Source organism: Dyadobacter sp. UC 10 (assembly GCF_008369915.1).
Lineage (GTDB): Bacteria > Bacteroidota > Bacteroidia > Cytophagales > Spirosomataceae > Dyadobacter.
Genome location: NZ_VSRN01000001.1, coordinates 1945343 through 2001594, shown reverse-complemented (window position 1 = coordinate 2001594; position 56252 = coordinate 1945343). Strand labels below are relative to the sequence as shown.

Annotated in this window: 55 protein-coding genes (2 of these 55 running past the window's edge); 27 read left to right on the top strand and 28 right to left on the bottom strand. The window is 46.4% G+C overall.

Annotation, left to right across the window (positions count from 1 at the left end):
* The 6 genes from FXO21_RS08050 to FXO21_RS08025 all read right to left on the bottom strand — a co-directional run.
* A protein-coding gene (locus FXO21_RS08050) for a mechanosensitive ion channel family protein (protein ID WP_149639608.1) crosses the window boundary here: on the bottom strand, positions 1-592 show its 5' portion. It extends 221 nt beyond the left edge of the window; the window shows 592 of its 813 coding nt (coding positions 1-592); it begins with the start codon at positions 590-592; its stop codon lies beyond the left edge, outside the window.
* Positions 593-808: 216 nt separating this feature from the next.
* A complete protein-coding gene (locus tag FXO21_RS08045; protein ID WP_149639607.1) occupies positions 809-1138 on the bottom strand; it encodes a DUF6787 family protein in 330 nt (109 codons plus the stop codon).
* 283 nt (positions 1139-1421) lie between these two features.
* Positions 1422-2549, bottom strand: coding sequence for a cytochrome-c peroxidase (locus FXO21_RS08040; RefSeq protein WP_225865613.1), 1128 nt, complete (start codon positions 2547-2549; stop codon positions 1422-1424).
* 19 nt (positions 2550-2568) lie between these two features.
* Positions 2569-3393 carry an MbnP family protein gene (locus FXO21_RS08035; protein ID WP_225865612.1) on the bottom strand — a complete coding sequence of 275 codons (825 nt, stop codon included), beginning with the start codon at positions 3391-3393 and terminating at the stop codon, positions 2569-2571.
* 74 nt (positions 3394-3467) lie between these two features.
* Positions 3468-4130: a hypothetical protein gene (locus FXO21_RS08030; RefSeq protein WP_149639606.1), complete on the bottom strand. Its 663-nt coding sequence runs from the start codon at positions 4128-4130 to the stop codon at positions 3468-3470.
* 88 nt (positions 4131-4218) lie between these two features.
* Entirely contained in the window at positions 4219-4599 is a 381-nt protein-coding gene (locus tag FXO21_RS08025; protein WP_149639605.1) for a hypothetical protein, read from the bottom strand.
* A 240-nt stretch (positions 4600-4839) separates the two neighbouring features.
* Between FXO21_RS08025 and FXO21_RS08020 the strand changes: the two genes are divergently transcribed.
* Together FXO21_RS08020 and FXO21_RS08015 are read left to right on the top strand one after the other, a co-directional pair.
* Positions 4840-5520: a MotA/TolQ/ExbB proton channel family protein gene (locus FXO21_RS08020; protein ID WP_149639604.1), complete on the top strand. Its 681-nt coding sequence runs from the start codon at positions 4840-4842 to the stop codon at positions 5518-5520.
* Positions 5521-5535: 15 nt separating this feature from the next.
* The gene (locus FXO21_RS08015; protein WP_031528248.1) at positions 5536-5928 is read left to right on the top strand and encodes an ExbD/TolR family protein; all 393 of its coding nucleotides are present in this window, start codon (positions 5536-5538) and stop codon (positions 5926-5928) included.
* Positions 5929-6071: 143 nt separating this feature from the next.
* On the opposite strand, the gene FXO21_RS08010 is transcribed toward FXO21_RS08015, so the two are convergent.
* The 4 genes from FXO21_RS08010 to FXO21_RS07995 all read right to left on the bottom strand — a co-directional run bounded on the left by FXO21_RS08010 (position 6072) and on the right by FXO21_RS07995 (position 11129).
* A complete protein-coding gene (locus FXO21_RS08010) occupies positions 6072-7094 on the bottom strand; it encodes a Gfo/Idh/MocA family protein (protein ID WP_149639603.1) in 1023 nt (340 codons plus the stop codon).
* Positions 7095-7176: 82 nt separating this feature from the next.
* A complete protein-coding gene (locus tag FXO21_RS08005; RefSeq protein ID WP_149639602.1) occupies positions 7177-8997 on the bottom strand; it encodes a M56 family metallopeptidase in 1821 nt (606 codons plus the stop codon).
* A 5-nt stretch (positions 8998-9002) separates the two neighbouring features.
* On the bottom strand, positions 9003-10742 hold the full coding sequence (locus FXO21_RS08000) for a M56 family metallopeptidase (protein ID WP_192579188.1): 1740 nt from the start codon (positions 10740-10742) through the stop codon (positions 9003-9005).
* A gap of 12 nt (positions 10743-10754) precedes the next feature.
* Positions 10755-11129: a BlaI/MecI/CopY family transcriptional regulator gene (locus tag FXO21_RS07995; protein WP_149643413.1), complete on the bottom strand. Its 375-nt coding sequence runs from the start codon at positions 11127-11129 to the stop codon at positions 10755-10757.
* A 170-nt stretch (positions 11130-11299) separates the two neighbouring features.
* Here FXO21_RS07995 and FXO21_RS07990 point away from each other — a divergent pair, with 170 nt between their 5' ends.
* Together FXO21_RS07990 and FXO21_RS07985 are read left to right on the top strand one after the other, a co-directional pair.
* The gene (locus tag FXO21_RS07990; protein ID WP_149639601.1) at positions 11300-11773 is read left to right on the top strand and encodes a (2Fe-2S)-binding protein; all 474 of its coding nucleotides are present in this window, start codon (positions 11300-11302) and stop codon (positions 11771-11773) included.
* Entirely contained in the window at positions 11770-13968 is a 2199-nt protein-coding gene (locus FXO21_RS07985) for a xanthine dehydrogenase family protein molybdopterin-binding subunit (RefSeq protein WP_149639600.1), read from the top strand. Before FXO21_RS07990 ends, FXO21_RS07985 begins: the two co-directional genes overlap by 4 nt.
* Here FXO21_RS07985 and FXO21_RS07980 read toward each other — a convergent pair.
* Positions 13961-15955, bottom strand: a complete 1995-nt coding sequence (locus FXO21_RS07980; protein WP_149639599.1) for a hybrid sensor histidine kinase/response regulator — start codon at positions 15953-15955, stop codon at positions 13961-13963. The genes FXO21_RS07985 and FXO21_RS07980 overlap by 8 nt on opposite strands.
* A 138-nt stretch (positions 15956-16093) precedes the next feature.
* On the bottom strand, positions 16094-17440 hold the full coding sequence (locus FXO21_RS07975; protein WP_149639598.1) for a deoxyguanosinetriphosphate triphosphohydrolase: 1347 nt from the start codon (positions 17438-17440) through the stop codon (positions 16094-16096).
* A gap of 162 nt (positions 17441-17602) precedes the next feature.
* Here FXO21_RS07975 and FXO21_RS07970 point away from each other — a divergent pair, with 162 nt between their 5' ends.
* From FXO21_RS07970 to FXO21_RS07950, 5 genes are all read left to right on the top strand, one after another.
* Complete coding sequence (locus tag FXO21_RS07970) at positions 17603-18646, top strand: DUF3500 domain-containing protein (RefSeq protein ID WP_225865611.1); 1044 nt, start codon at positions 17603-17605, stop codon at positions 18644-18646.
* A gap of 295 nt (positions 18647-18941) precedes the next feature.
* Positions 18942-19304 (top strand): endonuclease domain-containing protein, encoded by a 363-nt coding sequence (locus tag FXO21_RS07965; RefSeq protein ID WP_149639597.1) that lies wholly within the window; start codon positions 18942-18944, stop codon positions 19302-19304.
* 8 nt (positions 19305-19312) lie between these two features.
* Positions 19313-19978, top strand: a complete 666-nt coding sequence (locus tag FXO21_RS07960) for a pseudouridine synthase (protein ID WP_149639596.1) — start codon at positions 19313-19315, stop codon at positions 19976-19978.
* Positions 19979-20035: 57 nt separating this feature from the next.
* Entirely contained in the window at positions 20036-20404 is a 369-nt protein-coding gene (locus FXO21_RS07955; RefSeq protein ID WP_149639595.1) for a YccF domain-containing protein, read from the top strand.
* A gap of 20 nt (positions 20405-20424) precedes the next feature.
* Positions 20425-21414 carry an NAD(P)H-quinone oxidoreductase gene (locus tag FXO21_RS07950; protein ID WP_149639594.1) on the top strand — a complete coding sequence of 330 codons (990 nt, stop codon included), beginning with the start codon at positions 20425-20427 and terminating at the stop codon, positions 21412-21414.
* 11 nt (positions 21415-21425) lie between these two features.
* On the opposite strand, the gene FXO21_RS07945 is transcribed toward FXO21_RS07950, so the two are convergent.
* Positions 21426-22187, bottom strand: coding sequence for an alpha/beta fold hydrolase (locus FXO21_RS07945; RefSeq protein WP_149639593.1), 762 nt, complete (start codon positions 22185-22187; stop codon positions 21426-21428).
* A gap of 50 nt (positions 22188-22237) precedes the next feature.
* Positions 22238-24184, bottom strand: coding sequence for a TonB-dependent receptor plug domain-containing protein (locus tag FXO21_RS07940; RefSeq protein WP_149639592.1), 1947 nt, complete (start codon positions 24182-24184; stop codon positions 22238-22240).
* Positions 24185-24414: 230 nt separating this feature from the next.
* Here FXO21_RS07940 and FXO21_RS07935 point away from each other — a divergent pair, with 230 nt between their 5' ends.
* From FXO21_RS07935 to FXO21_RS07910, 6 genes are all read left to right on the top strand, one after another.
* Entirely contained in the window at positions 24415-25902 is a 1488-nt protein-coding gene (locus FXO21_RS07935; RefSeq protein WP_149639591.1) for an aminotransferase-like domain-containing protein, read from the top strand.
* 66 nt (positions 25903-25968) lie between these two features.
* Positions 25969-27339: a D-arabinono-1,4-lactone oxidase gene (locus FXO21_RS07930; protein ID WP_149639590.1), complete on the top strand. Its 1371-nt coding sequence runs from the start codon at positions 25969-25971 to the stop codon at positions 27337-27339.
* A gap of 90 nt (positions 27340-27429) precedes the next feature.
* The gene (locus tag FXO21_RS07925; RefSeq protein ID WP_149639589.1) at positions 27430-28104 is read left to right on the top strand and encodes a TetR family transcriptional regulator C-terminal domain-containing protein; all 675 of its coding nucleotides are present in this window, start codon (positions 27430-27432) and stop codon (positions 28102-28104) included.
* 2 nt (positions 28105-28106) lie between these two features.
* The gene (locus tag FXO21_RS07920) at positions 28107-29408 is read left to right on the top strand and encodes an ABC1 kinase family protein (RefSeq protein ID WP_149639588.1); all 1302 of its coding nucleotides are present in this window, start codon (positions 28107-28109) and stop codon (positions 29406-29408) included.
* A 133-nt stretch (positions 29409-29541) separates the two neighbouring features.
* The gene (locus tag FXO21_RS07915) at positions 29542-29850 is read left to right on the top strand and encodes a type II toxin-antitoxin system HigB family toxin (protein ID WP_149639587.1); all 309 of its coding nucleotides are present in this window, start codon (positions 29542-29544) and stop codon (positions 29848-29850) included.
* Positions 29847-30224, top strand: coding sequence for a helix-turn-helix domain-containing protein (locus FXO21_RS07910; protein WP_149639586.1), 378 nt, complete (start codon positions 29847-29849; stop codon positions 30222-30224). The genes FXO21_RS07915 and FXO21_RS07910 overlap by 4 nt, the downstream gene beginning before the upstream one ends.
* Before the next feature lie 5 nt (positions 30225-30229).
* Here the strand turns inward: FXO21_RS07910 and FXO21_RS07905 are convergent, their stop codons facing one another.
* From FXO21_RS07905 to FXO21_RS07890, 4 genes are read right to left on the bottom strand one after another with little or no spacing between them, the layout of a single operon-like run.
* Complete coding sequence (locus FXO21_RS07905; protein WP_149639585.1) at positions 30230-30604, bottom strand: VOC family protein; 375 nt, start codon at positions 30602-30604, stop codon at positions 30230-30232.
* A 4-nt stretch (positions 30605-30608) separates the two neighbouring features.
* Positions 30609-31073 (bottom strand): GNAT family N-acetyltransferase, encoded by a 465-nt coding sequence (locus FXO21_RS07900; RefSeq protein ID WP_149639584.1) that lies wholly within the window; start codon positions 31071-31073, stop codon positions 30609-30611.
* A gap of 12 nt (positions 31074-31085) precedes the next feature.
* A complete protein-coding gene (locus tag FXO21_RS07895; protein WP_149639583.1) occupies positions 31086-31982 on the bottom strand; it encodes a DUF72 domain-containing protein in 897 nt (298 codons plus the stop codon).
* Between the two features lie 49 nt (positions 31983-32031).
* Positions 32032-32547 carry a cupin domain-containing protein gene (locus FXO21_RS07890; protein WP_149639582.1) on the bottom strand — a complete coding sequence of 172 codons (516 nt, stop codon included), beginning with the start codon at positions 32545-32547 and terminating at the stop codon, positions 32032-32034.
* A 422-nt stretch (positions 32548-32969) separates the two neighbouring features.
* On the opposite strand from FXO21_RS07890, the gene FXO21_RS07885 reads away from it, so the two are divergent.
* Positions 32970-33854 (top strand): AraC family transcriptional regulator, encoded by an 885-nt coding sequence (locus FXO21_RS07885; RefSeq protein ID WP_149639581.1) that lies wholly within the window; start codon positions 32970-32972, stop codon positions 33852-33854.
* 191 nt (positions 33855-34045) lie between these two features.
* On the opposite strand, the gene FXO21_RS07880 is transcribed toward FXO21_RS07885, so the two are convergent.
* The gene (locus tag FXO21_RS07880) at positions 34046-35113 is read right to left on the bottom strand and encodes a branched-chain amino acid aminotransferase (protein ID WP_149639580.1); all 1068 of its coding nucleotides are present in this window, start codon (positions 35111-35113) and stop codon (positions 34046-34048) included.
* A 98-nt stretch (positions 35114-35211) separates the two neighbouring features.
* On the bottom strand, positions 35212-35772 hold the full coding sequence (locus tag FXO21_RS07875) for a cob(I)yrinic acid a,c-diamide adenosyltransferase (protein ID WP_149639579.1): 561 nt from the start codon (positions 35770-35772) through the stop codon (positions 35212-35214).
* Positions 35773-35869: 97 nt separating this feature from the next.
* On the opposite strand from FXO21_RS07875, the gene FXO21_RS07870 reads away from it, so the two are divergent.
* The 9 genes from FXO21_RS07870 to FXO21_RS07830 all read left to right on the top strand — a co-directional run bounded on the left by FXO21_RS07870 (position 35870) and on the right by FXO21_RS07830 (position 44894).
* A complete protein-coding gene (locus FXO21_RS07870; RefSeq protein ID WP_149639578.1) occupies positions 35870-36382 on the top strand; it encodes a hypothetical protein in 513 nt (170 codons plus the stop codon).
* 10 nt (positions 36383-36392) lie between these two features.
* Positions 36393-37655 carry an S-adenosylmethionine:tRNA ribosyltransferase-isomerase gene (locus tag FXO21_RS07865; protein WP_149639577.1) on the top strand — a complete coding sequence of 421 codons (1263 nt, stop codon included), beginning with the start codon at positions 36393-36395 and terminating at the stop codon, positions 37653-37655.
* A 19-nt stretch (positions 37656-37674) separates the two neighbouring features.
* The gene (locus FXO21_RS07860) at positions 37675-38835 is read left to right on the top strand and encodes an ABC transporter substrate-binding protein (RefSeq protein WP_149639576.1); all 1161 of its coding nucleotides are present in this window, start codon (positions 37675-37677) and stop codon (positions 38833-38835) included.
* A gap of 3 nt (positions 38836-38838) precedes the next feature.
* The gene (locus tag FXO21_RS07855) at positions 38839-39891 is read left to right on the top strand and encodes a FecCD family ABC transporter permease (protein WP_149639575.1); all 1053 of its coding nucleotides are present in this window, start codon (positions 38839-38841) and stop codon (positions 39889-39891) included.
* Positions 39888-40910, top strand: a complete 1023-nt coding sequence (locus tag FXO21_RS07850) for an ABC transporter ATP-binding protein (RefSeq protein WP_149639574.1) — start codon at positions 39888-39890, stop codon at positions 40908-40910. The genes FXO21_RS07855 and FXO21_RS07850 overlap by 4 nt, the downstream gene beginning before the upstream one ends.
* A 90-nt stretch (positions 40911-41000) precedes the next feature.
* A complete protein-coding gene (locus tag FXO21_RS07845; RefSeq protein WP_149639573.1) occupies positions 41001-42992 on the top strand; it encodes an ArnT family glycosyltransferase in 1992 nt (663 codons plus the stop codon).
* Complete coding sequence (locus tag FXO21_RS07840; RefSeq protein WP_149639572.1) at positions 42989-43393, top strand: nuclear transport factor 2 family protein; 405 nt, start codon at positions 42989-42991, stop codon at positions 43391-43393. Before FXO21_RS07845 ends, FXO21_RS07840 begins: the two co-directional genes overlap by 4 nt.
* On the top strand, positions 43393-43995 hold the full coding sequence (locus FXO21_RS07835) for a GNAT family N-acetyltransferase (protein ID WP_149639571.1): 603 nt from the start codon (positions 43393-43395) through the stop codon (positions 43993-43995). The genes FXO21_RS07840 and FXO21_RS07835 overlap by 1 nt, the downstream gene beginning before the upstream one ends.
* The gene (locus tag FXO21_RS07830; RefSeq protein WP_149639570.1) at positions 43995-44894 is read left to right on the top strand and encodes a carbon-nitrogen hydrolase family protein; all 900 of its coding nucleotides are present in this window, start codon (positions 43995-43997) and stop codon (positions 44892-44894) included. Before FXO21_RS07835 ends, FXO21_RS07830 begins: the two co-directional genes overlap by 1 nt.
* A 15-nt stretch (positions 44895-44909) precedes the next feature.
* Here the strand turns inward: FXO21_RS07830 and FXO21_RS07825 are convergent, their stop codons facing one another.
* The 4 genes from FXO21_RS07825 to FXO21_RS07810 form a co-directional block, all read right to left on the bottom strand.
* Positions 44910-46499, bottom strand: coding sequence for a tail fiber domain-containing protein (locus FXO21_RS07825; RefSeq protein ID WP_149639569.1), 1590 nt, complete (start codon positions 46497-46499; stop codon positions 44910-44912).
* 145 nt (positions 46500-46644) lie between these two features.
* Entirely contained in the window at positions 46645-48942 is a 2298-nt protein-coding gene (locus tag FXO21_RS07820) for a phosphocholine-specific phospholipase C (RefSeq protein ID WP_149639568.1), read from the bottom strand.
* A gap of 20 nt (positions 48943-48962) precedes the next feature.
* Positions 48963-50828 (bottom strand): ATP-binding protein, encoded by a 1866-nt coding sequence (locus FXO21_RS07815; protein WP_149639567.1) that lies wholly within the window; start codon positions 50826-50828, stop codon positions 48963-48965.
* Positions 50829-51012: 184 nt separating this feature from the next.
* The gene (locus FXO21_RS07810; RefSeq protein WP_149639566.1) at positions 51013-52287 is read right to left on the bottom strand and encodes a hypothetical protein; all 1275 of its coding nucleotides are present in this window, start codon (positions 52285-52287) and stop codon (positions 51013-51015) included.
* Positions 52288-52399: 112 nt separating this feature from the next.
* On the opposite strand from FXO21_RS07810, the gene FXO21_RS07805 reads away from it, so the two are divergent.
* Positions 52400-53038, top strand: coding sequence for a family 16 glycoside hydrolase (locus FXO21_RS07805; RefSeq protein ID WP_149639565.1), 639 nt, complete (start codon positions 52400-52402; stop codon positions 53036-53038).
* Here the strand turns inward: FXO21_RS07805 and FXO21_RS07800 are convergent.
* Both FXO21_RS07800 and FXO21_RS07795 read right to left on the bottom strand, forming a co-directional pair.
* Entirely contained in the window at positions 53028-53288 is a 261-nt protein-coding gene (locus tag FXO21_RS07800) for a hypothetical protein (RefSeq protein WP_149639564.1), read from the bottom strand. The genes FXO21_RS07805 and FXO21_RS07800 overlap by 11 nt on opposite strands.
* A gap of 150 nt (positions 53289-53438) precedes the next feature.
* Positions 53439-53648: a hypothetical protein gene (locus tag FXO21_RS07795; protein WP_149639563.1), complete on the bottom strand. Its 210-nt coding sequence runs from the start codon at positions 53646-53648 to the stop codon at positions 53439-53441.
* Between the two features lie 277 nt (positions 53649-53925).
* Between FXO21_RS07795 and FXO21_RS07790 the strand changes: the two genes are divergently transcribed.
* Positions 53926-55416, top strand: a complete 1491-nt coding sequence (locus tag FXO21_RS07790) for an ArnT family glycosyltransferase (protein ID WP_149639562.1) — start codon at positions 53926-53928, stop codon at positions 55414-55416.
* Positions 55417-55473: 57 nt separating this feature from the next.
* Here FXO21_RS07790 and FXO21_RS07785 read toward each other — a convergent pair whose 3' ends face one another.
* Together FXO21_RS07785 and FXO21_RS07780 are read right to left on the bottom strand one after the other, a co-directional pair.
* On the bottom strand, positions 55474-55989 hold the full coding sequence (locus FXO21_RS07785; protein WP_149639561.1) for a hypothetical protein: 516 nt from the start codon (positions 55987-55989) through the stop codon (positions 55474-55476).
* A 199-nt stretch (positions 55990-56188) separates the two neighbouring features.
* Positions 56189-56252, bottom strand: partial view of a YegP family protein gene (locus FXO21_RS07780; protein WP_149639560.1) — the end only. It continues 269 nt past the right edge of the window; 64 of the gene's 333 nt are visible here — the last part of the coding sequence; the start codon falls outside the window, past its right edge — the gene reads right to left on this strand; its stop codon occupies positions 56189-56191.

The window sequence follows — 56252 nt, the reverse complement described above, 5'->3', positions numbered from 1 at the left end:
CCTTTTGTATGGATGTCCTGATATTATCCACGCCATTCTGACTTCCCGCCGCAAACACCATATCCACGCGAATTTTGCCTTTTCCGGAGATATTGGTGATCGGTGATGTCGACAGCGAGCCGTTTGGGAGGATAATGGTCTTGTTGTCCGGAGTTACAAGTATGGTATTGAAAATCTGAACCCCTTCAACGGTGCCGGTAAAACCTTGCGCATTGATTAGATCCCCCACCCGGTAAGGTTTGAAGATGAGAATCAGGACCCCGCCGGCAAAGTTCGCCAGACTGCCTTGCAGTGCCAGGCCAACCGCCAGACCTGCCGCACCCAATACTGCTACAAATGAAGATGTTTGGATTCCGACAATACCGGCAATGCTGAGCAGGAGCATTACATTGAGAAGTACCACCACCAGCGAGGTGAGGAACGGCTGTACGTCCCGGTCGACCTTCCGTTTCTCCATGACATTGCTCAGCATTGAACTGATTTTGCTGACAATGAAACGTCCGATAATTAGAGAAATAATGGCAAGGAGGATTTTACCTCCGTACAGTGTCGCCAACGCCCAGATCTGCGCCTTAATAATGTTAATGTCCATGTGTAATAGCGGTTTTATTGACAAATTTGGGATGAATTGCAGAGGCGGTAATTCCTGAACCCGCCGCAAGTTGCAAAGTCATTTATTTACGGGATATTAGCAACGTATATTGATAAAAATCAAGCAGAAATTATTGATTGCAAGGGCTATAAGAAAAAAGGGTGAACAACTGGCTTGTCGCCGGTTGTTCACCCTTCCTTGTATACTTTGTATTGTTTATTTCTTAAACTTCGCAGCTACCCAGCGGAACATTTTCTTTTCTTTTTCCCAAAAAAATGAAAACTGGCCAAGCAAAAAACCATAAGCCAGCAGCAAAGTCTGGTACATCGGGAAAATGAAGATGATGTAGGTAATCGTTTTCAGCCACATCGGTGTGAGGTCATCGTATCCCAGCAGGTAAAACAACCCCTTTCTAAACCAGACCACTGAGGAGCCTGCCAAACTAAAAACGGCTAATACGACAAGAACTTGCCTGGTTGTTTCCAATCCCCATTTCTGCTGCATTTTACCCAACCAGGGTTGCACATTTTTTTCTCCGCTCTGCATATATTATCGTCTTGACTGCGTTTTAGTATCCTGCAAAGAAACAATGCGAATCGCAATTTTCCTTGATTTTAATGAATGTTTAATCATGACCTTAGTCAGTGGAATGTCAGAAGCTTTATGCTTTAGGCTGTAAGCTTTAGGCTTTAAGCTATGTGTCCGGTCAACGAGTTGGCTATGGTTGCCGGGAATGATTAATAGAGTAATTCGACAGTCAATATTGAAAAGAGCATATAGCCTAAAGCCTATTGCCTATAGCTCAAAGCACACAACTTGCCGCTTCTCCTCACAGCGAAGTTCCGATTCCCGGATCTGAAAACCTTTTGTCTCTGATAAACTGCTCGTCATTCAGGGTTTTCAAAAACGCGATGATCGATTGTTTTTCGGATGCATTCAGCTGAATTCCCGGTTTCGTGCCAGTTTTCAGGAGCGGGTCCAGCGTCGCTGATTCGTGGATGCCAGGTTTTACATTATCGTTTGCATAATGGTTCAGCACTTCTTCCAAAGTAGTAAACCGCCCGTCGTGCATGTACGGCGCAGTCAAACCAACGTTTCGCAGGCTCGGTACCTTGAATTTCAAACGGTCGCTTTCGTTCAATGTGATCGCATACCTGCCCTGGTCGTTGATCCGGTTGGGCGGCAGGCCATTATTTCTGAAACTATGATCTGTAAAAAGCTCCGTAGCGTGACAGGAACTGCATTTTTGTTTGAAAACCGACAACCCTTCCTTTTCCAATGCATTCAAAGCCGATGCGTCTCCCTGTAAATGATAGTCGTAGCGTGAAGTCGCCGAAACCATCGTCATCATAAATTGCGACAATGCTTTCATCATTTTATCAGCCGTAATTTCATCTGTTCCAAAAGCCGCTTTGAACATCTTTGGATAATCGACTTGCTTCACGGCTCCTGCAACAGGCGTCTTTTTTAGTTTTTCGATCACATTGGCTGTACGCTCGCCCATTTCAACCTCATTCTGAATCGGTACCGGCGGTACTTCGTCCATTGCGTGCACGCCGCCGTCCCAGAAAAAGGAAGTATTCCATGCCATATTTTGTACAGAAGGCGAATTTCTTGTTCCGAGTTTGTCGTCGACGCCGTGGCTGAGGTCGTGTCCGTGGTGCGTGAATGCGGCTTGTTGCTGATGGCAGGTACCGCAGCCGATATTATCAGTTCTGGACAAGATCCCGTCATAAAAAAGAAACCTGCCAAGTTCAATTCCTTCTTCGGTCAATGGATTTTTAGACAGATCGTAAACCGGCGCGGGGAAGTAGGAGGGCTTGCTGAACTGCACCGGCGTCGGACCGCTTGGTTTCGGTTCTGGTTCGGGCAAAGGCTTTTCGGTCTCCTTTCCACAGGAAATCTGCACCAGCAGGAGCCAGGTGAGCATAATCGAAAAGTTGAATATATTTTTCATTGTAGCTACTGACTCATAATCAGTTGTTTCGCACTTCTTTTACGCTGAACATATTGGCATAATTATCGGCAATATTCGCAGAAAATGGTTCGAACATTACTCCTGACTTTTCTGCAATACGCAGTTTGGTAGGCCCGTCAAAAATTTTGAGGATATCAGCTTTAATATAAATCTGCGGTGCCGAGGTGGTAGTAACTGCCGCAGTGGTAACTGCCACTGTCTGACTGCCGAAATTCAGTTTTGCCGTTTTGATGTTATTCAAGGTTTTTCCCGTTCTTCCACCGAAGCCGCCGATGTGGTATTGATAATTTCCATTAGCAGTGGTCGACGAATCCGATGCTCCTTCGATCTTAAGGAAAATGTACCCCGGATTCCAGTTCCAATACATGGCTTCTTCGTTCGTAGGGCCGGTATATATATCCAAAACCCCTTTTCTGTTCTCCGGCTCTTCAATACTTTTTAAACTGTCTATTCCGATCATATATTCAATTCCGGCATAGTTACCCACCGGCACATTGTTGATCCTTAGGGTCTGCGACGCTTGATTTCCTTCGCGAACCAAAAAGTAGCTCGAATCTTTTGGTACCGTAAAGCTGCTGCCGTCGGTTTTAGTGAATTTGATATTGGAAATATAGTAATTGAGTTTGCTGACCGTAAAATCTTCACCAGCTGCGTTAATGTAAGTTCCGCTATTCAAAGCCAGGTTCGCATCGCCGACCATATTGTCAAAATTTACTACGATACTGCCGGTCTCAACTTGCGGGTCATTGTCGGAGCAGGAGAATTGAAGTAGCGCCAGTGCAGCGAATACAAAACTGGCAGCGATTGAAGAATATCTTTTCATACACTATTTGAAACAGAATGAAGGTGTTTATCTAAAAGATACAACAGAAAAAAGGGTGCATTTATTTGCAAAACCTACCTGACCTTGTGAAAAAGGCCGACAGAAAAATTCGCCGAGTACAAAAAGCGGTTATTAGCCCACGGAAAACCATAGCCCAGGCCCGGGAAATATTGGGCATAAACCGACGGTTTCGTGCGCGCACCAATCACATTGCGGATCAGTAACCTTAGAAACAGCTTTTTGTTCAGGTTAATATCATAAGCTACATATCCTTCCGTGCCCAATGCGACCTGTCCCTTTTCATGGAAACTGCCGTTATAATCTCCAAAGGCAGGCCCCGCAAATCTATAATTTCCACTATAACCCGCGAAAGAAAGCACCGGGCCATAACCCACCCGAAGCATTTTTTGCCAGCCTTGCGTCTTTTTTATCTCGTAAGCCATTCTGAAATAAACACCCCGGAAGTGTTGGGAGGGATAATGAAATGAGTATTCGTGGGTTGAACCGTCTGCAAAGCCGGCCCCAATCAGGAAGCCGCGATTCGGTTTTTTGATTGGGAGCAAATAGTAAGGTTCTATAATAATCGTTTTTCGGATGAAATATCGATTTGGGAACAGATAGGTAGGGATACTATTTATAATATCAATTCCCAGGTAATGCGGGCTCTTTTCAGTTTCCTGTGCGTTTGCATTGGAAACAAGCATTGATAAAAATAGCAGGCAGACCAATCTGTTCATGGCAAAATATCAATTAAAATCCCTTGTGCCTGCTTCCCGGACGGAAATCCCACTCTCCCGCTTACTGCATAAGATGCGTAGTTAACAGTTACTTTCTGATAAGTGCTTCTGGATTCCGGACCCTTCTCCGGCTGGCCTGCATCGACAATAAATCCGCAATCACCTTTGTATCTGAACACGCGGTTGTAGAAACAGTGAACGAATCCCGTTTTGCGCGGGAAACGAAAACAAAGGTTGTACTATCCGCATGCATTGAAATTGGCAAAGTGACGCTTCGATACATTTCGGTCAGGTTCTCGGCTTCGTTTTGGAAAATTTGATTGTCCAATGCATTCACAGCAAAAATAGAATCGATCCCCAGCGAATCCTCCATAAATCTGATCTCGACGGAAAGCTCCCGCTGCGGGCCGCAATCGACGCAGCTTTGGATAATGAATGCGAGCAAAACAACCAGCAGAGATCCTTTCATTTTGTTTATGTATTTACTTCAACCTGACCCTTTTGCTTGCTATATAGTTGCCTGCTCGCGGCGTGGCCTCCGGCTCAATTGTTATCAGAGCAAAACTATGCATTGCTGCTCACGAACAGTAATTTTCCTATATTTGGCCTTTAAACAATATGGAGGCCCTGTCTCCGTTTATGTTCAAAGTCGTTTTTTTCAGGATTGACCTCTGTTCCATTCGCTTAAACTTTCACTATTATATTTTATATGATGCTTCTGCAAGCACTTACTGACTCTACGGTAGCGGCGCCTGTTGCTGACCAGGGACTTTCTATTATAGACCTGCTCGCAAAAGGCGGCTGGGTTATGTTGCCACTTGGCTTGCTTTTCCTGGCGACGCTTTTTTTAATCATCGAGCGGTTTTTAGGGATTGGTGCGAATGGAAAGATTGAGCCGCAGTTTGTGGATAACGTTAAAGATTTTATCCAGCAGGGTAATTTGAAATCGGCCGAGTCGCTGTGCCGGAACCAGCGCAATGCAGCTGGCCGGATCCTTGAAAGAGCCTGCGGCCGGATCGGTTATCCGATCAAGGACATTGAAACAACAATTGAGAATGCGAGCCAGATTGAGATCCAGCGTATGGAAGGTAATCTGCCTTATCTGGGGGTGATCGCGGGTATTGCGCCTATGCTCGGGTTTGTGGGTACGATCTCAGGTATTATCCGGATTTTCTACGATATATCCATCTCCAACGACTTCAATATCAGTACCATCGCAGGAGGTATGTATGAAAAAATGATCACTTCGGGATCCGGTCTGATCATCGGTCTGATCGCTTATGCGGGATATCACTTGCTCAACATGAAAATCGACCGCTTTGCCTTGCGTTTGCAAATGGCTGCTTCTGATTTTCTGGATGTATTACAAAAGCCTGTGGCTGCGAAGTAAAAGACAACATTATTTATGAAAATACGTCGCAAGAGCCGGTTTGCCCCTGAGGTGTTCACGCACTCGCTCAACGATATTATGTTTTTCCTGCTCCTGTTCTTTTTGATCATCTCAACGATGTCCAATCCGAACGTGATCAAGCTGATGCTGCCGAAAGCTTCGGCCACGCAGCAGATGTACAAAAAACAGATAACATTGTCAGTGGATGAAAACAAAGGCTATTTTATTGACAAAGAACCAATCCCGTTCGATCGCCTCGAAGCGGAACTGCAAAGCATTTTCGCCAATGTAGAAGAACGGACGGTTGTACTGAGAGTAGATAAAAACCTAGCTGTCCAGGATCTCGTCGACGTCCTCGAAGTAGGCGCCAAGAATGACATCAAAATGGTGATGGCTACGGCTAAATAATTTATTAAGGAGTAAGGAGGAAAGGGAGAATGGAGGAAGGGCGGCCCGCGTAGAGGCTTGTTCCCGTTCAGCCAGTCTCCCTTTTTTTGTATAAATATTTAAAATTCCCTCCCTCCTCCGCTCCTCCCTCCCCCTTTCCTCCCTTACCCCGCACTCTCATAAATGCGATCAACAACTGCCTGCAAAATGGCACCTTGTTCGCCTGTTGCGATGTTGCTGGGTTTTCCTTCGCATGCGTTCAGGAATGCGGTTGTATTTTTAAGCTGAATATCCTCTTCTTTCAAATGTGGAAATTGAACATCCGCCAGTTCGCCTCCTATTTCGGTAAATAGAGACAGCGGCTTGTAGACGGCGCCTCCCTTTGTTCCGAAAACTTCCAGATTGACATCTTTCTCAGCTTTCATATTCAATGCAAAGGAAGCCGACAAGCTGATACTGGAATTGTCGGGAAAAGATAAGTGCGCGAAACAGGCATCCTCTACTTCAAAGCTTTCCGCATTCCATTCACCCATTAGTCCTTTGCCGCCCGCTTTTCCGATAAAATCGTAGGTATTGGCCACAATCCTGTCGGGCATTTGGTAGTCCAGCATTTCCAGCGCCAGATCGAGGATATGCACACCCAGGTCCATCAATGCGCCGCCTCCCTGTATGGATTTGTTCGTAAAATTTCCCCAGCCCGGGATCCCGCGCCGCCGCAGGTAATTGGCTTTGATATGATAGATTTTACCTAATGCTCCCTCTTCGCGACATTTTTTGATAAATGAGAATTCGGGAGTTTGACGCAATTGGAGGTTGTAGGCAATGATCTTACCTTTTTGCCTGGCAAGTTCTGCCATTTCGCTGGCTTCTGCGGCGGTTATGGCCGGCGGCTTTTCGCAGAATACGTGACAATCATTTTCGAGTGCCTGCATTGCAAAAGGATAATGCAGGTTATTGGCTGTGCATATCACCACCATATCCGGCTTGCCTTCGCCTGCATACATCTCGGCAGCGTTATCAAAGGCGAAAGGAACCTGGTGCTTGTCTGCCAGCGCGCGGGCTTTTTCTTTAACCCGGCTGCATATTGAAATGATTTTGACCCGGTCGCTGAGCGCTTTTAATGCGGGAATATGGTTTTGGTCGGCAATGTGCCCGCCGCCGATGATAGCGGCCTTGAGGAGTGACATAGGAATGCTGTTATCTCTGATATAGTTGCCGTAAAATATGGAAACATTAGCAGAAATAACAGCAGGGATGTTCTATGAAATGTTAGTTCTTGCTGTCATGAAGCTCTTTATGGTATTTGTACTTACCTGTCGTTTGAAAAGTCATGACAGAACTTGGATGGTTTGGAATATGGTAATTCATAAATCGATAGCTACTCGAATCGGGTGTGTAGCGATATTCAGCTTTTGGAGGATTTGCGGACGGTTTGAAGGTTTTAGGCTCAAAGAAAGCGAGGGAAGAGTTGAAAAGATCCTCAACCTCTACTCTGGCGATCCGGACGGCTGTTAAAAGTGGTTTGGGTTCCGGTAAATGAAAACCCTGCCGCATCTCGGTTTTTTCGCCGGGCAAGTCAAACTTCACCTCAATATCCTGCGTAACGCTCAGTGGTTTTCCGTTCTGGATAGCAGGCTGCCATTTGGGCATATTCTTTACTAATCTCACGGACTCTGCGTCCAAACCAAATCCGACCCCTTTTACGATCGCCACATTACCGATCGAACCTTCCTTGGTTACTGTAAATCTTACCGTGACGATCCCCGACACTTTCGCTTTTCTGGCGCTTTCCGGATATTCTGTATTGTTTTTAAAATAATCTACCATCGCCTGCTGGCCGCCCGGAAATTGCGGTTTCTGTTCGACGACTACCATTTTTTCAGTTTTAGACCCGGAATCCTGTGGTTTTCCTACCGGTGCATCCTGTCTGACAACATTTGCCTGGACAGGCTCGGTGCTGGCTTCAAGTATAATGTCGTAGATGAGCTTATTCTTGTTAATCTTGATTTCCTGCGACTTGAATTGCACGTGACTAACCACAATTGAAGCGTTTTCGGGCACATTGCGCAGCTCAAATCTGCCTTCGGCGTCAGTGGGCGTACCCTGGTTAGTTCCCTTTACGACCACAATTGCGTCGGCTACCTTCTTCCCGTTGTTATCTGAGACAGTACCTTTAATATTGATACCTAAGTTTTCAATTATCGCGGTGTTCCCGTTGGCAGGAGAGGGGATATGTTCCCTTGCCGCGGTCAAAAAAACTGTTACAGCAGTCAATGGAACAATCAGTACATATTTGGCCAGTAACCATTTCGGCGTGCGGTTCTTGTATATCATCTGAATTCGGTTTTTGAGTAAAGAGGAATTGGCAAAATGATTTGCAAGCATCTGCTCCGGCACTTTTAATGCATAAGAGACGAGGAAACTAGCATAACGGTCGCGGTTAGGCGCTTCCACATCGGCCAGGTATTCGTGCACGGCCTGGATCGAACGCTTGTAAAGCCACAATACCGGATTGAACCAAAACAGCGCTTTCAATATTTCAATCAGCATAATATCGGCACTGTGCCACTGCCGGATATGCACATACTCATGCCTGATGATCGCGTCAGGGTTATTTTCGTAGTCGTCCCGGTTGACAATGAGCCATTTAAAAAATGAAAATGAGCCGTTATCTGCATGCTGGTATTCTGAATTGTCCGTGAATATGAGTATGAAACCTTCCGTGGAAACACGCTCGCTGTGGCGTATCAGCAAAAACAATTTTCTAAAAGAGCTCGACAGCTTGAAAATCAATAGGAGAACGCCAGCCAGGTAACAGCCCAGCGCTACCAATGCCCAGTTGAATGGTTCCTCTGCCGGGCCCGTCGCAGCAGTTACGATTTGTACGGATTCACGGACATTTCCGGTTTCCAAAACAGGCGCGGGAATCGAAAAGGTGATTGCGGGAAGTAGAAAAGCTGCACCGATCGAACCGAGTAAAAAGAACCTGTTCCAGTGAAAGAAGGTATGTTGTCTGAAAAATAGCCAGTAGCATCCGTAGAATAGGGCCAGGTACAGGTTCGCTTTGGCCAGATAGGTCAGCATTTCCATGATTCCTAGTTTTTCCTGGTAGTGATCAGGACCACCCCGTTCTTGCCTTCGTCCCCGTAAACCTTAGTAGCACCCTCGTTTTTCAATACGTCGAGCTTCTCAATAGTATTAGGGTCAAGTTTGCCCGGATCTAGGCCACGCGCCTGTTTAACTCCGTCGATGATATACAAAGGCGCTTTTTCAGCAGACGGGTCACCTCTGAACTGAATTTTTGCACCTGATGCAGCATCCGGGTTAAGCTCTCTTACTTTGGCCGTGCCCCGAATTTCAGTATCCTTTTTATCAGTAACATGCACAACCGCCACCTGCCCGGCTACGTCCGGATTGGCCGGCTTTGTAGTAATGTTAATCACCCCGCCCTTCGCCTTGTCGCCATACAAAGCAACCGCTTTTTCACCTTTAAGCACATTTAACGAAGCGATTTGGTAAGACTGGACATTTTTTTGAACATCCTCCTTTTTCATTTCCTTACCATCGACCACGTATAGCGGGTTGTCTTTGATGTCCTCTACATTAAGCTTGCCTGTTGTGTTTTCTTCGAGCATGAAATTGATCGGAAGGGTCATTTTTACATTCACTTTATGCCCATTCTGCGAACCCGGCGTCCAGTCGGGCATGCTCCTGATCACCCGCATGGCCTCCTCATCACAGCCAAATCCGATTCCTTTCAGGATCGATACGTGCTGTACAGCGCCCGTTTCGGTCACGATAAAGGAAACGAACACTTTTCCCTGCGCGTTTGCTTTCGACGCTGCCGTCGGATATTTGATTTTTCTTGCTAAGAACTCAAACATAGCACGTTCCCCGCCTGGATATGTCGGTGCTTTTTCAACTACGGTAAAAACCTTGTCAGGCATTGGTCCGTCTTGTTTTTCTACTGTTTCGGGCTGCTTATCCTCGCGCTGCTCGCATCCGGCAACGAACAATGCAGTGGCGCCAATCAATGATGCAGCTGCCAGATAAGTACTCAGCAACCATTTCGAACTTCGGTTTTTATAGATCATCTGAATTCTTGATTTGATTTGTGATGGTTTAAAGAAATGATTTGTCAAAGAAGCGATAGGTGCATTCAGTGCGTAGCTGACGAGGAACCGTGCATAGTTTTCCCGGTTCGATGCTTTCGAATCGGCCAGAAATTCGTGTACTTCCTGCAAGTCGCGTTTGTAGAGGAGCAGGACCGGGTTGAACCAGAACACCACTTTCATAACTTCCAGGAAAAGGATATCCGCACTGTGCCACTGTCGGGTGTGCACCATTTCGTGACTCAGAATTTCGTCAAAATGACTTTCATAGTCGTTTCGGTTGATCACGATCCATTTCAGGAAAGAAAACGAACCGATCTTGTTAGAATCGATCATTACCACAGTACAATCTTCCAGCTCGATCACCTCACCCGATTTCAGGAAGCTCCGGAGTTGTAAAATGTGCCGTACCAGATAAAATGCGGCAATGAAAAGTCCGATGAAATATGTGAGCCCTGCTGCCTCCTTCCAGGTAAAAAGCGGTTTTTCCTCCTGCACAAATGAAATGGAAACCGGGGCAGCACTCAATTCATAAATAGCGGGAATGGCGGGTGCAGTTTCAGGATAGATCACAAAAGGCAATGCAAATGCAATCGCGATCGATCCGAGCAGGTAAACCCGGTTCCACTGGAAAAAAGTGTGGTTGCGCAGCATCAGGCGGTAGCAGACGAATAATAAAATCCAGTACAGGTTCACCTTGCCGATATATAATAGCATGTCCATGGCTAACAGCGTTTATTTTTCGTCTTTATGTTGATTGATAAGCTTCATAATCTCGTCCAGATCCTTGGTTTTCAGGTCGTTGTCTTTTACAAAAAACGAAACCAGGTTGGGAAGTGAGTTGTCAAAATAATTGACCATCAACTGCTTCATTTCGTGACGCTTATATTCTTCCTCACTAATGAGCGGAAAATATTCGTGCGTTTTTCCATAGGCAGTATAGCCCACTACTTCTTTCTTTTCGAGTATACGAATGATCGTAGAGACCGTGTTGTAGGCAGGTTTGGGTTCTGGCATTTCGGCCAGTATATCTTTAACGAATCCCTTCCTTAGTTGCCAGAGAATTCTCATAACCTCTTCTTCTGCTCGCGTCAATGTGCGTATTTCCATGATGTTGACTATTGTATTAGACTTGTAGATTAATGGTTGATTCAAAGTTAAGACTATTTATTTAGTTTCAAAACTATTTTATTAGTTATTATAAAATTTCGTTTTGAATTAGCATTTAATTGGAATGGCACAGTATTAACAAACTGTTTTTAAAGGTTACTTCGGACTCTATGGCTGAACTCATGACGATCAGGGTAAACGGAAAAGTGCACAAGGTGCAAGCCGACCCGGAAATGCCTTTGCTCTATTTACTTCGGAACGATTTGAAATTGAATGGTCCCAAATATGGCTGCGGAATTGAGCGGTGCGGCAGTTGTATGGTACTCTTAAATGGGGCAGCACAACCTTCCTGTGTCATCCCGTGCAGTGCGGCTGCGGTTTATGAGGTAACTACGCTGGACGGGCTGGCTAAAAACGGGAAGCTCGATCCTGTTCAGGAGGCATTTATAGAGGAGCAGGCTGCGCAATGCGGCTATTGCATGAATGGAATGATCATGTCGGCAAAAGCTTTACTGGCGGAAAATAAAAATCCTTCCGATACGCAAATCCGGCAGGCGCTCAACCGGGTACTTTGTCGCTGCGGCACGCACACCAGGATCATCAGCGCAGTCAAGAAAGCCGCCGATAAAATGAAAAATTTATGAAAAATCAATCCAGTTTCAATGCGGATAGACGCTCATTTCTCAAAAGCGCCGGTCATTTGCTGGTCGGATTTCAGCTTTTCCCGACCTTTACAGGCATTGCCGGATCTGATGAATCATGTGGTACCGCGCCGGTTACCAATGGCCAGCTGATCGATGCCTGGATCCGTTTTGATGCGGATGGAAAGCTTACTGTGATCACGGGTAAAATGGAGCTCGGCCAGGGTATACGGACGGCATTGATGCAAATGGCAGCGGAAGAACTGGATATACCGATGAACCGGGTCCGTATTATCATCGCAGATACCGGCCAGACCCAGGATGAACGTTATACCGCAGGCAGTGGCTCCATTGAAGGCAGCGGCCGAGCGATCCGGAACGCGGCAGCAGAAGCGAGACAATATTTGTTGAAGCTGGCCGCGCAAAAGCTCGAAACGCAAATTGAATCTCTTTCAGTAGAAAACGGAGTAGTAATATCTTCCGGAAATCAAAAAAAGGTAACCTACCAGGAGCTGGTAGCGGGAAAGCGCCTGGAAATAGAAGTGACGGGAAAAGCCCCGCTGAAAGACCCGGCTACCTATAAGTTGATTGGTAAAGGCGTGCACCGCGAGGACATTGCCCAAATGGCCGTTGCGAAAGCCTATTACATTCAGGATATGCGATTACCTGAAATGGTCCACGCACGCGTTTTGCGACCGCCGGTTTACAATGCAAAGCTGATATCGGTTCCCAGAGAGCAAATTGAAAAATTACCCGATGTATTAAAATTGGTGGTAAACGGAAACTTTGTGTCCGTGATCGCGGCAAAGGAATATACGGCTGTAAAAGCTTTGGAAGTATTAAAAACCAATGCGAAATGGGACTCCCTGCCACTTAGCGTTTCGCCGGATAAGCTGTACGATCATATACAGGCGTCTGCGTCAGCTTCCAAAATAATAGAAGAGAGCGGCTCCGGCATGCCGGCGAAAGATTTTAAGCACGAAGCAACTTATAAAAGACCTTACCAAATGCACGGTTCTATTGGCCCGTCATGCGCAATAGCGCTTTGGAAAAATGATTTACTGACAGTGTGGTCGCATACCCAGGGCGTTTATCCCCTGCGCAAAACGATCTCTGATCTGCTGAAAATGCCCGAAAACAAGATCAGGGTGATCGGTGTGCCGGGGGCTGGTTGTTACGGGCACAATGGTGCCGACGATGCTGGTGGCGACGCCGCTTTGCTCGCAATGGAAATGCCGGGTAGGCCGGTCCGGGTACAATGGATGCGGGAAGATGAGCACAAATGGGAGCCTTATGGTTCTGCAATGGTATTGAATGTAAAAGGACGGATCGGCGAAGCAGGTAAGGTCGATGCCTGGAATACTGAAATCTGGTCGGATACGCACAGTACGCGGCCGGGCGGGAATGCCGGGCATTTGCTGGCGGGCAGGCACATTGCGAAACCCTTTGTCTTCAAATCGGGGGGCTTTTCGGGAGGGAGTCACCGGAATTCCGTGCCGCTTTATGACTTTGCTTCCAGGAAAATCAGCCTGAGCGATTTTGACGGACCATTGCGGACTTCCGCTTTGAGAAGTCTCGGGGCTTATGCCAATATCTTCGCTCTGGAGTCTTTTATGGATGAGCTTGCCTGGAAAGCAGGTGAGGATCCGGTAGCATTCAGGCTCTCGCACCTGAAAGACGAGCGTGCACGCAAGGTGATCACTACCCTGGTCGAAAAAGCGGGCTGGGGGAGTAGCCGCGGTGAAGGTTTTGCCTTTGCCCAATATAAAAACAGTGCCGCCTATCTGGCTGTTAAAGCAGAGGTAAGCGTCGACAAGGCCACGAAGAGTTATCAATTAACCAAGCTGACCGCAGTGATCGACTCCGGACAAGTGATCAATAGGGACGGGATCATTAACCAGACTTCCGGGGGAATGATCCAGGCGGCGAGCTGGACGATGCTGGAAGAAGTGAAGTTTGATGAAACGGGAGTGAGGAGTACTACCTGGGAAACGTATCCAATCCTCCGTTTTGACCAGGTTCCCCACACCGAAGTTTACATTATTGACAGACCGGAGGAGGAGCCGCTCGGCGCTGGGGAGGCGGCCCAGGGGCCTACTTCAGCTGCGATTGCCAATGCGATATGCAGTGCAACCGGCAGCCGCCTTCGGGAACTGCCTTTAACATCCGATAAGATTGATTGGGCGAAGGTCAGCTGACCGGGCTTGCTTTATGACTGATGTTCAACTGGTGGCTGATTACCCTGATCAATTCTTCCGCACGGAATGGTTTAGTAACAAAGCTGGCGAACCTAACTCCATCAATCACAGGGGCATTCTCAGCGAAAGTGTCTGCTGTAAAGGCGATTACCGGAACATGTGCATGCTGCGGATAGGAGGAGCGAATGGCTTTCATAGCCGTAATTCCGTCCATCACAGGCATTTGAAGATCCATCAGGATGAGGTCAAATTCACCCTCTTCCAGGCGATCCAGCACTTCTTTTCCATTATTGCATATGATAAAGTAAGCGCCCCACCTCGTGAGCAGATGTTTGAGCAAAATCTGGTTTGCCAGGATATCTTCCGCTACCAGAATGCGATAACCTTTGAGCGATACCTGCTCGGGTGCAATTATCTGCTGTTGTAGTGCAGTTACGGCTTTTCTAAAATTGAGGATCACACTGAACGTTGATCCTTCCCCCAATTTACTTTTAGCAGAAATGGTACCGTTCATCAGTTCAGTTATTTTTCTGGTAATGCTGAGGCCAAGGCCGGTTCCACCGAAATAGCGGGTTGCATTGTTTTGATGCGCCTGGGAGAAACTATCAAAAATAACGCCAAGCTTATCTTCGGAAATGCCTATTCCCGAATCTGTTACATCAATTTTAATGTCGGCACTATTGCCTTTGTCTTCGTGTAGTTCTACGGAAACTTTAACAAACCCACCTTCTTCGGTAAACTTGATCGCATTTCCGACCAAATTGATCAGGACCTGATTGAGCCGGTATGCGTCTCCCATCAGCATCTTGGGCACATTTGGTCCTGAGCGAAAAGTAAGGTCAATTGATTTTTCCTTCGCTCTTACGTCGAAAGTCCTGACGAGGTATTCCAGCTTTTCCTTCAGGTCGAATTCAAAGTTTTCCAATCCAAACTTTCCGGCTTCAATTTTAGAGAAATCGAGAATATCATTCAAAATAACCATCAGATTGTCAGCGGAATATTTGATCATCTTAAGGTATTGTCTGTCTGCTTCCGGGAAATTGCTGCCCAGCAACAGCTCAGTGAACCCGATGATACCATTCATGGGAGTACGGATCTCGTGGCTCATTGTTGACAATAGATCTGACTTTATCCGAGCTGCTTCTTCGGCATCGTTTTTCGCTTGCAATAGCTCTTCTTCTGCTTTTTTTCTGCTGGTAATGTCGATTGCCGTTCCCAAAACTTCCTGTACACTGCCTTTCTCATTGCGTTTGAAAGGCACCTCCCGCGTAATAATCCAAACCTCAGAACCGTCTTTGTGTTTCAACCGGAACTCCTTTTCTGTCACATCTGAATCTTTCACCCAATGCCTCATAAAGTGATAGTGCCTGCGGAATGCAAGCTGATCCTGCTCATTGATGATCTTCGCTAGCCCGCTGGTACCATCTGGCAGATTGTCACCTTCAGAGTATCCTAGTATTTTGGAAATCTGTTTGTTGTGAAAGATATTGGTCCATTTTTCAATGTCAATCACATAAATAATATTGGGGGATAACAGTGCTATTTTGTTGATGAATTCCTCTTTCTCGGCAAGCTCGCGGTGTGCCTTTTCGCGGCCTTCCTCGGCTTCCCGCATCTGGCTCACGGTATGAAAGGTCTTGGTCAGCTTTTCGGCATTCATTTCTGACCTGGTGAAATAGTCCATCGCCCCGGCCTTGATGATTTCGACGGCAATACGTTCGTCGCTCCGGGAGGTGATCACGATCACGGGAATGCCCGGCACGGCTTCCCTGATCTTTTTCAATACTTCCAGGCCGTTGGTTTCCGGGAGCTGATAATCAAGAAAAATGCAGGTTGGCAGCCACTCTTTTAACACTTGCAAAGCATCTTCCGCATATTTCGAGATCCTCATTTCCCCGATCTCTACCTGTGACTTTTGGACGACTTGTGCGAACTGCATCACATCAATATCGTCATCTTCTACGAGCAGGATATCAAGAGTAGTCATAACAGGATCTAATCACGTCAAGTAATATTATTCCAGGGATTCGTAAAGGGTGCAATGACTTTTTCAGCGTCGACACGGCTGCTCTTTTGACATTCACTTCGTCTTTAGGCCACTGATCTCACGCCGGTGATTTAGTGTTCAGGTAATAGAAGGAAAAGAAATTCCCTTAATCTTTCGGAAGAGCTCCACAGCGTACAGATCGGTCATGCCAGACACAAAATCGAGTACAGTCTGAATTTTAGAGTAGGGATCTTCCTTCGAAGTTATGAATTGCTTTGGAATTAACTCTACAAGTTTCCTGGTATAGTGGTTATTATTATTAAGATAGGCAGGCACGAATTCTTCCAATAGACCGCCAATTACTTTGTAGCCAGCCACTTCAATCTGTACAACAGAAGAATAATTGTAAATCTTGCTGACAGAGATGCATTCAATCTCTTTCATAGCCGACCTGTAAGGCTCGGGCATGCTGTCAATAAGGCTTTTGTTCAGATTTCCGGCAAGAATGGTTTTCTGTTCATTATAAAATAATTCAGAACACTGGCCGATAAGCGTACTGATCGATTTGGCCCTGAGAAGGCTGATTTTAGCATCGGCATCATCTATCTCCTGTAATCGCGCCGGCATTTTCGGATCATTGCAAAGCTGTAAAAGCAGCGTCTCAACTTCCTGGTAGGAAAGTATTTTCAGGCGGTGAGCATCTTCCAGGTCAATGATATTATAGCAAATGTCGTCCGCCGCTTCGACGAGGTAAACAAGCGGGTGGCGCCGGAATATCAGCGGAGAGTCCGATTCTTTATGTAAATCCAATTCAGTGGCAATCTTTTGGAAACCAGCTTGCTCAGACTGAAAGAACCCATATTTTTTAGTGTAAATATTTGCCTTGTTATGGCCCGCGATCGCCTCACAGGGATATTTTGCGATTGCGGCCAGCGTTGAATAAGTAAGTGCGAAGCTTCCGTAACCTTTCCCGGCGTAAGGATGCGTCAATATCCTGAAGGCATTTGCATTCCCTTCAAAGTGAATAAGATCGGCCCATTGCTCCTGAGTTACCTCCGACTTGTATTTCAATCCCTCATCATCTGTGAAGTAATGAGAGATGGCAGCCTCTCCCGAATGCCCGAAAGCAGGATTGCCAAGGTCGTGTGCCAGGCAGGCCGCCGATACGATATTTCCTATTTCACTGATTAAAGGCAACTTCTGATCAATATCCTTGTCCTCAGCGCAAAGTTTATTGTAAAATATCCTTCCCAGAGATTTACCTACACTGGCTACTTCGAGACTGTGAGTGAGTCGGTTATGAACAAAAACGCTTCCGGGGAGGGGGAATACCTGCGTTTTATTCTGAAGTCGTCTGAACGGAGAGGAAAAAATGAGCCGGTCGTAGTCGCGCTGGAATTCGGACCTGGCCTCGGCAGGATCCGCATTGTACTTGTCTTCGCTTCCCCAGCGTTTGGCGGAAAGCAACTTTTCCCAATTCATCATATTCTTATCTTAAAGTGGCAAATCTAATCGGTTTCACCTAATTCCTTCACTGAAAATTCGGATCAAATGCAGAGTGTGAACAGACACTATATTGGTAGTTTCCTTACGCCAGCTACTTTAAAATTCAAAAACACATATTGCAAATTCTCAAACTGACTGTTCATGAGAAAGATAGGGTTTCTTGCCGGGCTATGGGTACTGCTTTTTAACACAGGAAATGTGACCGTCGCAGCTGACGAGAAGTTAGCGAAGGAAATGGCGGCAGCCGTCAATTCTTTCCTCAAAACACTCGACGCTGAGCAGCAAAAAACCGCTTTGGCAGCCTATTCAGATCCCGTTCGTTCTGACTGGAATTTTACGCCCAGAGAGAGAAAAGGTTTGACTTTGAAACAGATGAACCAGGAACAGCGAAAAGCAGCTATGGCATTGGTCGAGTTGGTTTTGAGTCAGGAAGGATATAGCAAGGTTGAGCAGATCATTGATCTGGAAAATGTACTTAGGGTAACTGAAACGCGCCCGGCCAACGATACTTACCGAGATCCGGAAAACTATGCATTTCTGATATTCGGAAAACCGGGCAGCGCCCCCTGGGGGTGGCGGGTGGAAGGTCACCACCTTTCGCTGCACTTTTCTTCCATTAAAAACCACGTTACCTATACGCCGAGTTTTATGGGCAGTAATCCCGGCAAAGTACTGGCAGATGTACCCCAAAAAGGCAAGATCATTCTTAGAGCCGAACAGGAGACAGCATTCAGGTTGCTGAACAGTTTCGACGGATCTCAGGCCGAAAAGGTAAGCCTGGGCGCGAAGGCACCAAACGAGATATTCACTTCCAACACCCGCAAAGCGTCTCTCGAAAAAATGGAAGGGCTTGCGATGAGAGATATGAATGCAGCACAAAATGCGGTTTTCAAAGATCTGATCATGTCTTATCTGCAGCGGTACCACGTGACGCTAAAAAATCAGCAATGGTCTGAGCTGGAAAAGGCAGGCCTGGAAAAAATTCATTTCGCTTGGATGGGAGACCGGGAGCCGCTCATCGGACCTGGTCATGGGCACTACTACCGCATTCACGGTCCCACGTTCCTGATTGAATTTGACAACACCCAAAATGGCGGTAATCACATTCATTCAGTAGTACGGGACCTGACGAATGATTTCGGGGAAGATATGCTGCGGGCACATTATGAAAAGGGGCACCCCTAAATCCCCTAAGGGGGACTTTTTGTGCTGAGCTAGCCTGATTTCAAAATCATACGTCTCCCCTTCAGGGGCCGGGGGCACTTGGCGCGACTGAAAGAACTTAGGCTCGCGGGTTACCCTAAATCCCCTAGAGGAGCTTTTTTGTACTGATTTCAAAATCATACGTCTCCCCCTCAGGGTCCGGGGGGACTTGGCGCTAGTGCATTAGAATCTCCCAATAGCCTTTTCTTTACAAATCAAGTATTAGCAAAAGAAACACCCACTTTTGTTTTAGAGAAAGTGGGAAATTAAACACACTATGATGCATTATGGCGCTGCGCCGATCTTATTCGCTCGCGCAAAAGAACTTCGTAAAAATGAAACCCGGGCCGAAAAACTGCTTTGGGAAAGATTGTCAGGCAAGCAACTTGGAGTGAAATTCAGGCGGCAGCATCCCTTCCACCGTTTTATCGTAGATTTTTATTGCCACGAGCTTAAGCTCGTGATTGAAGTAGACGGAAACATTCATCTGTTGCGAGAGAATGCAGCGTATGATCGATTGCGGTCAGACTTAATTAAGGAATTTGATGTTTGGGTAATCAGGTTTACGAATGAAGATATATACTTCCGGATTGATAAAGTCATTTCTGTAATTCAAGAAATTGTTAACAAGAGTCGGTAAATTCGCAAATGACCCAATCGCGTTACCGCTACTTTATAATAAACAAGCCCGCCAATATGGTATCGCAGTTTGTCAGCTCGGATGAGGTGAGGCTGCTGGGTGACCTGGATTTTGACTTCCCCGAAGGCACCCATGCAATTGGCAGGCTCGATAACCACTCCGAAGGTTTACTGATTCTTACCACAAACAAACGGGTTACCAATCTACTGTTTATGGGCCAGGTTCCGCATAAACGTACCTATTGGGTCAATGTGGGGCACCACGTCAGCGAGCACACTTTGCAGTTGCTCCGCAGCGGAATCGGGATCAAAATTAAAGGCGGAGTTGAATATGTGACCACACCCTGCGAAGTCAAAATTATTTCCAGGCCCGCTGTTTTAACTAAACACCAAAACGAAACTTATGAAAATGTCCCGAATACCTGGCTGGAAATAAGCCTGACGGAGGGGAAGTATCATCAGATACGCAAAATGGTACGTACCGCCGGCCACCGGTGCAAGCGGCTTGTGCGCGTCAGTATCGAAGATCTCGAACTCGCCGACCTGCCGCCCGGCCGGGTAAGGGAAATAGAGGAGACGGAATTTTTCAGATTGCTGAAGATAGAAAACTGGCAATCAAACGATGTTCCCAATAAATCACAGACTGAACCGCTTGTCAAAAAACTGGAACGTTAAGCGGCAGGGCTACTAGTTTTATCACAGTAATTATCACTAAATAAAATCTGTCCGGTTATGAATCTCATTGGCAATATTATCTGGCTGATATTCGGCGGTTTCTTGGTTTTTCTGGAATATATGGTGGCTGGCCTGGTACTCTGCCTAACCATTATCGGGATTCCTTTTGGTATTCAATGTTTTAAAATAGGAATGCTTTCCCTTTTTCCATTCGGGCAGCAGGTACGCGATGTCCCCGGTAATACGGGCTGTTTATCCACTGTTTTTAACGTAATCTGGATTGTTATAGGTGGAATCTGGATTGCGCTTACCCACCTGGTTTTTGGTATAATTCTTGCCATCACGATCATCGGACTACCTTTTGCAAAGCAGCATTTCAAACTGATGAGCCTGTCTTTGACCCCATTCGGAAAGGAAGTTTATTAATCCGCATTAAAAGATCAGGAATGAAAGCAGCCGTTATTACGCAACCCGGTGAGCCGGAAGTATTGCAGATCCGGGAACTCGAAATGCCCCGGCCCAATGCGACCGAAGTGTTGATCAAAGTGCATGCAGCCGGTGTGAACCGGCCCGATGTCATGCAGCGGCAGGGGAAATACCCGCCTCCTGCCGGCGCTTCTAAGGATATTCCGGGCCTTGAGGTAGCCGGAGAAATAGTGGAAACAGGCAGCGGGGTTTCTAACTGGAAACCGGGTGATCAGGTTTGCGCCTTGCTCACCGGCGGCGGTTATGCGGAATATGCGATCGCGCAAACCGGACATTGTCTTGCGATACCTGCCGGTTTCAGCTACGTCCAGGCAGCTTCTTTACCCGAAACCATATTCACAGTCTGGCACAATGTATTCCAGCGCGGGCAGCTCAAACCAGGAGAGAATTTTCTGGTGCACGGCGGAAGCAGCGGAATTGGTATCACCGCAATTCAGCTGGCCAGGGCAATGGGCGCCGGCAAGGTTTTTACGACAGCCGGTACTGCCGGAAAATGCGATGCATGCGTTGCACTTGGAGCTGATATTTGTATTAATTATAAGGAAAATGACTTCGAAAGTGTCCTGAAAGAGCAGAGAGTGGATGTGATCCTCGATATGGTTGGAGGAGATTATATTCCAAAAAACATCCGTCTGTTGAATATCGATGGGCGCCTCGTGTTTATCAACATCATGAAAGGCAGCCGGGTAAAATCCGGCGACGATTATGTGGATTACGGGCTGATCATGCGCAAGCGGCTGACTGTCACGGGTAGTACTTTAAGGAACCGAGATATTAAATTTAAAACGTTGCTTGCACTCGAAATCCGTGATCAGGTTTGGCCGATACTGGAGAAAGGCTTGTTTAAACCCGTTATTTTTAAGGAATTTCCACTCGAAGAAGCTGCGGCAGCGCACCGGCTAATGGAGAGCAGCGAACATACTGGTAAGATTATGCTGGTAAATAAGTAATAGCAGCTGCCTTACTCTCCTTTCAATTTTTTGTTCAAAATAGCTGAAATTTCCGCGGCCTGCGAGAAAACCATCAAATGCCCGCCACCCGCGATCACGGTGTCCGGCTTGACCAGTTTGACCGGAATAAGCCGGTCCTGGTCTCCATGAATGTGATAGAGATTTTCGGCACGCTGCTTTTTCTCCCAGCTGCCTGTACGCGCCAGCGCCCATTTCAAAAATTTAGTGTCGGTATCGTGTAAAATATCTCTCAAAAGCGATTTCGCTTCGGGTGTGGTCGCTCCGAAATATTTGTAAGTGATCTTATTAGCCGATTTCAAAACCGGCCCGGCAAAAGGCGATAGCAGCAAAAATTTGGTTAATCCTCTGTAAAAACCTGAAACTGGAATGCCTGTCGAAGTGCTCGAAATAATAATGATCCTTTCAGGCTTAACGATTTCGGCTATTTCTGAGGCGATCATTCCGCCGAACGAAACGCCTACCAGCTGAAATGGTTTCGTCGTGTCAATTTGCGGGAGCAGCCTTTGCGCGTATTGTGCGATCGTTTCTTTTTTAGCAGGTTTAATCCATTCAATATGGTGTATTAAAATGTCATCGTCCAGCTTTAGTCTGCTGAAAACGCGCTTATCTGCACCGAGGCCGCTGAGGAAGTACACATTCATTTTAGGCGAATCTTTGGAAGCAGGCGTGCTTTCCTTGGCAAAAATGTATTGAGCCGAAAAACAAGCGAAAGCGAGCAAAACAAAAAACGCAGTCCGTTTTAGAGGAGGCATAATTTCAAAATAGCTTCTCAATATACGAACTGCGCCTCAATAACGATTTTCTACTTCGCGAGATTAAACCTGATTCCTCCCATTACCCAACGGCCGGGCATTTTGGAGCCGAGCAAGTCGCTGTATTGCACGTCGAATGCATTGTCAGCCTGCACATAAACCGCCAGCATTTTATTCAGAAAAGCATATTCAGCTTTCGCATTGATCATAAAATAGCTGCTGCTGATCCGCGCCTCGATCGCCGCCGTTTCGCGGGCTGCTCTTTGTTTGTACAAACCATTCAGGCTGAATGAGAAATTGTTGACCTGGTAAATAGCTGAAAAATTGGTCAGGAATTTTGCGTGCGAAGAGACGTAAAATGAAGGTATCTGATTACTGTTCTTACTGTCGAGCCAGGTGAAACCGGCATTGAAAAGTAGTTTCTGATTGGCGCCGAGACTATTTGCAGATTGAATATCCACTTCGATTCCGGTCGTATTCACCTCTGCAATATTGAGCGCCAGACCGAAATTGCCAGTCGGAGAAAGGTTGTCCTTTCTTGGCATTTGGGCATAAGGCGTCGTTACATAGTCGATCAGGTCATTTTGCAGCCTTTGGAAAAAAGTGGCCGAGAGTTTGAGCTGGGATTTATTATTTGTTGTCAAAAACCAGTCGGCGCCGGCTTCGTAGCTGAAAGAACGCTCGGCTTTCAGGTCCGGATTGCCTACATTTCCACCCGTCACGAGCGCTTTGTTATAGTTGTTGAAACGTTCGGTAAAATCAGCATCGCGGATCGTTTTGCCCGCACTGCCGCGCAGCTGCCAGCTATCTTTCTTATAAGATAATGTGATTTGCGGAACCGCTTCTGTGCCAATGCTTTGCCGCCAATCCACGCGAACAGAAGGCGTAACTGTGAAATTTTCTCCAAAACGCTGGACAATCGAGACGAAGGGGGCCAGCTGGTGGAGCGAATGGTCACCGCGGTCGTTGGAAGCGATATTCCGGTTCTGATAATTCAAGCCGGCGATCAGGCTGGTGGCCGGCGTAAATTCCTGCTGCAAAGTAGCCAGCCCCTGCCACAGCCGCGATTTACTATTGTTAGCGATTGAATGTGGATTGAATAGATAAGTATCCTCCACGAACTTGTAGCCCGCATCAACGGTAAATGCAGTTTTATTCTTTTTGTACCCGAGTTTCAGCTGGTTCCACGACGATTTTACTTTTTCGCTGGCAGTATCTGATTTTAATACAGTATAAAAATTCTGCGCCGCAAAATCCCGGTGATCGTAGGAACTGCGCGCCGCCAAATTCCACGCTTCGGAGAGTTGGTAATTCAGGGAAAGAGAAGCGGTATTGTTGTGAAAATACCCTTTGATGCCCCGCTGCCGGACCCCGGAAGCATTATTTGTCAGCAAGCCTCCTGAAACGGCCAACCTGCCTTTCTGATAAAAACCACCTGCATTCGCATTGATAAGCCCATACTGTCCGGCTGAGATACCTGCACTGATATTTGTTTTTGCGGGGCTATTTTCGTCTCCTCCGTTATTTAATTTGGCCGCAAACGTTTTGGAAATAACATGAATAACACCGCCCACCGCGTCAGAGCCATAGATCGCTGAAGAAGCGCCTTTTAAAACTTCGATCCGCTCGATTTCGGCAGGTGAAATGGGGATATAGCTATTAAAGTGACCTGTATTTGGATCATTCAAACGAATTCCGTCGAGAATAACCAGCACCTGCTGAAAAGTACCGCCGCGCAACACAATATCACTTTGGGAACCCATCGGTCCGCGCGCCTGAATTTCTACACCTGGCACATATCTGAGCAGATCGTCGATGCTATGCACCGGCAGATTTTGAAAATTCTCCCCCCTTATCACCGCAATATTCCGCCCCGTTTCCGAAGCCCGCTTCTCCACGATCGAGGAAGTTACAGTCACGGGATCCAGTGAAATATCCTGGGCAAGTAATGAGGTAGAAAGTAAAGTGAGGACGCAGATTTTAGTAGCGATTTTCATTTTGGGTGTTGCTTTGGTAATGAGCTGTTGGCCTTTGCTGTTAGCTATTGGCTTTTAGCGTCTTTGCTTTTGAATTAGTAAATATTCATGAGAACGATTGCGATTAACAGCTAAGATCTAACAGCCAAGAGCTAACAGCTAATGGCTAACAGCTAATATTTAACGCCAACCGCTAATCCCAACAAAACTACTATCTTACCGGCCCGTTAAACTACTCCGGTTTTGATCTAATGCATAGTCCGGTTGAAATTCCTTTCAAAAATATAATACTGGTAGACCGGCTTTCCGGTACACCGGTATATCTGCAAGTCGCTCACAGACTGATTAATGCAATCCAGCGCGGGTTATTGTTGAATGGTGCAAAGTTGCCCGGAAGCCGCTCGCTTGCGGAGTCGCTGCAAATTCACAGGAAGACAGCAGTTGCCGCTTACCAGGAACTGGACGCGCAGGGCTGGGTCGAAATGCGGCCGAACAAGGGCACATATGTGACTTATCGATCGGATATTATGCATTCAGGATTGCAAAATTTTCGGGCTGAGGATTTGGTGAGTTACCCGCGAGAGACCGGTTTTACATTTGAAAAAAGTATGCTGTTAGACCGTCCGGTTTCGGTTTCCAATGTCGAACTGGAATTTACCGATGGGCTTCCTGATGTGAGATTGGCGCCGATGGATAAGCTTGCAAAGACTTATTCCGGGATTTTGAGAAGGAAAAATAACCGCAAATATCTGGGTTACTCGCACGTGGAAGGCAATACCTATTTCCGCGAAAAGCTGGCGAATTACCTGAACAATACCCGTGGACTGCATATCAGCTCTGAAAATATCCTGACCACCAGAGGCGTTCAAATGGGAATTTATCTTGCTTCCCAGCTATTGATCAAAAAGGGTGACCAGGTAGTAGTGGCTGATCTGAGTTACTATACGGCCAATATGATTTTCCAGAAAGCAGGCGCCCATATTCTTTCCATTCCTGTCGACGATCAGGGAATATCAGTCGAAGCATTGCGGAAACTATGCGAAACTACCCCGATCCGCATGCTTTATATTACGCCGCATCATCATTATCCCACTACGGTAACGCTCAGTGCCGAGCGTCGGATGGAATTGCTGGGGCTTTCGGTTAAATACGGGTTTATCATTCTGGAAGACGATCATGATTACGATTTTCATTACAACAGTAGTCCGGTGCTGCCGCTTGCCAGTGCCGACCGGGCCGGTATGGTTGTGTATGTGGGTTCATTTTGCAAAGCTCTGGCACCGGGGCTGCGGTCGGGCTACCTGATTGCTCCGGCTGAGCTGATTACTGAGCTGGCGAAATTCAGACGGATCATTGACCGGCAGGGAGATCTGATGATGGAGCAGGCATTGGGTGAATTATTGGACGAAGGAGAAGTGCAGAGGCACATTAAGAAGGCACAAAAAGTATATCACCAGCGTCGGGACGCGCTCGAAAATTTGCTCACAATGCATTTAAGCGACTATCTCAAATTCAAATCGCCTCCGGGCGGACTCGCTTTCTGGACGGAGTGGCGCAAGGATATCAACCTGATGCGCGTCAGCAAGGCTTGTTTGAAACGAAACCTGCATCTTCCACAGACTTTACTTTTTCAAACCGGGAAATTAAGCGCAGTGCGGCTGGGTTTCGGCAGTATGAACGAAGAAGAAATGGAAGAGGCGATTCTGATTTTGAGAGATGTACTGGTTAGCGAGTACTAGGTTGTATTCATGATTTATTCAACTAATTTGTAATAAATTCCTATAACCTTTCCCGCAACTCCCGGTATGAAAAAGCGAACATTTATTAAACTATCATCTGCGCTCATGACAGCTCCATTATTCTCACCGCTTACGGGCTGGGCCGCGAACAGTCCGGCCGACCGAGAAAAGTTGAAAAATTGGGCAGGTAACCTTGAATATAGCACTGATAAGCTGGATTCAGCGAAATCGTTGCAGCAGGTGAAGGAGCTTGTTGCCAAATATCCGAAGCTTAAAGTGCTCGGTACGCGGCATTGTTTCAATAATATTGCAGATACGAAAGACCAATTTATATCTGTCGTGAATGCGGACGAGCAGATTGTTTTAGACGAAAAAAATAAAACAGTCACCGTGAATGCGGGACTGAAATACGGCCAGCTGAGCCCGGTTTTGCATAAAAAAGGATTCGCGTTGCATAATCTTGCTTCGCTACCACACATATCCGTCGCTGGTGCCTGCGCTACGGCCACGCACGGGTCGGGCGAGAAGAATGGTAACCTTTCTACGGCTGTCGCGGCGATGGAGCTGGTGACTGCGAGTGGCGATGTTTTACAATTGAGTAGGAAAAAAGATGCGGATCAATTCAATGGTGCGGTAGTGAACCTGGGCGCATTGGGCGTGGTGACGAAAGTTACGCTGGACATTCAGCCTACGTTTTTGATGGGACAATATGTTTACGAAAACCTGCCCCTAGATCAGTTGAGGGATAATTTTGACAAAATTCAGTCCAGCGGATATAGCGTTAGCTTATTTACAAATTGGCAAAGCAATGATATTACGGAAGTTTGGGTGAAGTACATTCACGGCATGAACAGTGCCAAACCACTGAAAGTTTTGCCTGAGGAAGAATTTTTTGGCGCAAAACTCGCTACTAAAAACCTACACCCGATACCTGAACTTTCTGCGGAAAACTGTACGCCACAAATGGGTGTGCCGGGACCGTGGTATGAGCGAATGCCGCATTTCAAAATGGGTTTCACGCCGAGTAGCGGTAAGGAGCTGCAATCGGAATATTTTGTACCAAGAAAGAATGCTGTCGATGCTATTCTGGCGATATCTAAATTAGGCAACCAGGTCGGGCCACACCTTTTTACTTCCGAGATCCGGACTATTGCAGCGGATAATTTGTGGCTCAGCCCGTGTTACAAGCAGGATTCAGTTGCCATTCATTTTACCTGGAAGCAGGATTGGGCGGCTGTAAGTAAATTGTTGCCTGTAATCGAACGCGAACTAGCTCCTTTTAATGTAAGGCCACATTGGGGCAAGCTATTTACCATTTCTCCAGCAATCCTGGAAAAACGATGTGAAAAAATGGAAGATTTCAGAAAGTTGGCCAAAGCGTATGATCCGAAGGGCAAATTTGTAAATGACTTCCTGAAGCTGAACGTATTCGGGTGAAACTTTACACGATTCGGGCGTAGCAACTGGCACGATTACGGCGATGATTGCGTTTATCGGATAGACATTTTGCGCTAATCAACATATACAATGGCAACGAAATTAAAAGAACTTCCGGCCGCTGCACAGGAGATTACCTCCGAAAAAATCACTGAGTTATTCATGCATTATTGTTTGGAGAACAACAAAAAGCCCGAGTCGGTGTATTTGTTCTGCAAGCAAAACGGAATGGCAGAAAAGGATTTTTACAAACACTTTTCGTCGATCGACGCGATTGAAAAAAGTGTATTTGTAAGTTTCCACAAGCTGGCTGTGCAGCTGATGGATCAAAGCGAAGATATTGCATTGCTGGGATTCCGGGATAAACTACTAACCTATTATTATACCTATTTCGAAATCCTGACAGCCAACAGGAGCTATGTCATACTGACTTTGAAAGAAGGTAAAAACAGGCTGAACAGTCTTCTCAAGCTGAAAGACTTCCGGACTCATTTTAAGGCATTCATCTCCCAGGTCAGCGAGGGTTACCTCAAAGCAAAAAGCGAGCGGATCCGCAAGGCGCAGCAGGATGCATTGGAAGAAGGCGCCTGGATTCAGTTTCTGGTTACATTGAAATTCTGGCTCGACGACGAGTCGATCGGATTTGAAAAAACCGACCTGTTTATTGAAAAATCAATCCGGGCCACATTCGACCTGATTGATACCACTCCATTAGAAAGTGTTATTGATTTTGGAAAATTTCTCATTAAAGAAACGCTGCGGTAGGAATGGAGACAATTGATAGCATACCTACCTCGAAAATTCAGCGTGCCACCAAGCTTATTTCAACCGGAGTAAAGATCGGGGGGAACTACCTGAAATATTATGGTGAGAAAATAACAAATCCGGAGTCTGCAAGGGATAACCTGAACACAAACAATGCAGAGGACATCTATGATGGACTTAAAAACCTGAAAGGAAGCGCATTGAAACTGGCGCAAATGCTGAGTATGGAGAAGAATTTTCTCCCTCAGGCTTACGTGGAGAAGTTTTCGCTGTCGCAATTCTCAGTTCCGCCACTATCGGCGCCGCTGGTTGTGAAGACTTTCCGTAAGTATTTCGGTAAATCGCCGCTTGACCTGTTCGATACCTTTGACGCCAATGCGATCAATGCTGCCAGCATAGGACAGGTACACAAGGCTAGTGCGGATGGAAAACAGCTGGCGGTTAAGATCCAGTATCCCGGAGTTGCCGAAAGCATTTCGACCGACCTTGCGCTGGTAAAGCCGATTGCGATGAAAATGTTTAATATTCAGGCTAAGGATTCGGATAAGTATTTTAAAGAGGTCGAAACCAAGCTGACGGAGGAAACCAATTACATCCTGGAAATAGCGCAGAGTTCGGAAATCGCCGAAGCTTGCTCACACATTCCGAATCTTCGCTTCCCGGTTTATTATCCTGAATATTCCTGCGAGCGGGTTATTACGATGGACTGGATGTCGGGGCGGCATTTGTCGGAGTTTGCCAGGTCAAATCCTGATCAGCATCTGGCCAACAAGATCGGTCAGGCACTGTGGGACTTTTATATGTTCCAGGTTCATCATTTGCGAAAAGTACATGCAGACCCGCACCCTGGGAATTTCCTGGTCGATGATCAGGACAATCTGATCGCAATCGATTTCGGCTGTATCAAAGAAATCCCTGAGTCTTTTTATACGCCTTATTTCGATCTCGCAGAGCCGGAAAATCTGAACGATCCCGTTATTTATCACAAAAGATTAGTGGAGCTTGAAATTCTCAAGCCGAAGGATACAGAGAAAGAGATCGTTTATTTTTCAAACCTTTTCAAAGATGTGCTGGGCCTTTTGACGCAGCCATTTAACTCGGATACCTTTGATTTTTCGGATGAAACTTTCTTCCAGAGACTGGCTGCGCTGGGCGAAAAATACGCCAATGACAAAGAGCTCCGCAAAATGAATATGAACCGCGGCTCCAAGCATTTTATCTATATGAACCGGACTTTCTTCGGCTTGTTCAGCCTGCTGCATGATTTGAAGGCAGTAGTCGAGACGAAGCAATTTGCGGTTTGATAATTGATATTACCCGATAAAAAAATGACAGGCCAGGTGGTCTGTCATTTTTTTGTAACTTAAAATAAATTTAGAATTTCTAAAAGTTATTTAACTTTACTAATATTCCATTTCGGAAACACACACTTTAATTATGGTCGTAATCAGCTACAAAATGATCAGAGAGTTTGCGTTGCGTTATCCAGATTCTGCAAACACGCTGAGCGTTTGGTTTAAGAAAGCCCAGAAGGCCAACTGGGCAAATTTTCATGAAGTACAAAAGGATTTCAATTCTGTTGATGCTGTGGGAAATGATAGATATGTCTTTAACATTAAAGGAAATAACTATCGGCTCGTTACGCTGATCATTTTTAGCACAAGGACTATATACTTATTATTTATAGGGACGCACATTCAGTACGACAAAATCGAAGCTTCAACTATTAGGATTGGTAAAAAATGAACAATAGCTACACAAAAATAAAAAGTGAGTCTGAGTACGACCGGATCATGGAGGAGATATTGGTCTTAATGAACAAAGGTGAAGCCAATCTTTCTCAGGAGGAAATGCAGACCATCCGTGCAAAGGCGCTGGCGGCGGAAGCTTACGAACAAGAGCACTATTATATAGAACCTCCCAGAACATTGGAAGGAATGATTGAACTTCGTATGTATGAATTAAAATTGAAACAAAAGGACCTTGCGAAGACCCTGGGAGTAAGTGGAACCAAACTTTCCCTGATTTTAAACGGAAAGCAAAAGCCTGACATCTCCTTTATCAAGGCAGTTCATACAAAGCTGAATGTACCTGCCGACTTTATTTTAAAACATATCTGAGCGGGTTACTCCAGCGTAAACTCGGGATTATAAATCACGCCAATCACATTGCCCCAGGGATCAATCACGGAGGCTACTACGATGTCGCCTCCTACATTGGCGGGTTCTTCGTGTGACGTGGCACCGAGGGATATTAGTCTTTCAAATTCCAGTCCGGCGTTTGCTACACCCCAGTAAGTCACGACATTCGCCGTTTTTGCGGAGGCAGCGCCGTCTTCCTGCTGCAAGCCCAGCTCATAGCCTGCAATATTGAATCCCACATAAAAAGGTTCGTCGAAGTAAGGGGCCGTTTCGAATGCTTCGGTATACCATTGCTTTGCTTTGTCGAGCTCTGCGACTTTGTAGATAGTTGTCCGGAGCCCTAGAAATTTTCCTGCCATTTTGCTACGCTGTTTTGATTTTCAATTCCTTTTGCAAACAAACACTATAATCCGATACTGCATATTGCATGAGATCAGTAACCTGGCTGTAACCTAGTTTACGATACAAAGCGATTGCCTGTGGCTGCCCGTTGCCGGTTTCCAGAAATGCAGAATGATATCCCTTTTCCATCGCCCACTTTTCTATTTCTGCCACAAGAGCAGAAGCAATGCCCCGTCCCCGAAACTCAGGTTCGACATACATACGTTTGAGCTCTATTGTGGCATCATTCAGTGTTTTAAAACAACCACAACCTGTAACCTTCTTGTCCTCGTAAGCTAAAACAACTGTATCCAGATCAACAATCCTGTTGTACTCCTCAAAATCCTCCTTTTTAGTATTATATATCAGGCAAAGCTCATCGTCCAGCTTGTCTGTCAATTTTTTAAAGTCAGGATTGTCACTATTGGTCCTGATTATTCCTATCATAGGCAAAAATATTCAAAGCAGCTTGATCTGTCCTGTATTGGTGGGATGGGCGGGTACTTTCAGGTTCATTCCCAGCTCATCATTGAACTTTTGGATCAGATATGCCGACAAGAGCGGCGAAGCTTCTTCATGATTTTGATGCACAAAAAAGTAAATTCTCTCGATACCCTCCGCGACCCAGATTTTGATTCTTTCGAACCAATCGTCCAGTCTGGTATAATCCGAATCGACGTTAGCACCATTATAACGGATAAATGCAGTGGGCGTCGTCAGGTGCATGTGCAGCAAATCCCTGCGCCCGGCGGAGTCGGTTATGATGTGCGTGATATTGTTCCTTTCCAGTACTTCATAAAACTCGGTGTTGTCAAAACTTCCGTCGTACCAGGCCGTGTGCCTCAGTTCCAATGCAAGCGGAAAGCCTGAGGGCCATTGTTCCAGATATGCTTTGAGTGCTTCCCAGTTTTTTGGGCCGAAATTATCAGGCAACTGAAGAAAGAGCATGCCCAGCTTTTCCTGTAAATGGGAAATACCATCAAGATAAACGTCAGTCGGTTCTTTTGCATCTTTCAGCCTTTTCCAGTGACTGATTCCCTGGTGTAGTTTTGGGAAGAATTTAAAGCCTTCGCTGGTTTTATTATACCATCCTTCGATCGTTTCGACCGGGAAATTATTGTAAAAAGTAGCATTTAGCTCAATGCTGTTGAACTGGGTTGCATAGTAACCCAGTTCGTCTTTGACACCTTTGGGGTAAAAACTTTTCAAGTCTGTTTTATTCCATTTGGCACAGCCGATACAAATCTCAGGCTTGCCTCCGCCTTTCGCATTCGTGAGGATACGCTTATTTGCAGGCGCATCGGGCGGCAGCGTAAAATCGATTTCTGCGGGATTGTCAACTTTTCCGAATTTCATATTTTATCAAGCCTAAGATTTATCAAACTGTGAAAAAAGCTTTGTGGGTTTACCTGCCAAAATCGTCCTGAACACGCACAATATCGTCCTCATCGGAAGGGTTTGAAGGGTCGGTATGTTGCCATATTTCTGCCACAATCCCCCATTCATCGACGCCTACCAAACGGTGACGTTCCCCTTTTTTCAAATCGATAACAGTTCCGATAGGCAGTTGTTGCAATTCAGTTTCTTCATCCGTGTCGCTGATCACAATACCTGCATTACCACCAATTACTTTCCATATTTCAGCCCTGCGGTGGTGATATTGCCACGAAAGGCGCTTGTTGGGTGCCACTACCAGAATTTTTGGGCTCAGCTTTTCATAACCGGCAAAATCTGCAAGTGAAAGATGTGGGAAAAAAGTAGAAATGAATTGGGGAGCCTGGCTTTCTTCTAACACAAAAAAGCCGCCCCAGGGTCTCGAATGATCTTTGCTGACAACCGTGAAGCCTTGCTCGGTGATAAACTGCTGAACTTTTGCAAAAACAAGATCTTTGTCGGCGTCAGCCATGAATGATTGTATCATAAAGGGAAATAACGTAGCTAAGGTGAATTTCAAAATTAGGATAAAAAACAAAAAGATACCCTAAAATATTACCGTACGACACGTTTTGAGAGCCTGCGGTCAACTCGGTGGTTTTTTGTACCGCAGCCACGGCAGCCATACACTTTTTATGCCATAGCATAATCGTAACGATCCATCCATATCGAGCATTTCCAGCACATTTAATTGCTGAACATCCAGTATGGATGTTTTGATAAACCGCTTACTTATTATAATGCATTCTATAAAATATGCAATGTTTTGTTGCGCTGTTGTAGTAGAATGCCTTTCAAATGTGTTTATTTGGCGTATTTGAACAAATAATCTAAAATGAGTAATTTCGGGTTGCCTGATACAATTTAAACTTCAGATAGTTAATTTATGTAACAACTAACCGTCACTCTATGAATAAAATTTACCGCGAAATTACCCCTTTGACACAATACGACTGTTTTACGGTATTTACACGCAGTAAGACAGTTTTCGACTTTCCGCTTCATACACACGAGGAATACGAATTGAACCTGATCCTTTCCGGGCGAGGGGTGAAGCGGATTATCGGCGACCACACGGAGGTGATTGATGATGCCGAGCTGGTTTTAGTAGGCAATAACCTGCCGCATGGCTGGCTTACGCACAGCTATACCTGGCAGGAAGGAATGCCCGAGGTAAAAGAGATAACAGTCCAGTTTCATAAAGACCTTTTTGATGAAAAATTTTTAAAAAGGAATCAACTTTTCTTTGTGCGGTCGCTGCTGGAAAAATCGGCAAAGGGGATATCTTTTTCCAAAGAGACCATTGAAAGGATCTTGCCGCGGTTTCAGGCGCTGGCTCAAAAAAGCGGGTTCGACTCGATTTTAGAATTAATGTATATCCTGCACGATCTGTCGGTTTCGCGCAATATGCGGACACTCTCTAACAGCACTTTTAGCAATGATAATATCAATTTCAATAGCCGGCGGATCGAAAAGGTGTTTGCTTATATGCGGGATAATTACGACAAAGAAATCAATCTCGAAGGTATATCCAAACTCGCGGGTATGTCCGAAGTTTCTTTCAGCAGATTCATCAGGAAGAGTACAGGGAAGACTTTCATTGAAAGCCTGAATGAGATCAGACTGGGGCATGCGTCGAGGTATTTGATCAATACCAGTGATACAATTTCCGAAATCGCTTACAAATGCGGCTTTAATAATTTGTCGTATTTCAACAGGATATTTAAGACCAAAAACGGCTGCACCCCCAAGGAGTTTCGGGAGAATTATTCAGGCACGCGGACGTTTGTTTGAGGGAGTTTGGGAGTTTAGAGTTTATGAGTTTAGAGTTTATGAGTTTAGAGTTAATAAGTTTAGAGTGGGAAGAGATTTTTGTTTCTTCGGCAAAAGAAAAAGAGCTCAAAGCATCGGTTGAACCTTACTTTGAGCTCTTTGCTCATAAACTTTAAACTTACGAACTCATAAACTTATTGAACTCCTAAACTCTAAACTTTCAGCATCCAGCCAAACACGTCTTCTTCCTTACCGGTACGCAGGTCGGTTAGATAGTTTTTGACTTTGGTAACAAACGAATCCTCTTTGATTTCAGGAAGCGTATAGTCAACTCCTTCGTAGGCAATGGTTGCGAAGGGAGAAATTACCACAGCAGTACCAGCCCCGAAAGCAGATTCCAGCGAGCCGTCTTTTGCGGCGTCGATAATTTCTTTTACACTTACCCTGCGCTCTTCCACAGGTATGCCCCACTTCTGAGCGATCGCCACAATGCTTTTCCTGGTAATACCGTCAAGCGTGGTTTCGGAAACGTATGGCGTAACCAGTTTTCCGTCGATCAGGAACATGATATTCATCGTTCCCGATTCTTCAATGTAAGCATGCTCGCGGGCGTCTGTCCAGATCAGCTGGTCGTAACCTTCCTGCTGGGCCAGCTTGGCTGGGTATAGTGAACCGGCATAATTACCAGCGCATTTGGTTCCGCCAACCCCACCTTCTGCGGCGCGGATAAAATGCGTTTCCACTTTCACGCGCGGCGGCTTCGCATAGTACGTGCCAACAGGACTGGTGAAAATGATAAAATAGTATGAATCAGAGGCCTTTACGCCAATATAAGGATCAGTAGCAAACATGTACGGACGAATGTACAGCGAGCAGCCGGGCTGTGACGGAACCCATCCAGCATCCAGGCGCAGCAATTCCACCAGGCCGTTCATGAAAATTTCCTCCGGGATGGAAGGCATGCAGAGACGTTCCGCCGATTTGTTGAGTCTTTTCCAGTTATCTATTGCACGAAACAAAAGCACTTCGCCTTCTTCATTTTTGTAGGCTTTCATTCCTTCAAAAATGGCTTGTCCGTAATGAAGGGCAGCAGTAGCAGGGCTGAGCGAGAGGTCGCCGTAAGGGACGATCCGAAGGTCCTGCCATTGGCCTTCGCGATATTCGGCGATAAACATGTGGTCGGAAATATTCCGCCCGAAAACCAGGTTGTCGAAATCAACATCCTGTAAGCGAGACTGGCTTGTCGGCTGAATCTCAATCTGTAATGTGTCGGCTGTCATGATGCCAAAATTTAATTTTTTGTACGCTGAAAACGACTTTTGTCAGGGATTGCAATTTAAATATTTAATCTATAAATACCTGATATTTAGTATAACAATTATTTTTTAGAAGAGACCCTCGGATTCCACGTAACTTCCTCGATTCCGAGCTCATAAGTCATTGCCCTGCAAAGCATAAAAAGGTAGTCGGAAAGCCTGTTGAGATACCTGATCACAATTTCCTCCACCTCTTCACCCTGCTGCAAATGGATCACCGCGCGCTCCGCCCGGCGGCATACGGTCCGGGCCACGTGGCCGAATGAAACCGACTGGTGCCCGCCGGGTAAAACGAATGCCCGCAGCGGCGGAACTTTGGATTCTATCATATCCATTTCAGTTTCCAGCAGTACAATATCTTCGTCCAGCAGATCAGGCAATATTCTCTTCTTCCTGTCTGATTCTGAGGCTAAATGTGAGCCGATCGTGAAAAGTCTGTCCTGGATTTCTTTCAGCAGTTCTTTCCGGCCTTCATTCACGGGTTGATCGCGGAGCATACCTATATAACTGTTCAATTCGTCCACAGTCCCGTACGCATCTATCCGTACGTGGGCCTTGCTGAGCCGCGTGCCTCCGATCAGCGACGTGGTACCTTTGTCGCCTGTCTTTGTGTATATTTTCATTTTTGGCTTCGTTGTCAATTAGGTTTTAGAAACTCCCCGCCCTAATTTTGCACCCTGATTTTAATTTGGCGAAAACCTCCGGAAGGTTAAAGAATTCATGAAAATTACAACTTTTGCAATAAAAATCTGGCGCTGGCTATCCATATTGTTCGTGGTGGGAGCGTTGGTCTGGACTTACTCTCTCTTCCCTGAAATGGTCGCTGTCGACTTTGCCAAAACTGGCCTGGCAGAGCGCTATGTAGATAAAGAGCACATTTTTTACATCATTATGGGCTTGTTTTTGCTGAACAATGTGGTGATCTCGGCATTCGCCAGGCATATCCCGAACGTAGACCCGATGCATCTGCCCATCCTGAACCGGAAAGCCTGGGCTAAAAGCCGCCCGGAACTGAACGAGCACCTGGTCAACTGGATCTACTGCCTCGTCGCGGTAATCAATACCATCATGGGGTTCAGTCTTTTTGCGCTCGCGACAATCAACAGCACCCAATACAAACTGGACGTTTTCGACTTCTCCTGGGTCTATTATGCAGGAATCGGTCTTATCGTAGTGGTATTTTTACTGCCGTTGCGCCTGCTCTGGCCTCCTGTTCCCGAAGACAGGCTGTAATCCGCGCAGCATGGAAAAAGAAAAACACAGTGAAAAGGCCGACTGGCTGGAAGCAGCAGGTTCGATCAGACTGGAAGACTACGTTTATGATCTTCCAAACGAGCGGATCGCGCACTATCCGCTCGAAGTCCGGGATCAGTCTAAGTTGCTCGTTTATCAAAATGGTAGCATACAGCACAGACAATTTTCTGACCTACCTGCCCAGCTTCCGGCCAATACCTTGCTCGTCTTCAATAATACCAGGGTTATCCCGGCCCGGGCGCATTTTCAAAAACCTACCGGCGCTGTAATTGAAATCCTGCTCCTGCACCCTGAGCTTCCTACGCGAATTATCCAGGATGCAATGCTGGTAAGCCGGCAATGCGTTTGGGAATGTATGATCGGCAACAAAAAGCGGTGGAAGACCGGCGAGACTTTAAGCACTGATATTGAAATCGGTTCGCAGGAAGTCAAACTGGAAGTTGCTTATGTGGATTACGCGAAAAACCACGTTCAGCTGAGCTGGAGTGCGGATTTTACGTTTCTTGAAATTATAAAGGCATTAGGCGAAATTCCCTTGCCGCCTTACCTCAACCGGGACACTGAGGAGGCGGATAAGCAAACTTACCAGACCGTATACGCGCACCACGACGGAGCAGTAGCCGCACCAACAGCCGGGCTGCATTTCACAGACCGTGTTTTTGAGCAGCTGGAATCAAAAGGTATCCGAAGCTCTTTTCTTACATTGCACGTAGGAGCGGGCACATTTCTGCCTATTAAAGTGGAGTCGGTGACAGCGCATCAGATGCATTCGGAGCAGGTTGTTTTTTCCCGAAAACTGATCGGCGATCTGCTTGCTTCGGTAGAAATGATCGTGCCGGTTGGAACTACCTCGCTGCGGTCGCTGGAAAGCCTGTATTGGTTTGGTGTTAAGTTATTTAGGAAGGAGACAGAGGAGTTCGGGATTGAAAAACTTTATCCTTATCATGCGGCTGAAAAGGTTTTGCCTTCGCCGGTCGAGGCATTGAGGGAGGTAGCGAATTTTATGGATAAAAATAATCTGGAACAATTGACAGGCGAGACGGAGATATTCATTTTTCCCGGTTATCATTTTCAGCTTTGCAAGGGTCTCGTTACCAATTTTCATCAGCCAGGATCGACGCTTATTTTGCTGGTTGCAGCTTTTGTCGGAAAAGACTGGAAGCAGATTTACACAGAAGCATTTGAAAAAAATTACCGCTTTCTGAGTTACGGCGACTCTTCGCTATTGTGGGGTCAAAATGCTTTGCAGTAACTACTTATAAATTATCAAAATGAAAAACCTTTTTCTTTTGCCGCTGATTTTTGTGTTGTTGCAGGGATGTAACACGGACAAAACTTCACAGGAACAACAGCAGGGGAGGCAAGGAAAAACGAGCTACTCCGACACGACTGGTGTTCGTTATGCGAAAGGTTTTTCTATCCGGTATTTTGACCAATATAAAATTGTAAGCATTAAAAGTGCTGACCCCAACTCACCCGAAGATCAGTATATCCTGCTCGAAAAAGGAATAAGTCGCCCGGAAGGATTTCCCGATGCACAGGTAATCCAAATCCCGCTGAAAAGTATGGTCGCAATGTCTTCCATGCACATTGGGTTGCTGGAATTTCTCGGCGCTGAAAGCATATTAACCGGCCTGGGAAGCCTGCAATATGTATATTCACCTTCCGTAAATGGGATGATCAAGGGCGGGAAAGTTGCAGAGGTCGGCCGCGATAATGGATTAAATCAGGAAAAGCTGGTTGAAATGCATCCTGATCTCGTCATGACTGTCGGCGCGCCGGGTGCAAAAAAGGACAGTTACACAATTCTCAAACAAGCCGGAATACCCGTTCTTGCCAATTCCGAATGGATAGAAACCACGCCACTTGCCAGAATGGAGTGGGTCAAGCTGGCGGCCGCGCTGCTGAACAAGGAAAAGGTGGTGAATGAGAAATTTGATGTAATTGAAAAAGAATATCACCGGCTAACCAGGCTTGCCGGCTCGGTGAGCACAAAACCTTCCGTGATTTCTGGTCTCAATATCAAAGACATATGGTTTTTACCAAATGGTGAAAATTATATGTCACAGTTCCTGAAAGACGCTGGTGCCGACTATTACTGGGGCAATACCAGGGGCGGCGGGAGTCTTTCGCTTAGTTTTGAAACGGTATATCCAAAAGCATTGGAGGCTCAATATTGGGTCAATGTTGGTTTTGATAAAAACGACACGCGAAAGAGCATTTTGGCGCAGGATTCCCGTTATACCGATTTCAAAGCGGCGAAGAGCGGCAAGATGTACAGCTATAATAGTCGCGTGAATGCGCAGGGGGCAAATGATTTTTTTGAATCGGGCACGATCAATCCGCACACGGTTTTGGCCGATCTGATCCATATATTTCACCCCGAACTGCTGCCTGGGCATCAATTGGTTTACTACAAACAACTTCCTTAACGAATGATTGCACGCGCAAACAGACAAGGGCTGATCCTGACCATATTGGGAATATTGACGCTCGCTTTTTTTGCGCTCGATATCATGTCAGGCTCTGTTGCGATCCCGTTGAAGGAGGTATTTAAAATCGTAGCTTTTCAGGAATCAGAAAATACGGCCTGGCTGTTTATAGTCGAAAAGATCCGGATCCCGAAGGCAATTACTGCGGTGCTGGCAGGATGCGGCCTGTCTGTCAGTGGTTTACAAATGCAGACATTATTTCGGAATCCGCTTGCCGGACCTTCTGAGCTCGGGATTACAGCCGGTGCCGGTCTGGGCGTCGCTTCCGTCATGCTGGCCGGTGGCGGCAGTGCGGGAATGTACGCGATACGCGAACTGGGGATTTCGGGCAGCTGGCTGGTCATTTTAATGGCTTCTCTCGGCTCGGGGCTCGTCATGTCGCTGATCATCCTGATCGCTGGAAGGGTGAAAGACAATGTGGTGCTGCTGATCGTCGGTGTCATGATCGGGACTATTACCCTTTCGGTAGTCAGTGTCTGGCAGTATATCAGTCAGCCGGAGCAGCTGCAGGAATACATTATGTGGACTTTCGGCTCGCTCGGCGGGGTTACCCAGTATCATTTGTTTGCGTTGGCAGTGGTGGTAGTGTTTGGGCTGGTACTAGCCTACATTTGCTCCAAATCCTTGAACGCGTTGTTGTTGGGAGAGAATTACGCGAAGAGTATGGGACTCAGTATTGTCCGGACGCGCCTGCTGATCATGATCAGTACCAGCTTGCTGACAGGCAGTATCACCGCTTTTTGCGGACCAATCGGTTTTATCGGCATTGCAATCCCGCATTTGACCCGATCGCTGCTACAAACTTCCAATCACCGGATTCTTATACCCGCAACCTGCCTGACAGGGACAGTGTTGATGCTGTTTTGTGATATTGTGGCGCAATTACCGGGGACGGAATCGGTTATCCCTATTAATGTCGTGACGTCGCTTTTAGGTGCTCCTGTGGTAATCTGGGTTATTTTGCGCAGTAATAACCTCCGGTCTTCGTTCTCATGAAAGAACTGCAACCTTTACTCACGACCACCGGGCTTTCGATAGGTTATCGTTCCAAAAAAACCGAAACGGTTATTGCGCGCGACCTCGACCTGAATTTACAAGCGGGGCAAATGGTATGCCTGCTTGGCGCAAATGGTTCGGGTAAGTCTACCCTGATGCGTACGCTGGCCGGTTTGCAACCCGCACTCGCAGGACAGGTTTTGCTCGGTACGGAACCATTAACCGATCTGCAACCCCAGGAACTGGCTACCAAACTCAGTCTGGTACTCACGGAAAGACTGGAAACAGGTAACCTGACCGCCAGAGAGGTGATCGAGTTGGGCCGCACGCCCTACACAGGCTGGCTTGGGAAATTAAGTGAAAAAGATAAGGAAAAAGTGGGCGATGCGGTCGCATTTACGGGAAGCGCCCATCTACTCGACCGGCACATGAACCAGCTCAGCGACGGGGAACGTCAAAAAGTGATGCTGGCGCGAGCCCTGGCGCAGGATACCGGCGTAATCATGCTCGACGAGCCCACCGCACACCTGGACCTCCCGAGCCGTATCGAACTGATGAAGTTGCTGCATTACCTGGCCAGTGAAACACAGAAAGCCATTCTGCTGAGTACGCACGAGCTCGATCTTGCTTTGCAAACTGCGGATCAGCTTTGGCTGATGGAGCCGGAAAAGCAGCTGGTTACCGGCGTGCCCGAGGATCTGATATTGAATGGGTGTTTTGAATCCGCTTTCAATAAAAACGGGATATTGTTTGACGCGCTTTCGGGTAATTTTGTCATTGAGCGGCAGTCAAGATCGTTTGCGATCGAGTTGTCGGGAAGTGAGAAGGAGGTATTCTGGACTAAAAAAGCATTACATAGAGCAGGAATAAAAGTTGATCAGGACAGTACCGCGCGCTTTAAAATCAGTGTTTTGTCAGATCCGGAGAGCGGAAATGCCTGGGATATCAGTTTTGAGAACCGGCAGACGAAACTACATTCGCTGGCTGCGCTTTTGCATTTTATTGAATATAATGGTTAAATGAGGCATTCAGCGGTGATTTGGTATCATTGTTTTCGTCTTATTAGTTAGTTTTGGTACATATTAGCCAAACAGTACCTGACCTTCCGCATGATCTTTTTGATTCCGCTTGCGTTGTGGCTTTGCACCGCGAGCAGCTATCTGGCATTTTTTAAAGGTTCTCCTCAATCGTTCCGGCGCTCTTTGCTGGCTTCCGCAGTATTGCTGTTCTTTTTTATCGCAGCCAGTACCGAGATGCTGAGCGCCTTCAACCTCGTCAACGCGCTCGCAATCAATTCTTTGTGGGTGGTGCTGAATGTCGCATTAATTGCGGTTTCGGCCAGGCTTCAAAAGTCACACCGGACCAATTTGCGCACGATTTTTGGTGACTGGAAAACATCGTTCAAAGCGTTTTATAAAAAGCTCGGCGTACTTACGGTTTTTACACTGGTGTCCCTGGCAGGCTGTACATTGCTCGTGGCCCTCGTCGCTACGCCGAACAACCTCGATTCCCTCAGTTACCATTTGAGCAGGCTTGTTTACTGGGTTCAAAACGGCAATGTAGAGCACTACGCTTCTCATATTGAGCGCGCTATCTCTTTTAGTCCTTTCTCGGAATATGTGCATTTACATACTTATCTGGTCTCTGGCGGCAACCGCTACTTTCAGTTGCTGCAATGGCTTTGTCTGGGGGGGACGCTGGTTTGTGTTTCCTTGCTGGTTGAATTGTTTTCGGGCACAAACCGTGCTTTACGGATTGCACTATGCTTTACAGCGACGCTGCCGATTGTGGTACTGGAATCAATGACCACGCAGAATGACCTGGTTGTCGCATTTCTGATCACGGCGACAGCTTTTTATGTTTTTGATTTTACAATCAACCGGAAATATGTAGTACTGTTTCTGATTGCCCTGACCGTTTCACTGGGACTAATGACCAAAGGGACGTTCGTGTTTTACGCATTGCCTTTTGGATTCTATCTCCTGATTTTCCTTTTAGTCAGACCCGTTTTCTGGAAAGCGCTGGCATTGGCGATGGCCGGTATAGTGATGATCGTGCTGCTCCTGAATGCGCCTTTCTGGCTGCGCACGTACGAAATATTTGAGTCGCCGGTTGGTACGATGAGCAACGGAAACCGGGCGGATATTCGCAGTGCGGGCGATTTGATTTCATCGGTATCCAAACATACTTTTCTGCATTTGGGCTTTGTTTCGCCGGGTAATGCGTATAATCATTTTATGGAATCAAAGCTTCTGGGTTTGCACGAGCTCATCGGCGTGCCGCTGAACAAGCCCGGGGTGGGAATGGTGTTTAAAATGAATAAGCTCAATTTCAATGAAGATTTCGCACATAATTTCTTCGCGATGTGGGTTGTGCTGTTCAGTATACCGATGCTGTTCTTTGCACGACTTTCGAAGGAAGCCAAATGGTACGCTCTGCTTGCTTTTCTCAGTTTTTTGGTGTTTTGCTCATTTATAGGTTACCAGATCTACGGCTCGCGTTTACATATTGCCTTTTTTATTTTGATATCCCCGGTAATAGGACTGGTTTACGGCTCGATATTATCCTCCGTTTTTTCGAAGATACTTATCTCATTTTTCTGGCTTTCTGCGCTACCGTTCGCATTACTCAGCTCTACACACCCGTTACTGTCGACGCGCTGGTTTTTCGAGACGGTTTTTCCCAAAATCAATGACGCATTTAGCCTGAATATACAGGTAGGCTCGCAAAACCTGAACCTGATGCAGGAAAGCGTACTTTTTGCGGAGCCCGGGCAGATTCTTTGGGGAGATTTTCTTCCAGAAATTGAAGAGATAGTCAGCTACATCAACGCAAGAAATCCTCAGAAAATAGGTTTTGACTTTACGGAGGCCAGCTATGATTACGGGTTTCAACACGCTTTGCAAAAAGAAGGCCGTATTTTTGAACATGTATTAGTCCGGAATCCCTCTAAAGTTTTAGAGGAAACCGGATTTCAGCCGGATTTGATACTCGCTGAACGCTATGAAGGTGAGCGGCTTAACTATCATGGGCAGAGCTATAAAGTCGGGTTCCGCACCCGGGATAAATGGATTTATATACCTCAAAATGAATTGAAATGACCGCACTCGAAACCGTTGAACTGTATTACGACTGTTTTAATAAAAAAGACTGGAAAGGAATGCTCGCCCTCCTCGACCCGCAAGTCCGCCACGAGGCGAATCAGGGGGATGTCCGGATAGGTATCGAAAAGTTTACGGAATTTCTGGGCAATATGGACGTGGCTTACGAAGAAACGCTGACCGATATGGTCTTTTTTACTGAAAAGACCGGCTCCCGGGTGGCTGTTGAATTTGTGGTAAACGGAATTTATAAAAAAGGCGAAGAAGGCCTGCCGGAAGCTTATGGGCAAACCTATGTGCTTCCTGCCGGGGCGTTTCTGGAAGTGAAGGAGGGGAAAATCAATCGGATAACCACCTACTATAACCTGCTGCTCTGGATCGAACTGGTATCGAAAAAATAATGGGAGAGCTGACTTTTATCTGGAAAAAAGGAGCTGAGATATCCTCCGTTTTTGAAGATCTGGGCGAGTTGCGCATTACCGTTTTTCGCGATTTCCCCTACTTGTACGAAGGCTCGCCCAACTATGAAACGGAGTATCTGAAAATTTACGCTCAATCTGACAAGGCGCTGCTTTTCGCTGTTTACGATGATCAGACAATGATTGGCGCTACAACCTGCATTCCACTTACCGACGAAACGGATGAAGTTCGCAAGCCATTTGAGGATCCTGGTTATGATTTGGGTTCGGTATTCTATTTCGGTGAAAGCATTTTACTGAAAGAATACCGGGGCGCAGGGCTGGGGCATCGTTTTTTTGACGAAAGAGAATCACATGCCCGTAGTTTTGGGAATTTTGAAACGGCCTGTTTCTGCGCGGTGGAACGAGCGGTGGATCACCCGTTGAAGCCATCTGATTATCGTCCGAATGACGCTTTTTGGCTTAAAAGAGGTTATCATAAAGAATCGCGGCTCCAAACGCAGATGAAATGGCTGGACATTGGCGACACAGTCCAGAGCGAAAAGAAAATGACGTTCTGGGTCAAAAACCTGAAAGATCATTGATGAAGGTAACGATTGCATCCGCACAGTATCCGGTCACGGAACACGCGGATTTTTCTGCCTGGGAGGCGCATGTTGAAAAGTGGGTTGGAGAAGCGGCAAGTAAGGGTGCGGAATTGCTGCTCTTTCCTGAATATGGCTCTATGGAGCTTGTAAGCATCTTTTCAGAAGATGTCAAACGCGATATCCGCAAACAAATACACGCGTTGGACGCGATCAGGAATGAGTATTGCGCGGCATTTGAAAGCCTGGCGAAAAAATATCATGTTGTCATCGTAGCCCCGACGATCCCCGTAGTAGAGAATGGAAAAAACCTGAACCGGGCTTACGTTTTTTCTCAGACCGGGCCGGCGGGTTATCAGGATAAATTTTTCATGACCCGATTTGAAAATGAAGAATGGGGTATCGAAAGTGCACCGAAAACGCTGACTGTTTTTGAAGCAGAATGGGGCAAATTTGGTGTTCAGATCTGTTATGACGTTGAATTTTCGGTAGGCTCCCAACTACTCAGCCATGCAGGAGCGACACTTGTTCTGGCACCCAGTTGTACAGAAACTATCCGCGGAGCTACCCGCGTACATATAGGTGCCCGCGCGCGCGCGCTTGAAAATCAGGCTTATACGGTTGTTTCTCAAACTGTGGGAAATGCGGCATGGTCACCAGCAGTTGACATTAACTACGGTTTTGCTGCTTTCTATGCAACCCCCGACAAGGATTTGCCGGAGGAAGGAATAATAGCAACCATGCCTCCGAATCAGGAAGGCTGGCTGATACAGGCGCTGGATTTCTCGAAAATTGAAAACGTCAGGAATAGTGGACAGGTATTTAATTTTAAAGATCATGCCCGCCTCTCTTCTGCATTATTTGATGAGGAAATACGGATTGAGAATCGGATACTCTGATACAGATATCAGTAGTCATTTCGTCCGCATTGCTGTCTTTGGGAATTCCGATTCATTCAGGCGCGCCTCCATTGCTTCCAGTTTGCGTATCATAACCACATTTTGTTCCTGAATCAATTGGTTTTGTGAAGTCAGAAGCTCATTCTTTTTGTTAAGTTCTTTAACCGAATCTATCAAATGGGGGATCAGACCGATGTAATTGACAGATTTGTAACCCTGCGCGTCAGCTTTCACCAATTCCGGAAATAGCTTTTCGACCTCCTGAGCAATTAATCCGGTCTGAATATTTTGCTCTCTTTCCGGATCTTTCCAATAGTAGTGGTAGGGAGCCAACCCTGTAACTTTTGCCAGACTTTCGGTGATTGGGCTTAGCTTATGCTTCAAACGCGCATCGGAGGTTTGAGTGAGATTTCCCAATAAAACTGCATTCCCTGCTGTGTTTACCCAGAATTTCCAGGTATCCAGATAAAAACCGATTTGGTCGTCGGTGCGCATTCCTACAAAGCCGCGTTCTTTATTTTCAGAATCATCCAGGTAAATCCCCGCCGTTGCCGTACCAATGTGGCGCACGCGTGGTCTCCCGCCAATATCGAGTATGTATTTTGGTTCAAGTACATCTTTACCCAGCCCCAAATTTCCGTTTCTGAGTAAGGTCAATGCATTTAGTCGTTTCTCAGAATCACCATTACCGATTTGAAAAATCCGATCGTCATCTTTTTCATTATCCGGATCTGGGAAATCGGAAGCATTATTATACAACCCTGCAACAAACGAACCTCTCGTTTTGGCGACAGTATATTGACCAAATGCAGCAGAAGCTGCACCCTGCGCCTTAGTAAATGCACCAAAGGTAGCAGAACCGGATGCGGTTGATTCTGTGAAAAGTCCTGTAGCCAGCGAGTATTCTACGGATGCTTTTGTAGAAATACCAAATGCGGCACTTGCTAACCCGCTGGCCTCCGTACTGGTTCCGGCCGCGAACGAGAACTTCCCCATAAGCCCATCATTCCATTTTCCCCCATCAGCATTTCCTGCTCGAAATGAACCTTTAACCGGATACCAGATCAGGGTTGCCCCGTCGCCTATATCAGGCAAATAATATTTTTTTACCTTGGGATCATTGGGATCAGGGTTTGGATCGTTTACATCAACTTCGCTTCCTATTTTCATTGTCTGAACGACAGGCGTCCCGTCCCTCCACTGACCAGCTTCCTTGGCATGTGCAGCATAGGGTACACTCAGTAATTGGGTCGATCCCAAGTCAACATATTCGGTACCTCCCGCGGGGTCAAGTTCGAGATGAATGAAGTGAGATACCGTACCCCATGAAATCTTGTTGAATTCCCCGCTCTCTACAAGGCCTTTCCCTACTGCAATTGTGAATATGCCATGCTCATTGGTTGACGGTCTGTGTGTCTCCGAATAGGCGACGGGCCCGGAAAGGTTTTCAGAATGGATAGTAATACGCAGCCTGGTAATTATATTTTTAACCAACTTTCCATCCGCGCCTCGCGCGACGCCCTGGAAATTGAAACTTTCGGGTGCCTGAGCAGCTACGAATCGGAATGAGAGCAGGAAAAGCAGAGATAGAAACGACGTTTTCATAAAGTTGATTTGAGAATTGAAAATTACCAGTCCAGCAGGGACCCATATTCCCAGTTAATCAAATCAAACCTCGGCTCATTTCAGAAAGCAATTATCCAGCTGTTCATTTGAAATTTTTAAAGGGATAATTCTTTCAAATTCATCTCTAAATATGCAATGCCATTGCCGGGTCGCTGATCGCGGGTTTCCCGGTTTCCACCCGGCCAGCGAAGCGGCGCACATATTCGGTATTGCCTTTGATGTTGACGGAGAAGTCGTACCAGTTGCCGCTGTCTTTCAATGTCCAGGCTTTCCTGAAACTTGCCTTTACATTCAACTTTGTATCCCAGGGGCCACCATACTGATACGCATTTGCATGGATACTTATTTCAAAAGTGCCATTTTGAGAGGCTTGTGTGCCTTTGTTGGCGTTTTCTATGCCGTTTCCCCCGCCGTTTTCGGTGTTTCCCCCGCCATTGTTGGTGTTTTCCCCGCCATTGTTGGTGTTTTCCACCAACAACTCAAGCACACCGCCTTTCCTGGCATAGCTAACTTTCACTTCCGGCTCCGGCTGGTTCGCATTTCCTTTAAAATGTCTGAAAAAACCATTCGGGCCGTATACTTCGAGGTCGTATAATCCGCTGTCCGCAGAAAGATCCCAGTCGTCTGAAAGCGATTTGTCAGATTCAACAGTATAGCGTTTCGGAATGCGGTCGAGGTGTTTTAAATCGTAAACATGAAAAACGGCACCTGCCTTTCCGGTATTTTCAAATTTCAGGCTAGCCTTATTCCCAGCATTATTGATGCTGCAGTGCGTGTGCAACTCATAAGGTAGCGCACGTGAAAACTTTGTCCCTTTTTCCTGAAAGAGCGGCATCATTGTGGCAGGTGCCACTGCCGGGGGGAGCTTTTTGGATTCGGCTTCAATGTTGGCATATTCGGCTGTGGCGGGTAGTTTTGGGAAAACCGGATCATTGGGGTTAACAAAATCGAAGGCCGAAGTGAGGTCGCTGCTCACCGCCCGGTGCCATGGGCTGATCGCCGGCACCTGAACGCCGAATCGTTTTTCCAGAAACTGTCCGACCGATGAGTGATCAGCTACCTGCGAATCGACCCAGCCACCTTTGCTCCACGGCGAAATAATATAAAGCGGCACGCGCGGACCCATTCCCCATGGACGAATATTGCCCGAAATAGTGTCACGCTTATCCTGGTAAATCCGCTTTTTGATTGGCTGCCCCGGCTTTATACTGTCCGCGTGAAATGGGTTAGGGAACTCTGAGGTACCCTTGTCATTATTGAAATACATCCCCGCCAGATCAATTGTAGACTTCCCTGCCAGCGTCCCATCCAGGTTATACGAAGGAACAGCAGGTGCGGGCAAATGATCAAACAAACCATCATTTTCATCGAAAGTGAGGAAGAAAACCGTTTTGCTCCATACTTCCGGATTGGAAGTCAGTGCGGTCAGTACCTGATGTGTAAAATCGCCGCCGCGGTTCGGGCTGGATGGCGCGCCCGGGTGTTCAGAATCGTCCTGGGAAGGCAATATCCAGGTTACCTGGGGCAATGTGTTTTCCTTTACATGCTTCGTCAGATCTTCCAGCGACCAGTGTTTCATGCCATTTTCATGGATCGCCGAGCCGGGTTTTGCATTACGGAAACTTTCGAATGCCAGACAACCGTGCATTGCGCCGTCCCAATTGTTTTTCGGGTCCTGGTAAATCCGCCAGCTGATGCCCGCTTTTTGCAGCACATCCGGAATGGTATCCCACCTGAATGCATTTCCCCTGTATTTGTAATGCGGCTCTGGCAGAGCTTCATCGATCGTTACCCAGCACCGCAGATTGACAGGCTCGGAATCCTGATCAGTGCAGTTAATTCCTGCCGCGCGTTTTTCAGGATCAAAGTTGGAGCCTGACCAGAAAATAATGCGGTTAGGATCAGTCCCTGTCGCGATGGAGCAGTGGTATGCATCTGAAATTGTGAAAGATTCGGCCAGGGCATACTGAAACGGGATTTCCTCACGGGTGTAGTAAGCCATCGAAAACGGCGTTTTGAATTTTGGCCAAAAACCGTATTTTCCCTGGTTCCAGGCAGCTTGCGTGTCGGGGAAATCATGGGGTGTGCCGTGGATCAGTGCGGCATTCATCGTTTTTTTATCTGCGCGGTAGGGTGGCACAATGCGTTTTCCATCCGATTGATGAAACGCCCGTTCGCCACTTTCAAGCGGTACCGGAAACCGGTCACCAAATCCCCGTACCCCTTTCATTGAACCAAAATAATGATCAAAAGAACGGTTCTCCTGCATCAGGATCACGACATGCTGCACATCCTGAATGGACTTTGTCGGGTTGTGCGCATCCACTGCAAGAGCTTGCCGGATCAAAGGAGGTAGTACATTCAATGCAGCTGCGGCACCTGCCGAGAGCTTAATGAAATTGCGGCGGTTGATATTTGACATTTTTTGCAGATTGAAGAAATTTAAAATGATATGGGCAGCATTACAAAAAAAGTGGTTCCTTTTCCATCTTCGCTTTCAAACCAGATCCTGCCGTGGTGCGCTTCTATGATCTGTTTTGTTATGTATAATCCCAAACCGAAAGGCTGCTCTCCGGCAGTACCGGGGCGTTTGGAGGATGTGAATGGGTCGAAGATCCGGGACGCCTGGTTTTCCGGGATGCCCAGGCCATAGTCTTTTACCGAAATCAAAAACCCCTCGGAGGACTGGCTACCAGCAATTTCTATCTTGCCGCCTATCGGGCTGAACTTGATTGCATTCACGATCAGGTTATTTAATGCCCGCAATAACTTATCCCGGTCGGCCATAACTACTGCGTTGCCTGGCTCTTTTAATATCAGCTCCTGACTTTTTTCATTCGCCCTGAAAGACAATAACTTGACGGTTTGTTGTAAAAATGCAGCCAGGTTTATCTCTTCTTTCACAAGCTTTGATTCTTTCAGGTTAAAATCGGTTTCAAGCAAATCGCTGATCAGCTTGATGCAACTTTCACTCGCTTGCCTGATCAGCGTGGTGAACTCATTATTCTCTTCGGCTGTCAATTTTTCCTCCAAAAGCATCGAGCTCAGGCCTTTTATCGCGCCTATCGGATTTCGCAGGTCATGGGCAATGACTTTAATCAGCCGTGCGTAATTCTGGTTGCTTTCTTCCAGTGCTTCGCTCGTCGATTCCAGCTGTCGGAATTGCAGTTGCAGCACTTCGTTGGTCTTTCTGGTCAGGACCCAGTTTCTAAATAAAAAAACAATACTGAGAATTGTCAGGACGCAAACAGCCACTGCAAGCCACAGTAAGCGCGAGTTATAAACTGATTTCAACTGCGCAGACTTGAGCTGCTGGTCTTTCACCGCATATTCAATGTAATCAATCCCCGAAACGCGGTCTATTTCGGCCTGTTCTTCAAATAGTTTGACCAGTTTTTGCGTGTACGTGTAGGCTTTGGCCATGTCACCTTTGCTCCTGAAATATTCGTAAAGCTTGGTACAGATTTCTCTTGCATAAACCCGGTAAAGTTTCTGCTCAGCGATCATCAGCGCTTCTCCATAGTATTTCATTGCGGTGTCAGGTGCTGCGGCCAGGTGCAGGTCGCCCAGCCTGATCATCAGGTCCATACTGAAAAAGTATAGCTGCATTTGCAGACTTTTAGCCAATGTTTTCTGCAATAAACCAATACCTTTTGCGTGCTCCTGATTAGAAATAAAATCTTCGGCAAGCAGCTGCTCGATTGCCAGCTGCATGCGCATATCCTTATATTTCAATGCAATGGCGCGGGCTTTTTCAATATACCTTTCTCTTTCCTTTTCTTTAAAATGGTCAGGGTAGATCAGCATGTAATTATAGATCGCCAGCGCTGTAATGGAATCGTGTGCGATGCGGTTTCCCAACGAAAGTGCCTGTTTGAAGTTATTGACCGCCTTTTCATCCTTGCCACTAAGCTCATAAACCATCGCGATATTCATCAAAGTCTGGACGATATTGGATGAGTCGCCGATCGCTCTGTACTTGTTATAAGCATCATTGTAGTAGCGCATGGCAAGCTGGCTGTTTCCTTTGATATCATACACAATACCCAGGTTGTTGGTCGCGTCGGCTATACCCTTTTCATATTCCAGCCGACTGGCTATTTCCAGTGCCCGAACCGAATAAATAAGTGTGCTATCTGCATTTTGCTCGTAAAATAGCAGCGATATTTTATTAAGCACATCTACATATTGCGTGCTGTCTTTGACCTGATGAAGCCTATCTTTCAGTTTCCGAATTACCTCGATCTGTCCGCAAGCGCTTTGAGTCGCAGAAATGAGCAATAAGGCGCAGATAATATAAATTCTCATGATGTTGCGTTGAAAGCAAACACATATCTATCGAATAAATATTACAAACTATCCGGTTAAATGCAAGGGGTTGAACGGTGAGAGATATAGGTAACTAACTGCAAGGACCGCGAGACCATGGAAACGTGTTCTTTTTTTGCCTGAATCCGATAAGGCATTTGCGATAATTGGGCTGGAAATAGGATCACAACCGGACCATTTTTCCTTTATTTTCAAACCAGGTACCTTTCACCGCGCCGGTACCATTAAACCGGATCTGGACGCCCACGATACCGGTAGGCTGGTTGGAGAATTCCAGTGAATAGGCTTTTTCGCCGTTTACGTAAATGCTTGCTTTTTTATTGATTGTTTCAACCCGGAGCTTTGTCCACTGCGTCAGATCGGCTCCAAACCCGGATAAATCGGCGGTTTTGCTGGTCAGATAAGTGCCGCAAAATGCGAGTGACAGGTCGCCTACACAAGCTTTCGCAGTGAGCGGAATAATGATCACGTCGTCTTTACACTGAATAAGGATTTGCATAGGCTGGCACGCATTGGTGCCCTGGGCAAAGTTATTTTTTACATTCGTTTCAAATACAAAATTATCATTACTTAAATCACCCATATCCCGCTGGTTAAACAGCCGCACCCGCGGTGCTTTTGGGTGGAGCGACAGGTTGTAGTTTTTTAAAATAGGCTCATTTATCTCTACAATGTCGTTTTTAACACATTCCTCTTTCTTAAAATAAAGCGGCGCGGGTTCGTTTTCGGCCAGGCATAACCAGCCGTCGGAGGTGATCCACAAATCGTGTGTTTTTACGATCTGGTTGTCGGCAATGAGTTTGGTATTGAAAAAGCCTGGATAATAATAAATCGCCGAGTGGTAATTTTTGTCCTTCGAAACAAGCGCCCGCCGTCTCATGTCCCAGGTTTGCACGATAAAAACGGAGTCACTTTTGGCAGCTTTTGCATCATAATGAAACACCACAGAATTGGGTACACCTTCTGTTTTCATTTTATTGGCTTTAAATGAAAACAGCTGTGGATCAAGCTCGGTATCAGCAGGTTTGATTGAAAATAATGCGTATCCACCCAGTAAAAGCGGCAACAATGCAAGGAGCCAGTAAAAGTTAAATTTACTTCTGGATAAAACTGGTGCAGGAGCTAATACCTCCTCACTGCTTTCGGTTCGGGTAATATCCGTTCCCTGCTGTTGCCTGAACATCCGCCAATCCGTGTAGCCAGCAAATCTCGCCAGTGCATTCAATGTGGTCAGGGTAGGGGCGCTGTCGTATTTCAGCCTGCCCCAGATGCGCTTCAATGTAGTTACGCTGAGCCTTACACCCGTTTTTTCGTGAAAAGTGTCGCTCAGTTTTTCAAAATCATAATTGGTCCAATGCGTACTGTTGCCCCAGCCGAGCTGCGCCTCGATGAGCGCGAGGCACTTTTGGAAGTCTTGCTCTTCTCCGTTTTTGGTCATGGCTGGCTATATGAATGCATTTGCACGGATTTGGCGCGCGTTTGAACAACCAAAAATACCTTATTCAGCTGATTTTTGAGCTCGTCAATTATCCAAATCAAAACAATCAGCTATGAAAATCTTACTCGCATCCTGTCTTATTTTCCTTCTGCATTTGCATGTTTCAGCACAAACAATCCGCCCGGACCTGCACAAAGCGGATCTCTGGGAAACTTCGAATCGGGAAGTTCAAACTGTAACCGATGGCGGGAAAAAGGCTGTTAAGTTCAATGTCAATGAAAAGGAGGGTTTTATGATCCTCAAAGATTACAACTTTACAAACGGCACGATCGAGTTTGATGTGAAAGGTAAAAATGTCCTGCAGCAAAGTTTTGTGGGCGTTACTTTTCATTTTCAGGATACGAAGACGCAAGATGTCGTCTATTTTCGACCCTTCAACTTTATGAACGCCGATACGGTTCGTCGGCCCAGGTCTGTCCAGTATGCTTCGATGCCGGATTATCCATGGCCAAAATTGCGTGAGAGTTTTCCGGGCAAATATGAAAACAAGGTCAACCCCGTCCCAAATCCGGATGGCTGGTTTCATGTCAAAATAATCGTAGCCGGCAAAGCCATTAAAGTTTATGTGGATCATTCGCCTAAGCCGAGCCTGGAAGTGGAAAGTCTGAGCAAGTTTACGACCGGTAAAATCGGTTTGTGGGCCGGGCCGATGTCGGATCCTTCCTTCGCCAATTTTGAGATCACACCCTAATCCTGCATTCCCTCAATTTCGCAAGTAGAGTCACGACCCGAAGCTGGTTCACAATATGCGTTCGCATGTTATGCGTCACATTGTCAAGGTCGTTGGAGAATAAAAGATCTTCTGTCAATGTGTTCAGCGATTCGATCATTTCGCTGGCTTTGTCCATTTTGAAGAATTCGTCGATGATCCTGACTTGCTTGATCAAAGCCTGTTCGTTTCCGTTGATCAGTTGATGAAGACTATTAGCTTGTTTTTCCATTGGATTGTGACGTGTGGTTATAGTTTCGTACGGTTTGATTCTCAAAAGATCAAGCTACCCGGGTGCTCATCGTGTTTGTAGAACTTGCATCCGGGTTTTTTAGAGGCACTTGTGGTTTTCTCTACAAAATTTCCTCAAATAAAAAGCCTGTTAAGGCTCATAAGTAATTGTCATTTCAATTTTGAAATGACCAAATTCAATTAGAATCTCACGCATTCTTTTCTCCGAAATACCTCCTCCATGCGTGTAATCGCGCCAGGCAGAAACCGGTTTCCCTTTTTTAACCTCTGCTGGAAGTGTGGGATAAATATTTTTAAGCCACCACTCAAAAGCCTCGGGAATTGAGGAAAATTGTTTCATGCAAATATAGGATTATGTAGATTACTCTACAAGCGTTTTTTACTTTTCTTTGTTAAAATTAATCACTTTTTATAAATCACCGCCGCAGCATTCAATTTTCATAATTGTCTCCGGTTTTCTCTCTATCGATGTTGGCTACGCAAAATCACTGAATGTGACTTCTTAAAGAAATTTGTAAATAAAATTATGTTTGTAGTTCTCTTACGACATTAGTTATCCACCGGTTTTGTTGACAGCGGTTACTTAGCGATATTCGGGGACTCAATTAAGCACCCGCATGGAGGCAAAAGATCTGGTTGCTTCGCACCAATCGATATTTAATTTAAAAGTCTCCGGTTGGCTGTTAACGGTTTGCTTCATCAGTCTGACCTTCATCCCGCGGTCTTTTGATCACGTTCTGTTTGTCGACGGGCTGGCTTATGCGGCCATTTCGCGTAATATGGCGCTGGGCCTGGGTTCATTCTGGGAGCCCTATTTTGCCGATTCCTTCTGGCTGCCTTACAATCGCTGCGCCTTTTTTTGTGAACATCCGCCGCTGATGTTCGGAATGGAGTCACTGCTTTTCCGCCTTTTAGGCGATAGTCTGGCAGTTGAAAATATCTACAACCTGCTTGTTTTACTGGCAAGTACTTTGCTGATCTGCTTGATTTGGAGGGAGTTGTTTAGGGATAACGTCGCTGCAAAAAAGCAAGCCTGGCTGCCCGTTCTGATGTGGTACGGGATACGTGTCGTCTGGTGGAGCGTACCCAATAACCTGCTGGACACGACGATGGCTGTGTTCTGTTTGTGGTCGTGCTATCTCCAATTAAAAGCATTGCATGCGCCGGAACAAAAAATCCGTTTATGGGTAGCCGCCGGGCTCATGATATTGCTGGCTTGTATGACAAAAGGCCCGGTTGGTCTGTTTCCGCTGGCTTTCCCGGTGATCTATGTAATTGTTTACGGAAAGGCATTTTTCAAAAAAGCAGCATCGGGTTTGATTGTAACCGGTATCACATTTTTAATTCTGCTAGCTGCGCTTTTGATTTATCAACCGGCAAATTTTTTTTTGAAAAACTACTTCGAAGGCCAGGTTATTGCGGCCTTGGCGCAGAAGCGTGAACGCGTTACCAGCGGATGGACAGCGCATCTCTATCTTGTAATGGTTTTATTAAGCAATATCATCCCGCATTTGCTTATCCTGGGCGGGCTTTACCTGTTCAAGCTTTTCGCGAAAATCAATATCCCGGCCCCGATAAACACCCGGAAAGCACGGGTTTTAAACATTCTTCTGGGTATCGCCATTATTCTCCCAATGCTCGTGAGCGTGAAGCAAGGCGACTATTATCTAATGCCCGCGCTTCCGTTTGTAGGGTTATTTTTCGCCGCCTGCTGCATCGAGCCATTGCTGCTGCTCGTCGGCAGATTTGGCGTGGTACCTAGGGTATTGTTTCCCGCGACAGCCGTTTTACTGGTTGGCTTGGTGGCCTACAAGCTTGCGCACCCGGATTTTGACAGGAACTATGAAGTCGCAAGGGCGCTCAGAGCGGCAGTCCCGGAACGTTCCAAAGTGTACCTGACCAAAGATGTGAGCATGGAAGCTGGTATCCACACCGCCTATCAGCGTTACGCCCGACTTTCAATTGCGTTGGATACCACCGAGACAAAATATCTGCTCTTCGAGAAAAAGGGACACGCTCTCCTCGATTCATTGTCCAAAACACAATCCTATGAAATTCTGGACCTCGGGCACGACGCTACACTTGCAATCCGGAAGGAGCGACGTTGATTTCACAGTATAGAAACCAGTCCTTAATATTGAGCCGGGCAATTTAAGCGAATGCGCTTACAATAATTTCGATAGATCATTCAGCCCAACGGTACCGTCTCCGTCTTTGTCCAGACCAAACTTTCCCAGCATTGACATCAGATCATTGCTTGAAATGCCAGCATTGCCGGTCGCGGGATTACCGGACGCAAAGTTGGCCAATATACTGCCCAGGTCGAGGCCGTTACTTCCTTCCGATTGGGTTTTTGACAGCATTTGATTGATCACCACCGGAATAACTGCCGAAGCAATCGAGGATGCCGAAGCGCCATTTATCCCGAATCTTTCCATGATATTACCCATGAAGTTGTCGGAAATCTGCTGAACTGCGGGATTGCTTTCGGCAGGCGCACCTTTCACAACGTCCGACAAAGCACTGATCTGTCCTTGTTTAAATAGGTTGCTCAAACCGTCAACGATCGCACTTTGCGCTACCTGCATTACCGCGTCATTATGTTCATTAGGCACCGCCTGGTTTTCGATGATTGCTTCTTTTCCGTTTTTTTGTATTAATTCAAACAACTGGTCAAGCATGATTTTCAAGTTTAATTATTAACAAATTGTATTTCAGCACTCACTGACAAAATCAATTCTCCCGGCTGTCGCGCCGGGAGACTGAAAACTCTATCTAGCCGAAGTTCTTTGAATTGCTGACCTGTTATTTTCCAGATCCAGGCAACCTTATCAATTGACTGGCCTGTCAAACTCCTGCGCTCCAACCTTCAAAGTGGTGTTATTGCGTTAGATCGTCGATAGTAGCCTCGGGTGCATTCGCTTTTACGGATTCGATTCCTTTG

What these genes read in the sequence shown, in the direction of transcription:
- FXO21_RS08045 (WP_149639607.1), bottom strand. Translation starts at nt 1,138, where the DNA reads ATGCAGAGCGGAGAAAAAAATGTGCAACCCTGGTTGGGTAAAATGCAG.
- FXO21_RS08040 (WP_225865613.1), bottom strand. Translation starts at nt 2,549, where the DNA reads ATGAAAAATATATTCAACTTTTCGATTATGCTCACCTGGCTCCTGCTG.
- FXO21_RS08035 (WP_225865612.1), bottom strand. Translation starts at nt 3,393, where the DNA reads ATGAAAAGATATTCTTCAATCGCTGCCAGTTTTGTATTCGCTGCACTG.
- FXO21_RS08030 (WP_149639606.1), bottom strand. Translation starts at nt 4,130, where the DNA reads ATGAACAGATTGGTCTGCCTGCTATTTTTATCAATGCTTGTTTCCAAT.
- FXO21_RS08025 (WP_149639605.1), bottom strand. Translation starts at nt 4,599, where the DNA reads ATGAAAGGATCTCTGCTGGTTGTTTTGCTCGCATTCATTATCCAAAGC.
- FXO21_RS08020 (WP_149639604.1), top strand. Translation starts at nt 4,840, where the DNA reads ATGATGCTTCTGCAAGCACTTACTGACTCTACGGTAGCGGCGCCTGTT.
- FXO21_RS08015 (WP_031528248.1), top strand. Translation starts at nt 5,536, where the DNA reads ATGAAAATACGTCGCAAGAGCCGGTTTGCCCCTGAGGTGTTCACGCAC.
- FXO21_RS08010 (WP_149639603.1), bottom strand. Translation starts at nt 7,094, where the DNA reads ATGTCACTCCTCAAGGCCGCTATCATCGGCGGCGGGCACATTGCCGAC.
- FXO21_RS08005 (WP_149639602.1), bottom strand. Translation starts at nt 8,997, where the DNA reads ATGGAAATGCTGACCTATCTGGCCAAAGCGAACCTGTACCTGGCCCTA.
- FXO21_RS08000 (WP_192579188.1), bottom strand. Translation starts at nt 10,742, where the DNA reads ATGGACATGCTATTATATATCGGCAAGGTGAACCTGTACTGGATTTTA.
- FXO21_RS07995 (WP_149643413.1), bottom strand. Translation starts at nt 11,129, where the DNA reads ATGGAAATACGCACATTGACGCGAGCAGAAGAAGAGGTTATGAGAATT.
- FXO21_RS07990 (WP_149639601.1), top strand. Translation starts at nt 11,300, where the DNA reads ATGGCTGAACTCATGACGATCAGGGTAAACGGAAAAGTGCACAAGGTG.
- FXO21_RS07985 (WP_149639600.1), top strand. Translation starts at nt 11,770, where the DNA reads ATGAAAAATCAATCCAGTTTCAATGCGGATAGACGCTCATTTCTCAAA.
- FXO21_RS07980 (WP_149639599.1), bottom strand. Translation starts at nt 15,955, where the DNA reads ATGACTACTCTTGATATCCTGCTCGTAGAAGATGACGATATTGATGTG.
- FXO21_RS07975 (WP_149639598.1), bottom strand. Translation starts at nt 17,440, where the DNA reads ATGATGAATTGGGAAAAGTTGCTTTCCGCCAAACGCTGGGGAAGCGAA.
- FXO21_RS07970 (WP_225865611.1), top strand. Translation starts at nt 17,603, where the DNA reads ATGAGAAAGATAGGGTTTCTTGCCGGGCTATGGGTACTGCTTTTTAAC.
- FXO21_RS07965 (WP_149639597.1), top strand. Translation starts at nt 18,942, where the DNA reads ATGATGCATTATGGCGCTGCGCCGATCTTATTCGCTCGCGCAAAAGAA.
- FXO21_RS07960 (WP_149639596.1), top strand. Translation starts at nt 19,313, where the DNA reads ATGACCCAATCGCGTTACCGCTACTTTATAATAAACAAGCCCGCCAAT.
- FXO21_RS07955 (WP_149639595.1), top strand. Translation starts at nt 20,036, where the DNA reads ATGAATCTCATTGGCAATATTATCTGGCTGATATTCGGCGGTTTCTTG.
- FXO21_RS07950 (WP_149639594.1), top strand. Translation starts at nt 20,425, where the DNA reads ATGAAAGCAGCCGTTATTACGCAACCCGGTGAGCCGGAAGTATTGCAG.
- FXO21_RS07945 (WP_149639593.1), bottom strand. Translation starts at nt 22,187, where the DNA reads ATGCCTCCTCTAAAACGGACTGCGTTTTTTGTTTTGCTCGCTTTCGCT.
- FXO21_RS07940 (WP_149639592.1), bottom strand. Translation starts at nt 24,184, where the DNA reads ATGAAAATCGCTACTAAAATCTGCGTCCTCACTTTACTTTCTACCTCA.
- FXO21_RS07935 (WP_149639591.1), top strand. Translation starts at nt 24,415, where the DNA reads ATGCATAGTCCGGTTGAAATTCCTTTCAAAAATATAATACTGGTAGAC.
- FXO21_RS07930 (WP_149639590.1), top strand. Translation starts at nt 25,969, where the DNA reads ATGAAAAAGCGAACATTTATTAAACTATCATCTGCGCTCATGACAGCT.
- FXO21_RS07925 (WP_149639589.1), top strand. Translation starts at nt 27,430, where the DNA reads ATGGCAACGAAATTAAAAGAACTTCCGGCCGCTGCACAGGAGATTACC.
- FXO21_RS07920 (WP_149639588.1), top strand. Translation starts at nt 28,107, where the DNA reads ATGGAGACAATTGATAGCATACCTACCTCGAAAATTCAGCGTGCCACC.
- FXO21_RS07915 (WP_149639587.1), top strand. Translation starts at nt 29,542, where the DNA reads ATGGTCGTAATCAGCTACAAAATGATCAGAGAGTTTGCGTTGCGTTAT.
- FXO21_RS07910 (WP_149639586.1), top strand. Translation starts at nt 29,847, where the DNA reads ATGAACAATAGCTACACAAAAATAAAAAGTGAGTCTGAGTACGACCGG.
- FXO21_RS07905 (WP_149639585.1), bottom strand. Translation starts at nt 30,604, where the DNA reads ATGGCAGGAAAATTTCTAGGGCTCCGGACAACTATCTACAAAGTCGCA.
- FXO21_RS07900 (WP_149639584.1), bottom strand. Translation starts at nt 31,073, where the DNA reads ATGATAGGAATAATCAGGACCAATAGTGACAATCCTGACTTTAAAAAA.
- FXO21_RS07895 (WP_149639583.1), bottom strand. Translation starts at nt 31,982, where the DNA reads ATGAAATTCGGAAAAGTTGACAATCCCGCAGAAATCGATTTTACGCTG.
- FXO21_RS07890 (WP_149639582.1), bottom strand. Translation starts at nt 32,547, where the DNA reads ATGATACAATCATTCATGGCTGACGCCGACAAAGATCTTGTTTTTGCA.
- FXO21_RS07885 (WP_149639581.1), top strand. Translation starts at nt 32,970, where the DNA reads ATGAATAAAATTTACCGCGAAATTACCCCTTTGACACAATACGACTGT.
- FXO21_RS07880 (WP_149639580.1), bottom strand. Translation starts at nt 35,113, where the DNA reads ATGACAGCCGACACATTACAGATTGAGATTCAGCCGACAAGCCAGTCT.
- FXO21_RS07875 (WP_149639579.1), bottom strand. Translation starts at nt 35,772, where the DNA reads ATGAAAATATACACAAAGACAGGCGACAAAGGTACCACGTCGCTGATC.
- FXO21_RS07870 (WP_149639578.1), top strand. Translation starts at nt 35,870, where the DNA reads ATGAAAATTACAACTTTTGCAATAAAAATCTGGCGCTGGCTATCCATA.
- FXO21_RS07865 (WP_149639577.1), top strand. Translation starts at nt 36,393, where the DNA reads ATGGAAAAAGAAAAACACAGTGAAAAGGCCGACTGGCTGGAAGCAGCA.
- FXO21_RS07860 (WP_149639576.1), top strand. Translation starts at nt 37,675, where the DNA reads ATGAAAAACCTTTTTCTTTTGCCGCTGATTTTTGTGTTGTTGCAGGGA.
- FXO21_RS07855 (WP_149639575.1), top strand. Translation starts at nt 38,839, where the DNA reads ATGATTGCACGCGCAAACAGACAAGGGCTGATCCTGACCATATTGGGA.
- FXO21_RS07850 (WP_149639574.1), top strand. Translation starts at nt 39,888, where the DNA reads ATGAAAGAACTGCAACCTTTACTCACGACCACCGGGCTTTCGATAGGT.
- FXO21_RS07845 (WP_149639573.1), top strand. Translation starts at nt 41,001, where the DNA reads ATGATCTTTTTGATTCCGCTTGCGTTGTGGCTTTGCACCGCGAGCAGC.
- FXO21_RS07840 (WP_149639572.1), top strand. Translation starts at nt 42,989, where the DNA reads ATGACCGCACTCGAAACCGTTGAACTGTATTACGACTGTTTTAATAAA.
- FXO21_RS07835 (WP_149639571.1), top strand. Translation starts at nt 43,393, where the DNA reads ATGGGAGAGCTGACTTTTATCTGGAAAAAAGGAGCTGAGATATCCTCC.
- FXO21_RS07830 (WP_149639570.1), top strand. Translation starts at nt 43,995, where the DNA reads ATGAAGGTAACGATTGCATCCGCACAGTATCCGGTCACGGAACACGCG.
- FXO21_RS07825 (WP_149639569.1), bottom strand. Translation starts at nt 46,499, where the DNA reads ATGAAAACGTCGTTTCTATCTCTGCTTTTCCTGCTCTCATTCCGATTC.
- FXO21_RS07820 (WP_149639568.1), bottom strand. Translation starts at nt 48,942, where the DNA reads ATGTCAAATATCAACCGCCGCAATTTCATTAAGCTCTCGGCAGGTGCC.
- FXO21_RS07815 (WP_149639567.1), bottom strand. Translation starts at nt 50,828, where the DNA reads ATGAGAATTTATATTATCTGCGCCTTATTGCTCATTTCTGCGACTCAA.
- FXO21_RS07810 (WP_149639566.1), bottom strand. Translation starts at nt 52,287, where the DNA reads ATGACCAAAAACGGAGAAGAGCAAGACTTCCAAAAGTGCCTCGCGCTC.
- FXO21_RS07805 (WP_149639565.1), top strand. Translation starts at nt 52,400, where the DNA reads ATGAAAATCTTACTCGCATCCTGTCTTATTTTCCTTCTGCATTTGCAT.
- FXO21_RS07800 (WP_149639564.1), bottom strand. Translation starts at nt 53,288, where the DNA reads ATGGAAAAACAAGCTAATAGTCTTCATCAACTGATCAACGGAAACGAA.
- FXO21_RS07795 (WP_149639563.1), bottom strand. Translation starts at nt 53,648, where the DNA reads ATGAAACAATTTTCCTCAATTCCCGAGGCTTTTGAGTGGTGGCTTAAA.
- FXO21_RS07790 (WP_149639562.1), top strand. Translation starts at nt 53,926, where the DNA reads ATGGAGGCAAAAGATCTGGTTGCTTCGCACCAATCGATATTTAATTTA.
- FXO21_RS07785 (WP_149639561.1), bottom strand. Translation starts at nt 55,989, where the DNA reads ATGCTTGACCAGTTGTTTGAATTAATACAAAAAAACGGAAAAGAAGCA.